This is a genomic window from Vibrio sp. E150_011, assembly GCF_053544015.1.
The window spans coordinates 1-57,671 of record NZ_JBHFOL010000015.1 but is presented as its reverse complement, the minus strand read 5'-3'; the positions used below and the strand labels follow the sequence as shown (position 1 = coordinate 57,671).

General features: G+C 43.5%; 45 protein-coding genes and 7 tRNA genes (1 of these 52 running past the window's edge). 17 read left to right on the top strand and 35 right to left on the bottom strand.

The annotated features are described in order from the left end of the window. Window positions 1-820, bottom strand: partial view of a mechanosensitive ion channel family protein gene (locus ACE1OE_RS18965; protein WP_449211959.1) — the 5' portion only. 458 nt of this gene lie to the left of the window's left edge; only the first 820 of its 1,278 coding nucleotides appear in the window; it begins with the start codon at window positions 818-820; its stop codon lies beyond the left edge, outside the window. A gap of 240 nt (window positions 821-1,060) precedes the next feature. Between ACE1OE_RS18965 and pdxY the strand changes: the two genes are divergently transcribed. Continuing rightward, window positions 1,061-1,915: a pyridoxal kinase PdxY gene (gene pdxY, locus ACE1OE_RS18960; protein WP_449211958.1), complete on the top strand. Its 855-nt coding sequence runs from the start codon at window positions 1,061-1,063 to the stop codon at window positions 1,913-1,915. A gap of 179 nt (window positions 1,916-2,094) precedes the next feature. Here the strand turns inward: pdxY and ACE1OE_RS18955 are convergent, their stop codons facing one another. The 12 genes from ACE1OE_RS18955 to ftnA form a co-directional block, all read right to left on the bottom strand. Beyond that, the gene (locus tag ACE1OE_RS18955; RefSeq protein ID WP_449211957.1) at window positions 2,095-3,093 is read right to left on the bottom strand and encodes a hypothetical protein; all 999 of its coding nucleotides are present in this window, start codon (window positions 3,091-3,093) and stop codon (window positions 2,095-2,097) included. Then, entirely contained in the window at window positions 3,090-6,293 is a 3,204-nt protein-coding gene (locus ACE1OE_RS18950; RefSeq protein WP_449211956.1) for a type I restriction endonuclease subunit R, read from the bottom strand. Before ACE1OE_RS18950 ends, ACE1OE_RS18955 begins: the two co-directional genes overlap by 4 nt. After that, window positions 6,293-8,881, bottom strand: coding sequence for an AAA family ATPase (locus tag ACE1OE_RS18945; protein WP_449211955.1), 2,589 nt, complete (start codon window positions 8,879-8,881; stop codon window positions 6,293-6,295). Before ACE1OE_RS18945 ends, ACE1OE_RS18950 begins: the two co-directional genes overlap by 1 nt. 8 nt (window positions 8,882-8,889) lie before the next feature. Further along, entirely contained in the window at window positions 8,890-10,116 is a 1,227-nt protein-coding gene (locus tag ACE1OE_RS18940) for a restriction endonuclease subunit S (RefSeq protein ID WP_449211954.1), read from the bottom strand. After that, the gene (locus ACE1OE_RS18935) at window positions 10,116-11,753 is read right to left on the bottom strand and encodes a type I restriction-modification system subunit M (protein WP_449211953.1); all 1,638 of its coding nucleotides are present in this window, start codon (window positions 11,751-11,753) and stop codon (window positions 10,116-10,118) included. Before ACE1OE_RS18935 ends, ACE1OE_RS18940 begins: the two co-directional genes overlap by 1 nt. 89 nt (window positions 11,754-11,842) lie before the next feature. Further along, entirely contained in the window at window positions 11,843-13,417 is a 1,575-nt protein-coding gene (locus tag ACE1OE_RS18930) for a TnsD family Tn7-like transposition protein (protein WP_449211952.1), read from the bottom strand. A gap of 32 nt (window positions 13,418-13,449) precedes the next feature. After that, window positions 13,450-14,874 carry an ATP-binding protein gene (locus tag ACE1OE_RS18925; RefSeq protein ID WP_449211951.1) on the bottom strand — a complete coding sequence of 475 codons (1,425 nt, stop codon included), beginning with the start codon at window positions 14,872-14,874 and terminating at the stop codon, window positions 13,450-13,452. Further along, the gene (locus tag ACE1OE_RS18920; RefSeq protein WP_449211950.1) at window positions 14,871-17,003 is read right to left on the bottom strand and encodes a transposase; all 2,133 of its coding nucleotides are present in this window, start codon (window positions 17,001-17,003) and stop codon (window positions 14,871-14,873) included. The genes ACE1OE_RS18925 and ACE1OE_RS18920 overlap by 4 nt, the downstream gene beginning before the upstream one ends. Beyond that, window positions 16,990-17,646, bottom strand: coding sequence for a TnsA endonuclease N-terminal domain-containing protein (locus ACE1OE_RS18915; protein ID WP_449211949.1), 657 nt, complete (start codon window positions 17,644-17,646; stop codon window positions 16,990-16,992). The genes ACE1OE_RS18920 and ACE1OE_RS18915 overlap by 14 nt, the downstream gene beginning before the upstream one ends. A gap of 302 nt (window positions 17,647-17,948) precedes the next feature. Further along, on the bottom strand, window positions 17,949-19,151 hold the full coding sequence (locus tag ACE1OE_RS18910; protein ID WP_102470868.1) for a BaiN/RdsA family NAD(P)/FAD-dependent oxidoreductase: 1,203 nt from the start codon (window positions 19,149-19,151) through the stop codon (window positions 17,949-17,951). 223 nt (window positions 19,152-19,374) lie between these two features. Further along, a complete protein-coding gene (gene uspB / locus ACE1OE_RS18905; RefSeq protein ID WP_102470867.1) occupies window positions 19,375-19,698 on the bottom strand; it encodes a universal stress protein UspB in 324 nt (107 codons plus the stop codon). A gap of 72 nt (window positions 19,699-19,770) precedes the next feature. Further along, window positions 19,771-20,298, bottom strand: a complete 528-nt coding sequence (gene ftnA, locus ACE1OE_RS18900; RefSeq protein ID WP_102470866.1) for a non-heme ferritin — start codon at window positions 20,296-20,298, stop codon at window positions 19,771-19,773. Window positions 20,299-20,576: 278 nt separating this feature from the next. Between ftnA and ACE1OE_RS18895 the strand changes: the two genes are divergently transcribed. Then, a complete protein-coding gene (locus ACE1OE_RS18895; RefSeq protein WP_102470865.1) occupies window positions 20,577-21,002 on the top strand; it encodes a universal stress protein in 426 nt (141 codons plus the stop codon). A 107-nt stretch (window positions 21,003-21,109) separates the two neighbouring features. Next, window positions 21,110-21,991: a carboxylate/amino acid/amine transporter gene (locus ACE1OE_RS18890; protein WP_102470864.1), complete on the top strand. Its 882-nt coding sequence runs from the start codon at window positions 21,110-21,112 to the stop codon at window positions 21,989-21,991. A 26-nt stretch (window positions 21,992-22,017) separates the two neighbouring features. Here ACE1OE_RS18890 and ACE1OE_RS18885 read toward each other — a convergent pair whose 3' ends face one another. After that, entirely contained in the window at window positions 22,018-22,515 is a 498-nt protein-coding gene (locus tag ACE1OE_RS18885) for a hypothetical protein (protein WP_449211948.1), read from the bottom strand. Between the two features lie 158 nt (window positions 22,516-22,673). Then, window positions 22,674-23,453 carry a class I SAM-dependent methyltransferase gene (locus ACE1OE_RS18880; RefSeq protein ID WP_449211947.1) on the bottom strand — a complete coding sequence of 260 codons (780 nt, stop codon included), beginning with the start codon at window positions 23,451-23,453 and terminating at the stop codon, window positions 22,674-22,676. A gap of 157 nt (window positions 23,454-23,610) precedes the next feature. Between ACE1OE_RS18880 and asnC the strand changes: the two genes are divergently transcribed. Continuing rightward, on the top strand, window positions 23,611-24,072 hold the full coding sequence (gene asnC / locus ACE1OE_RS18875; RefSeq protein ID WP_102470861.1) for a transcriptional regulator AsnC: 462 nt from the start codon (window positions 23,611-23,613) through the stop codon (window positions 24,070-24,072). A gap of 132 nt (window positions 24,073-24,204) precedes the next feature. Here the strand turns inward: asnC and prlC are convergent, their stop codons facing one another. Then, window positions 24,205-26,247, bottom strand: a complete 2,043-nt coding sequence (gene prlC, locus ACE1OE_RS18870; protein ID WP_449211946.1) for an oligopeptidase A — start codon at window positions 26,245-26,247, stop codon at window positions 24,205-24,207. 237 nt (window positions 26,248-26,484) lie between these two features. Here prlC and ACE1OE_RS18865 point away from each other — a divergent pair, with 237 nt between their 5' ends. The 5 genes from ACE1OE_RS18865 (at window position 26,485) to ACE1OE_RS18845 (ending at window position 32,799) form a co-directional block, all read left to right on the top strand. Continuing rightward, a complete protein-coding gene (locus ACE1OE_RS18865) occupies window positions 26,485-27,324 on the top strand; it encodes a 23S rRNA (adenine(2030)-N(6))-methyltransferase RlmJ (RefSeq protein WP_449211945.1) in 840 nt (279 codons plus the stop codon). Between the two features lie 212 nt (window positions 27,325-27,536). Next, window positions 27,537-28,235: a glutathione S-transferase family protein gene (locus ACE1OE_RS18860; RefSeq protein WP_372060233.1), complete on the top strand. Its 699-nt coding sequence runs from the start codon at window positions 27,537-27,539 to the stop codon at window positions 28,233-28,235. Window positions 28,236-28,549: 314 nt separating this feature from the next. Then, window positions 28,550-29,905, top strand: coding sequence for a glutathione-disulfide reductase (gene gorA, locus ACE1OE_RS18855; protein ID WP_102470857.1), 1,356 nt, complete (start codon window positions 28,550-28,552; stop codon window positions 29,903-29,905). Window positions 29,906-30,152: 247 nt separating this feature from the next. Next, window positions 30,153-31,601 carry a chitinase gene (locus tag ACE1OE_RS18850; RefSeq protein ID WP_449211944.1) on the top strand — a complete coding sequence of 483 codons (1,449 nt, stop codon included), beginning with the start codon at window positions 30,153-30,155 and terminating at the stop codon, window positions 31,599-31,601. 184 nt (window positions 31,602-31,785) lie between these two features. Then, window positions 31,786-32,799, top strand: a complete 1,014-nt coding sequence (locus ACE1OE_RS18845; protein WP_449211943.1) for an acyltransferase — start codon at window positions 31,786-31,788, stop codon at window positions 32,797-32,799. A 30-nt stretch (window positions 32,800-32,829) separates the two neighbouring features. On the opposite strand, the gene ACE1OE_RS18840 is transcribed toward ACE1OE_RS18845, so the two are convergent. The 10 genes from ACE1OE_RS18840 to ACE1OE_RS18795 all read right to left on the bottom strand — a co-directional run bounded on the left by ACE1OE_RS18840 (window position 32,830) and on the right by ACE1OE_RS18795 (window position 43,956). Continuing rightward, a complete protein-coding gene (locus tag ACE1OE_RS18840) occupies window positions 32,830-33,783 on the bottom strand; it encodes an SPOR domain-containing protein (protein ID WP_449211942.1) in 954 nt (317 codons plus the stop codon). A gap of 124 nt (window positions 33,784-33,907) precedes the next feature. After that, window positions 33,908-34,852, bottom strand: a complete 945-nt coding sequence (locus ACE1OE_RS18835; RefSeq protein WP_102470853.1) for an ABC transporter permease — start codon at window positions 34,850-34,852, stop codon at window positions 33,908-33,910. Between the two features lie 2 nt (window positions 34,853-34,854). After that, complete coding sequence (locus tag ACE1OE_RS18830; protein ID WP_102470852.1) at window positions 34,855-35,832, bottom strand: ABC transporter permease; 978 nt, start codon at window positions 35,830-35,832, stop codon at window positions 34,855-34,857. A gap of 148 nt (window positions 35,833-35,980) precedes the next feature. Beyond that, a complete protein-coding gene (locus ACE1OE_RS18825) occupies window positions 35,981-37,534 on the bottom strand; it encodes an ABC transporter substrate-binding protein (protein WP_102470851.1) in 1,554 nt (517 codons plus the stop codon). Window positions 37,535-37,624: 90 nt separating this feature from the next. Then, complete coding sequence (locus ACE1OE_RS18820) at window positions 37,625-39,343, bottom strand: dipeptide ABC transporter ATP-binding protein (RefSeq protein WP_449211941.1); 1,719 nt, start codon at window positions 39,341-39,343, stop codon at window positions 37,625-37,627. Window positions 39,344-39,973: 630 nt separating this feature from the next. Next, window positions 39,974-40,531 carry a hypothetical protein gene (locus ACE1OE_RS18815; protein ID WP_449211940.1) on the bottom strand — a complete coding sequence of 186 codons (558 nt, stop codon included), beginning with the start codon at window positions 40,529-40,531 and terminating at the stop codon, window positions 39,974-39,976. 53 nt (window positions 40,532-40,584) lie between these two features. Then, window positions 40,585-41,610 (bottom strand): hypothetical protein, encoded by a 1,026-nt coding sequence (locus tag ACE1OE_RS18810; RefSeq protein WP_449211939.1) that lies wholly within the window; start codon window positions 41,608-41,610, stop codon window positions 40,585-40,587. Between the two features lie 150 nt (window positions 41,611-41,760). Beyond that, entirely contained in the window at window positions 41,761-42,153 is a 393-nt protein-coding gene (locus ACE1OE_RS18805; RefSeq protein WP_449211938.1) for a hypothetical protein, read from the bottom strand. An 88-nt stretch (window positions 42,154-42,241) separates the two neighbouring features. Then, on the bottom strand, window positions 42,242-43,081 hold the full coding sequence (locus ACE1OE_RS18800; protein ID WP_449211937.1) for a LysR family transcriptional regulator: 840 nt from the start codon (window positions 43,079-43,081) through the stop codon (window positions 42,242-42,244). Beyond that, the gene (locus ACE1OE_RS18795) at window positions 43,078-43,956 is read right to left on the bottom strand and encodes a LysR family transcriptional regulator (protein WP_449211936.1); all 879 of its coding nucleotides are present in this window, start codon (window positions 43,954-43,956) and stop codon (window positions 43,078-43,080) included. The genes ACE1OE_RS18800 and ACE1OE_RS18795 overlap by 4 nt, the downstream gene beginning before the upstream one ends. 159 nt (window positions 43,957-44,115) lie before the next feature. Between ACE1OE_RS18795 and ACE1OE_RS18790 the strand changes: the two genes are divergently transcribed. Next, entirely contained in the window at window positions 44,116-44,967 is an 852-nt protein-coding gene (locus ACE1OE_RS18790; RefSeq protein WP_449211935.1) for a LysR family transcriptional regulator, read from the top strand. A gap of 123 nt (window positions 44,968-45,090) precedes the next feature. Beyond that, a complete protein-coding gene (locus ACE1OE_RS18785; RefSeq protein WP_449211934.1) occupies window positions 45,091-45,681 on the top strand; it encodes a porin family protein in 591 nt (196 codons plus the stop codon). A 259-nt stretch (window positions 45,682-45,940) separates the two neighbouring features. Here ACE1OE_RS18785 and ACE1OE_RS18780 read toward each other — a convergent pair. From ACE1OE_RS18780 to ACE1OE_RS18760, 5 genes are all read right to left on the bottom strand, one after another. Further along, window positions 45,941-46,017 (bottom strand) — tRNA-Pro (locus ACE1OE_RS18780). 52 nt (window positions 46,018-46,069) lie between these two features. Further along, window positions 46,070-46,145 (bottom strand) — tRNA-His (locus tag ACE1OE_RS18775). Between the two features lie 44 nt (window positions 46,146-46,189). After that, a tRNA-Pro gene (locus ACE1OE_RS18770) sits at window positions 46,190-46,266 on the bottom strand. A gap of 68 nt (window positions 46,267-46,334) precedes the next feature. Beyond that, window positions 46,335-46,410 (bottom strand) — tRNA-His (locus tag ACE1OE_RS18765). 32 nt (window positions 46,411-46,442) lie between these two features. Beyond that, window positions 46,443-46,519: transfer RNA gene (locus ACE1OE_RS18760), tRNA-Arg, on the bottom strand. 301 nt (window positions 46,520-46,820) lie between these two features. On the opposite strand from ACE1OE_RS18760, the gene ACE1OE_RS18755 reads away from it, so the two are divergent. After that, window positions 46,821-47,234, top strand: a complete 414-nt coding sequence (locus ACE1OE_RS18755) for a c-type cytochrome (RefSeq protein WP_372060237.1) — start codon at window positions 46,821-46,823, stop codon at window positions 47,232-47,234. A gap of 75 nt (window positions 47,235-47,309) precedes the next feature. Here the strand turns inward: ACE1OE_RS18755 and rep are convergent, their stop codons facing one another. Further along, window positions 47,310-49,328, bottom strand: a complete 2,019-nt coding sequence (gene rep, locus ACE1OE_RS18750) for a DNA helicase Rep (protein ID WP_102470848.1) — start codon at window positions 49,326-49,328, stop codon at window positions 47,310-47,312. A gap of 177 nt (window positions 49,329-49,505) precedes the next feature. Here rep and ACE1OE_RS18745 point away from each other — a divergent pair, with 177 nt between their 5' ends. The 4 genes from ACE1OE_RS18745 (at window position 49,506) to ubiK (ending at window position 54,719) form a co-directional block, all read left to right on the top strand. Next, on the top strand, window positions 49,506-50,087 hold the full coding sequence (locus ACE1OE_RS18745; RefSeq protein WP_449211933.1) for a TetR/AcrR family transcriptional regulator: 582 nt from the start codon (window positions 49,506-49,508) through the stop codon (window positions 50,085-50,087). 18 nt (window positions 50,088-50,105) lie between these two features. Continuing rightward, window positions 50,106-51,212, top strand: a complete 1,107-nt coding sequence (locus tag ACE1OE_RS18740) for an efflux RND transporter periplasmic adaptor subunit (protein WP_102470846.1) — start codon at window positions 50,106-50,108, stop codon at window positions 51,210-51,212. 11 nt (window positions 51,213-51,223) lie between these two features. Beyond that, the gene (locus tag ACE1OE_RS18735) at window positions 51,224-54,346 is read left to right on the top strand and encodes a multidrug efflux RND transporter permease subunit (RefSeq protein WP_102470845.1); all 3,123 of its coding nucleotides are present in this window, start codon (window positions 51,224-51,226) and stop codon (window positions 54,344-54,346) included. A gap of 121 nt (window positions 54,347-54,467) precedes the next feature. Further along, window positions 54,468-54,719, top strand: coding sequence for a ubiquinone biosynthesis accessory factor UbiK (ubiK, locus tag ACE1OE_RS18730; RefSeq protein ID WP_102470844.1), 252 nt, complete (start codon window positions 54,468-54,470; stop codon window positions 54,717-54,719). A 60-nt stretch (window positions 54,720-54,779) separates the two neighbouring features. Here the strand turns inward: ubiK and ilvC are convergent, their stop codons facing one another. Next, window positions 54,780-56,264 (bottom strand): ketol-acid reductoisomerase, encoded by a 1,485-nt coding sequence (gene ilvC, locus ACE1OE_RS18725; protein WP_372060239.1) that lies wholly within the window; start codon window positions 56,262-56,264, stop codon window positions 54,780-54,782. A gap of 145 nt (window positions 56,265-56,409) precedes the next feature. On the opposite strand from ilvC, the gene ilvY reads away from it, so the two are divergent. Further along, a complete protein-coding gene (gene ilvY, locus ACE1OE_RS18720) occupies window positions 56,410-57,318 on the top strand; it encodes an HTH-type transcriptional activator IlvY (protein WP_102470934.1) in 909 nt (302 codons plus the stop codon). A gap of 72 nt (window positions 57,319-57,390) precedes the next feature. On the opposite strand, the gene ACE1OE_RS18715 is transcribed toward ilvY, so the two are convergent. After that, window positions 57,391-57,467 (bottom strand) — tRNA-Trp (locus tag ACE1OE_RS18715). A gap of 89 nt (window positions 57,468-57,556) precedes the next feature. Then, window positions 57,557-57,633 (bottom strand) — tRNA-Asp (locus ACE1OE_RS18710). Window positions 57,634-57,671 lie beyond the last annotated feature (38 nt).

The following is a 57,671-nucleotide window of genomic DNA, read 5'->3' as shown; positions in this document are numbered from 1 at the left end:
CGGAACGGGTAATACGCCGCCCGCCCGACTCCGACATTCCTTGCCAATTGATGAACGCATTTTGAACCAGCGCGTAAGCAGGCAACATACTGACGGTGTTGTCGAAATTCCGCACTTTGATCGTCGTCAGTGAGATTTCTTCAACGGTACCATTTGCGCCAAATGAATCCATCTGGATCCAATCATTAAGGCTTACCATCCGGTTTGCAGACAGTTGGATACCCGCCACAAATCCCAAAATAGTATCTTTGAATACCAACATCACAAAACCAGTCGCGACACCAAGTCCGGAAAACAATAGAACGGGCGCTTCGTTCGCAAGAACGGAAATAGAAACAATTAGGCCAATGAAAAACGTAAACAGCTTTATGAGTTGAACAAAACTTTTGACGGGCATTCGACGCGCGATGCCATTTTGAGTCGCTAGGTCGTTAAGAGCATCAAGGAATGAGAAAATCATCCAAATAATAAGCACAAGGATGGTAATGGCTAGAAATCGGTCAACAATAGCCGTCAATACTTCAAAATGACCAATCGCGATAGGGACAAACAGATTCAAGACGAGCACTGGCGTGAGTAATGATATTTTTCCCAGGACATCATTTTTATAAAGGCTGGTTGCAAATGGTTTGTTCACTCTCTCAAGCACGTTATTACACAATCGAATAATCAAGTGATGCACGAATACATAACTAAGCACAGCCACAACAATACTGATCGCAACAAGTATCACTGTTGTGGACACACCATAAACATCGTTATCTGGCAGAACACCGCTCAGCTTATTGACAACAAAATCACGAAAAGGGTGTCCTAACAAATAATCATCCTCAACGGGTGGGCAAACTTTAACAAGATGAATGACTTAATCTAAGTCGCTATGAGTGAACGTTATACCTAATAAGACTAGACGAACTTGCCTCAATACGCTGTTGTTGTTCCAATATTTTCTCAATCAGAAGGTTCATAGCCGTAATATTCGTAAGGTAAAAGCTTGTTTGAATGCGATTTCAGACCCATATTAGAGAGATAACCTATAATTCGACGATCAGGAGTCACAATGAAGGGCGTTATTTCTATTCAATCTCATGTTGTATATGGTCATGCTGGAAATAGCTCAGCCGTTTTTCCATTACAGCGTATGGGTTTTGAGGTCTGGCCTATTCATACTGTCCAATTCTCTAACCATACACAGTATCAACAAGGTTGGACTGGACAAGCCTTTTCCGCTGAAGACATCTCAGCACTGATGAACGGTATTGATAATATTGGGCAGCTGGTAAATTGCGAGGCTGTTTTATCGGGTTATCAAGGAAGCTCAGAACAGTGCCTTGCGGTGATAGAAGCGGTCAACAAAGTCAAAGCGCAAAACCCAAACGCATTGTATATCTGCGACCCTGTGATGGGTTCTCCTGAAAAGGGATGCATTGTACCTGCAGGGACAACCGAGCACCTCGTTAAGCGTGTGATGCCAATGGCTGATGTCATTGTGCCGAACCAATTTGAACTAAGCCAGTTTACCAACATGGAAATTAACAGCCTCGATGATGCAGCAAGCGCTTGTCGCCAGGCATTGACACTCGGACCTAAGATGGTACTAGTGAAACACTTACACAGTGTGTCTAATGAGCAATTCACTATGATGCTCGCAACAGAGCAAGATTGTTTCATCGCTCAGCGTCCTCACCTTGATTTTGACAAACAACCGGTCGGTGTTGGCGATCTTATTTCCGCATTGTTTACTGGTGGTTTATTAAAAGGTTGGACCCCAGAACAAGCATTTGAACATGCGAACAATGCCAGTTATGCCGTGTTGAAAGAAACACAAAAACGCACTGAATGGGAGCTGCAAACGATAGCAGCACAGCAAGAGTTAGTCTCGCCGGAAGAGTGCTTTCCAATACAGAAGATTTAATGAGAACGCAGAAATAAACTGCTGTGACTGAGCAGTTTATTTCTTGTATGACTTTTACTTATTATTCCTAAACACTTATGTGCGGACCCAATAAAGCTTGCCCGTAACAGAATTTTCGGACAATAAAGTTTGCCCGTAAGAGCGTTAACAAAGTTTCCATAATAGCCTCTAAAGATGATTCACAAGCAATACCTATGCATGTGTATTTCGTGCTTTAAAAAAAAATCACATGGATTAGTGTGTACCATAAAATCATGTGCTTCTAGTCTTACCTTAATTATAGGTTTTACTGGACAAAAGTCCGCTACACTCCATCTGGTACATTTTGAACAGTTATGATTCTTACTTTTAATTAGTGTCTCTTTCAAAGAACATGCCTGACTCAAGCCAAACCAATAATCTTTATATTCTGCTCGACTAAAAAATTCTACAAACTGCTTAGGAAGCTCTCTACCATAGTTGGTAAAATCACTATGTAGCTGTCTATCAGAAATAGGTTTCCTTCGCCCATCCGCATAATAATAATCTTTGAAACTTCGACCGAGGTAATCATCGTCCCTCCACATTGATGCCCATCGATAAAAGTCATCAAGTAAACAAGGCATTATATGAACCTTAGTTTCATCTTCATTGTTTGTTCTTGTTGGCAGTTGTTTATATTCATCTGTATCACACTCTGGAATAGCTTCTCCAACCAAAGCCCTACTCAAAATATTGACCGCTTTTTTATGACTAAAAGCCTTTAACTGTATGAGTGTTTTTTGATGCCGATTACACCACGACTCAAAAAGCCATTCAGACTTTAAATACCCATAACCTTGACTTCCTATTGATTCTACGATGCAAGAGCGACAAAACCGTATTGGAATGGATCCTTTCCCTGAAGTCGATATCAAAGAGTTATCAAAAAAGCAATTAACAGAGTCTAAGTAATCAAAAGGGTTGTCATACAAACCAGCCCTTTTTCTAGCTAACCCTGAGCGCCTTAAAAAAGCTAATAACTCTACGTCATTAAGTTTTTCTCTTTGTACATTACAGTCTTTAGTAAATGAGGGAAATGCGTGCATATAACCATTCACACCAATAACAGAAGAAAAATCCATCATTCCAGAAACTAGGAGGTTGCGGAAAACCCAACTGTGAGCTGATTCATCCTCTGTATACTTGAGTTCAATCATGCTAACTGATAAACACTCTGTCCTTGCCCTGGGTACTTCTCATAGACATGCATGTACACTTCAGAACAAGTCTTTGGCCATAGATCATCATCGTATGACTCCGGTAGCCGGTCTAAAACGTCTTCGATATAGCTACGAACGCGAGCCTTGGTTCTCTGCTTTTTACGCCAGTCGATAACTAGTAACTCTTTCATGTTATCAACCAGCTCCTTCGCTATTCGCTTAACTTCATTTCGCTCTTTTTCATTGAGCGGTAATTCCTGAGTCATTAAATCAAAGACGGCTAACTCTTCCTCACTAAGTCCTTCTCTAACGGTTCTTTTTTCTTCATGATCAAGGTCATGTAAGAACCCTGAAAGCTGCTGGAAGAACTCCTCGGCGGTATAAGCACCAAGATTATAGTCATCAATAAGCTCTTGGAACTTTTGTTGTAGATCTTGCCTCGATTTATTTTTCAGCATCATTGGTTGTAGCTTCCGCTCAATGATATTTCTTAAGCGTTCAGCATCCGACTTTTGAGGCTTTTTAATTTTCGTGACCATTTCAGCGAGCGCGTCAAAATCGATACCCGCAATATTGATTGGTTCAGGAAGGTTACTCTTTATCTGAATGGTCGTAATGGACTCATCAAGCAACTCATTAACTTGATGACGCACCACATCTAGCACGTCCTCATCATCAATGGATACACCTGATTTCTGACGCATCTGAGCATAGATCACATTGATAGCAATACGATGAGGTACAAATTCATTTGCGTCATCATCTGGAAGGACAGCTTTAAATATTCGATTAACTTGGCGAACGAAAGCGGTGAACTCATCTTTGAGGTCTGGGGCAAGTAGCACTTCACTCGCATCATCAAGCATTTGTAATTTTGTAAAACCTTCTGCTGGGGCAGATATGACCGCATCGATATCAATATCTTGTTTTGATAGAAAGACCTTTAATTCATCAATCGCAGTAGCTAATGCAGCAACAAGCTCTCGCTTATCTCTAGCAGGGCTATCAATTCCATAACCAGCACCGGGCTCACCTACTTGCCCCCCACCATACAGACCAAGAGCAACCTGTAGTGCACTGAAAATATTAATATAATCGACAACCTGACCCGCACTCTTACCTGGAAATACTCGGTTTGCACGAGCAATCGTCTGCATCAAGGTATGGTTCTTAAGTGGCTTGTCTAAATAGAGGGTAGAAACTGATGGTGCATCAAAGCCCGTAAGCCACATAGCACAAACGAAAACGATACGAAGGTTGTCATCTGGGTCTTTGAATTTTTCATCAATATCCTCTTTGACCATACGCTCTCTGTGTGTCTTATAATCGAGACCTTTTTTAGCTAAACGTTCTTCATCATTTTGCTCACCAGACACCACTACAGCCATGTCTGTTGATTCCATATGTTCAATTTGAAACTCTAGCTTTGCTAACCGGCTACCTTTAGCAAACTTGGCCTGAGACCTCAGGCTTTTCAGCTTCACTTGCCACGCATCTGAAACCTTGTCGTACATTTTAATTGCTGTAGCTTTATCAATAGAGACAACCATTGCTTTACCCAACAGACCGCCTTTAAAGGGAGCTCGATTGATGTAGTGATCTACTAAATCTTTAGCTATTGTTTCCAAACGGTCATCACGTGTAATAATGTGATACGACTTACTGAACTCTCGCTCTAGCTTTTCTTCTTGTTCATCAGTCAAATCTGATTGTTCAATAATATCTGCAATTTCATCACCAACGTCATCACGGGATAAATTGACTTCTGGAACTCTGTTTTCGTAATACAGTGGCAATGTCGCACCATCATCAACCGCATCCGCAAAGTTATAGATACTGATGTAGTCACCAAATATTTCTTGGGTTTTTCCGCTCTCTTTATTCCCTTCTTCAGATACCTGTTCAGATAATAAAGGCGTACCTGTAAAGGCCATATAAGAAGCATTTGGCATGGAACTACGCATGTTCATCGCTAAAGAGTCATATTGGCTTCTGTGGGCTTCATCGGTGATTACAATGATGTCATCACGTTCAGATAAAAGAGGATAATTACCCTTTTCGTCCCCTTTGAATTTTTGAATCAATGTGAAAACGAAGCGGTGGTCTTCTGCAAGAAGTGTTTTTAGTTCAGCGCCAGATTCAGCTTGGCAATTCTCGGTTAATGCGCCAGAAGAGTGGAAAGTTTTATATATTTGGTCGTCTAAATCTGTACGGTCAGTGATAAGTACAAACGTCCAGTTTCCAGTGTATTTTCGGAATGCTTTTTTACAGAAGAAAACCATTGAGAAGCTTTTACCGCTACCTTGTGTATGCCAAAAAACACCCAACTGACCTGAACGCTCTTTTACATTAGTAAGCCCTTCTAAGGCTTGGTTTACTCCAAGATACTGATGGTATTTAGCAACAATTTTTAACGTCTGCTTTTTCTTCACAAACAATATGTAGTTTTCAATAATATCCAAGAAGCGGGTGCGATCACATACACCTCTGATAACGACTTCAAGGCTTACGCGGCGAGGTTCTTTTTCACTCTTAACTTTCTTCCATTCTGCAAAGTGTTCCCACTGGCTAGAGATAGAACCCACTCGCGACTGAATACCATTAGATAGCACGATGATTTGATTATAGTGAAATAGCTGAGGAATGGTGTTCCGATAATCTTTTAGATTGTCTTTGTACGCATTAAAGAGGTTCTTATGGCTAGTCTTAAGCTCAATAAACAACAAAGGTAAGCCGTTTACAAAGCCTAATAAGTCTGGGCGTCGAGTTTCAATCTCTCCAGAAATAGACATCTGACTGCAAAGCAAAAAGTCATTTTCATCCGCAGTTTCCCAGTCGATATAACTAACCACATAATCTTCTTCATCATCAGAGGTAGCGGTATAGGTATAGCCATCTTTCAATAACAGGTATATCGCTTCATTTGCAGCTATATCACTCATAGATGAACGGTCACGACACATCTCATCAATTGCTTCTTGCAATACTAGAGGTGAGATACCTTTGTTTAACTTCAGTAAAGCCTCTCGAAGACGGTTAGTTAGTACAACATCGTTACGGGTTTCACGTCCAAATGCGAGATCACCTTCAGCATCCTTACCAAAAGTCTCATCCCAACAAGTTTCCGTATACCAATCAAGGCTATCGAATAGCGCAATAGCCGGTTGTTCAACTAGACCATCTTCCGTATATGTCATTATCTTCTCTTATTCAAATCAGTCACTAAGCCGATAATTAAGTCCAAATCAGCTTTAATTTCGGCTATGTTTCTGGGCCGCTGCTGTAACCCTGTCGCCGTGTCATGCCCCTGGAAAAATGTACTGCAATTCGACATTCCTAGATTAATAGCATCGTAATCAGCTTGGGTAATGTCTTCTACAATTTTTTTGATGCGTTGCGTTTGGATCGAGCGTCCAAACCTGGTTACAACATTATTGAATAACTTCTCTTCAACTAACCTTTCCCAAGCTTCACGAAGAAAATTATAAAAATCATAACAATGTTTTGAGTATTCAAGCTCAGTTCCCGTTCGGTCTACTTTTTCTAATTCTTGATATGCTGAATTTAGTTGCCCAATTCTTGCTTTTATCGGTAAGGCATCCCAAGGAGGAGTACGATCAACAAGACCGGTATGCTTACGGCTACGGTCTAAACGAATCTGCGTAGCAGATGCACCATTTACTTTCTCTACACACTCTAGTAGATACTTGTAAAAAGCAATGTCATGCGTAAATACAACAACTTGCCTTTCAAGTGACTCTTCTACAAGACGTTTACCGATGTCTTCACGCCATCGATGGTCAAGTGAGTTAACAGGGTCATCAAAAACAACAGCGGAACTTCTACCATCTGAAATGATTTCCGCCATGAAACAAGCAATCGCTATACACCGTTGCTCACCTTCACTAGCAATTTCGGCAACGACACTCTTACTGCCATCAGTAATTTCTAATTTTGAAAGTTGCTGACTAGCAGAGCCTCTTGTTTTTACTTCTACATTGAACCTATCAAACCCGAACTTATTCAATTCTTCGCCAAAGCACTTCACTAATGGTTCAATTATCGTCGATTTGCTCAGCTCATTAGAAAGAAGCGTTACTTGTCTAGTTGTAGTAACGTCCTCAATCGAATTCAGCTTATTTTCAAAAACATACCGAGATATGTTTTTGATGATGCTATCCTTATTTTCTGCCACTAACTGCCGCGATTTTAGCTCTGCCAGAGCTTTTTCCTTTTCTGCAAGTAATGCGCTATGAGACTCATCATCATCTTTAGCTAACAACCTAATGTCTGCATTCAGCTCTTCTAATATTCCTTCACAATAAGTTATTGGCCGTTTGTCGATATCAGATAAACCTATTTTGGAATCTTGACTTAAAAACTCCGATTGACGCAACTTTAGCGACTCAACAAACGTAGCCACGTCAGCCTTAAATGAACTACCTTCCGGTGTAAGCTCATCAATAACGGCATCGTAATCACTAAAATCTATTACAAGTTCGTCAATTTTCTTAATGGCATCCTTGCTTTTTTTACTTGCAGTTTCTGCTTCTTGAACAGCTTGGTCAGCGACAAACTCCTTAAATGACGTCAATTTATCTGCGCTATCGCTACTGACAGGTTGTAAGCATAGCGGGCATTTATCTGACTCTGCTGGCGGAAAAGAAACATCACTCGTTTGAGATCTAATAAAGGATTCAGAAGCCTTCCATAGAGTTAACCACTTAGCGTCACCAATACCTTCAAATGGCAAACCTGATAGAACACGATCTCTGAGTTCTTTTGCAAGCCCTGCCTTTTCATCTGCATCGTGCTTAAGAGCCATTAACTCTGTATAGGCTTTCTTTGTTAAAGAATCATCTAACTCCCTAAGTTTGTTAGAAAAAGGCGTAATACGTGCAACCTTTGTGCTTAACCCTTTCTTTAGACTAGCGATAGATTGAGACTTGAGCTCAAAAATACTCTGCTGGAGTTGTTCTATTTGACAGATTTCATCACCACTTCCACAATGCTTTTCGACATCTTGCATCGATGAAAGATGGCTTAATCCGTTAACAAACTTCCCACTTAACGTCTCATCAGAAAACGTTGGAAGAGTTCGCATACCATTACCTGGCATCAGCTCTTCAGCGATTTGTCTTTTTACATAGTCCAGTGCAACTGCTAAGCACTCCAATACTTTCAGAGCGAATGGCTTGTAGCCCAGCGTTCCTTCCTTTTTACTCACATAGTGTGAGGCGGTATCTGTATCGAACACCCGGATGGACTTCAGCTTTTCATCAGCTTCAGCCTTTTTTGTCCAATCAACCGTTAAGGTATCACTGTCATCACAAACAGTTAATTTAGCGGAAGACGCTTCATCCGATTTATCAAATACATTACCAAGAATTGGGGCTACATCCCCCCTAGTTAAACAAGCGTGTTTTAAAATACGCGCGTAAGTTGATTTGCCCGTACCGTTATCGCCATAAACAATGTTTAAGCCGTTAGTATTTAAAGCTAGAGTTTGATTTGGTGCCAAAGAACCTACATTAACGACATCAGTAATCGAAGATAGCTTTACCTCAGACACCTCTGAAACTAATCCTGCTGCGGTAACAGGCGTTTCATAGAGCGCGAAAAGCTCATTTTTCGCAATAACGCCATATTCCATCTGTGCTATTGTCCAGATTAGGCGATGCTGTCGCTCTGTTAACTCTCCTTTGGTAAGCGCCAGCCTAACAGCGTGACGCCAAAAAACGGGCTTATCTTTCACCCATTCAACGAGCTTCTCTATCGGCAGCATAAGTATCCTTATAACTCAATTTGACCTGAGATTAGTTTGGGTAACAACATATCGCGTTGCTGTTTTAAGTTCCTATTTTTAAGACTCAGAACTCTTATTTGCTCGATAGCTGGAGTTACAACACTGTTAAAACTTTCAAGTACTTTCAAGTCTGGTACGCATACAGAAAACTCTTGCAAAACATCCCAGCTAGCTCTCGGCATTTTACTGCCTTGCGCTGTTTGCACCGCTTGAGCAACAAACTCATTAGAAAAAGTAACCATAGCGATTAACGAATGGTGTGTACGCTCCTTTGGAGAAAGAACGAAGGTGTCGGAAGAACAAAGGCCATCAACTTGGGCAACACCAACTTTATGAAAATTTGGTCTTATTTTACCAAACAATATATCACCACGACTGAAAGCCAGTTTATTACTACCAATTTCAGTTACTTGTTCCCAATCAGATAGCGCAATTGATTTTCTAGGAAAGTGCTCTAGCCCCATATAAGGTGTGTTTTTAGGCACAGTGCCTTTTTTTATAGTTTTCCTTTTAAACTCTACAAGCTCACCTAACGGTTTTACTTCCCACCCCTCAAGGATTTGACCTAGTGGTGAGTCAACGCACTTTGGGTTGCCGTCTGCATCAAGATTATCTTGGTGGCTTGGATAGCGGAAGTTAACAAACCATTCACGGTAAAGAGATTGCGCCATCTCTTCTAAAATAGCGATACGGCGATTGTTGTTTTCGATTAGGTTGTCGTAATTCAATAGCGTTGAAGATATCGTAGAAACAACTTCTCTGTCTTTAGGAACTTTAAATTTAAATGTTCTTAACTTATCGAGGCTTAAATTATCTTGGGTCGTCCCCTGAGAAATGCTTTGCATTTCAAGCTTTATGTAATCTATGTAGTACTTTACAAAATAGACATCTACTAGTTCTTCATTTGGTATAAAGCCAACAATACTATCGGGAAAGCAGGCATTAAATTTTAATACAGCTGTTTCAGCAATATTTGCGGCAATAGTAATGATTAGCGTTTCTTTATCCCACAATTTACTTTGAGCTAAGCCTTTATCATTATATGTTTGCTCAAAACTATTTAGGTATAAATTAGCAGCCCTAACATCACCAGTTTGTATAAATGGGTATTCACCGCCATATAACGACGAATCATTTCGGGGACGATGCTTAGATTTCCCCCTGCCCAAAAAACCTAATTCATCTAAATTAAATTCTGAAAACTCCCACCCCATTAGATTGACTCCAAAACTTGTGTTGTTTTGATAGCAATGTCTTTCTCTAATTCATGGGCCTCAGAATTTAAAACCTCCAACTCTTCCTGCAAAGCCTCTAACTTGGCAGCAAAGTCTTCATCATGTTCTTGCTCACCTTCTGCAACCCCTACATAACGCCCTGGGTTTAAGCTATAGCCTTGCTCAATAATTTCTGCTTTGCTTGCTACTTTGCAAAGCCCCGCAATATCTTGGTAGCTCAGTTCACCCGTTTCACTTTTGAAAAATGCTTCAAGTGCATAACTGCCATCATTATCTGCATCGGGGTGTGTTTCTAGATAGGTATTATCCACCGTTTGACCACGGTATAAACGCACAATATTGGCGATAAAGTTTAACTGCTCGCTGGTGTAATCACGCACGGCACGTGTTACTTGGCGGAAGATATGACGTGCATCGATAAACAGCACTTTGTTTTTGTTGTGCGCTGGTTTGTTTTTGTCTAAAAACCACAAGGCACAAGGAAGCGTCACGGTATAAAAGAAATTACTCGATACCGCTACCATCACATCTACACCATCATCTTCAATGAGTTTTTGACGTATTTCTAGTTCAGATCTACGAGCATCACTCGCAGAATTCGCCATCACAAATCCTGCACGTCCCGTTTCATTTAGAGCCGTATAGAACATCTGAATCCAAAGGTAGTTGCCGTTATCGTTGCGTGGCATACCAAATGGAAAACGCTTTTTGTCGTCTTCTAATCTATCTTTTTGAATTTCATTAACGTTAAACGGAGGGTTAGCCATTACATAGTCAAATTGACCATGTTGCTTGCCATCAACAACTTCACCTTCCGCTAATTCAAATGGGTTTTCGTAATAAGAGTTACCTTCTCGAACATCACCTTGTAAACCGTGAACCGCCAAGTTCATTTTCGACAGTCGAACCGTATCACCAGTTTTCTCTTGGCCAAAAATGGATAACTGATCAGAAGCATTTTTATTGTGACTAGAGACAAAGTCAGCCGAACTGACAAACATACCGCCACTACCACAAGCAGGGTCAAACACTTTGCCATGGTATGGTTCAATAATCTCTGTGATTAGACGAACCAATGCTGAAGGTGTGAAGAACTCGCCTCCGCCTTGACCTTCTGTTTTAGCAAATTCGTTGAGGAAGTATTCATATATGCGGCCAAAGACATCTGAACCCATACTGAAGTCGATTGAGGAGAAGTTTTTCAGCAGTCCTTTTAGAATATCGTTATCAAAGCGAGTGTATGTTTTCGGTAAGGCATCTTTAATTGCCTCGTTTTCCGCTTCAAGAGCCTTCATCGCATTATTGACATTAACGCCAATATTAGAACCTTCAGGTAATGCTAAAAGATTTGAATACAACGCATCATCAGGTACATACATTGCACCTTCAGCTTGTATCTTCGATTTAATATCGCTACTACCACGACGGCGAGAGCTGCCTTTGCTTTCAATATTTGCTTTAGCCTGAGTAAAGCGAAATTCCGCGTATCTCAAAAAAATCAGACCTAGAATTGGGCGGGAGTACTCTTGGGCTGTTAAGCCTGTGTTTGCTCGCAAGCTATCGGCGGCACTCCAAAGCTGTTTTTCTAATTGCTCAATCTTCTTAAAATCTGACATTTACGCATACTCAATATGAAATTAACTGAGTGGTATTCTATCAAACTTAATAGTGTAGGAAGCATAGCTTTATCAATAAATACGACATGTCATGAATTTGAGGGAAGCAAGCCTTTCGACCTAAGGAGATCTCTTGTTTTGGGGAGTTTTGCTATTTTGGAGGTAAGCCAGCCGTGTCCACCAAATGATCTATCTAATTCGGTTCGGGAGAGATTAACTTGGGAAGATAGCAACTGCTTGCGAACTGCTTCAACTAACTCATTATCTCGCTGACACCAATCAACTCTATCTACATGCTGTGTTGGGGTGGCTTCTGGAAGAACGCTTTCAAGCCATTCATGCTCATGAATATACAACCAATAAAATGCAGCTTCATGAGTGGTCTTAACTTGTTGGCGGTAAGCACACGGGTTTGCAGCAACAAACCGCATTATTTGACAACGATATCTACGCCGCAGCGACTCTGCCTTGCATCGTTTTCTCCATTCAACCAACCCTGTAGTCGTAGAGATAATTAGTTCTACACTACCCGTTGAAACACCATGAAGCTTAGCTAAAACATCTCTATGAAAGCCTTTTTTGGCTAACTTCACTACCGAATCTTTTAAAGCTTTGGTGATTGTCTTGGGTTTCAAATTGACAGGGATATTATTTTTCAAAGCAACACTTTTCACATAACAGCGACTTTTATCAATTTCTCGGCTAACTGCTGCCATTGATAATCCAGACCTCAATAAATCACAGCACAGCGCTTCTTTATTTATAGGTGTTTGCTGATCATTCAATGTACTAGCTTCAAGTTCACCTATAGGCTGGCAGCGAGATAAATAGAACTCCAAAAATAAGTGTTTAAATGGGTGCTGAGAATACTGGCCTGAAAGCAGGGATGAAACAAAACGATAGTCTTCTGATGACTTGATGGAGAAATCGGAATAAGCGGGGAATAGCTGTTCTGATAATTCAAATAATTCCTTTGCTATCTTTTTCCTTTTTACCCAACCACTTTGTGTAAGGTCACCAACGATACTGAGCTTTCTAAGATAAGTATCAGACAAAGGCTCACTGCTTTGTTTCTTAAGTTGAACACTTTTCACTTTATGGAATACAAATTGTGAGAACTCTCTTGCTAACTCATTACAATTAATAGGCTGTATTCGGGCATCAGGAAGTAAGTGGCCATTAGCGTGGTTACGATCTGAGAGTTCATTATGAACTAACCAAGTACCATGTTCTGAGCACGCTTCAACACCAGGAACCTGATGAATAAGGTGCCAATAGGCAACACCAAAATTGTATACATCTTCTTTAGCACATAAAGGGCAGTTCTTTACAGACAAACGTTCTTTATCACGAAATGTAGAGAGTTGGCTCGCTCTTATTATGTCATTTGAACCAGCAGTGACGTCCTCAATAACAGTACAATATTGTGGTAAATAATAAGCAAATAGAGGGCGGAGAGTTTGACGTGATAAAAGCACTTCTGGTGATTCTTCAGTGAACTGAGCAGTGGTTAGAATGTTTGATGTTAAGTAAGGATGAATGGAAGCTCTCCCATTACATACAAGTTGTTGCAGAGCTTGTTCAAGGGTACATTCACAAATAGCCAAATAACGGCATATACGGCTAAAGAGAGACTCATCAGGTAGTGCTTTAGGCAGTTGCATGATGAACCTCCTGTTTAGATAAGACCTATTAATTAACTATAGGCGAGTTCTGAGAGTGGATCGTCAAGAACGATTTCTCGGGATCTTAGGTAACGCATAGGGTCCTCTAACCCAGCTGCTTGCTGGAACAGGTCAGGGTCATCAATTCGAGCATTTAAATCAACAGCTTCAACTAATTCAATAAGCTTAGAAGCAAACTCTGGATGCTGTGGTTTGGTGATATCACCTGTTTTATCGACAGTTTTTACCACTGGGTTTTCTATACTCCGAGTACTACGTTTCCTACCCTTGGGGAGCGAAATAGCCACTTTGAGATCATTCACTTCTTCAGTTTGTCTTGAAAGCCCGCATGCAACAGCATTACCTGATTCTAACGTTGCAGGCGTAATACGCTCATCATCACCGCCAATAACTAACCTTTGTGCTTCTCGGTAAGTGCGGCTCGCCATATCAATATTACCAACCGAAAGTGCATGAAGTGCATCATTAAGCTCTTCCGTAAGCTCCGTATAAACATTTGTCCATTGGTATTGCCATAACTGATCTATAAACGCGTTCCATGAAACACTGTCCCGACCTAATACAGACATAGTGTGGTGATAGCCACTTTCAGCACGACGGGCTGCCTTAAGTTCTTTTATTAAGGATTGATCGAACGGAGGATTTGCTACGAAGAAAAGTGGAACACCCAATTTATTCATCAATCGGTGTAAAAATCTTAATAAGTTATTTTCTCCACCTGTTCGCTTGAACTTTAGGTTCTGCATTTCATCAATAACGAGCATGCCAATAAAACTTGATTTCATGCACTGCTCTAACTGCCGAACCAAAGCACCTATCGTTCCTGCTGGCGTTGTTTTTTCCCTATCAAGAGTTAGATCTAATGTCGATAATATCTCTTCACACAAGTCCCTAACGCTTGAATTACTCGGACAATCCACTTTAATCCACACAACTTGCTTCCTAAGCTCTAATGGTTGCCCTTGATATAACTCATGCTCAATAACATTCGGGAAGTAGCTTAATACTTGCTCCACCATTGAAGTTTTACCAACACCACTTTCACCAATAAGAGTCAGTCCATCTCCTTTGGGTTGAAAATACCCTGTTCTCGGTTCAATATCTGGTCTCTCATCAACCAAATAATGCAAATATTGAGCAGTTGTAGGACTCAATGGGTTTTTGGCCGAATAACCCTTTTTTATGGCTCTTTCAACAGCGCGGAAACATGCTTCATAGTCAGCCAGTGGCTGCCTAATCTCTTCAATACGATTTAGGTACTCATCACGAACTAATGGATCAGGATGATCAGCGATTTCTTCCGACAAATCTGGGTAATTACTAAAATCTTCCATAACAGTTACCCAAGCTTTTTTAGCTGGGAGGGCCTCTATTATCGGATTACCCCGATGCTCAGGAAGAATTGCATCTTGGTACACTGCAGGCTCAGTTCTCATGACTTACCTCGACTCGTTCTTCTTTTAGGGCCTTTGGGTAATGGAACTACTTTGTTACCGGTAGGTAAGGGAGCAGACTCTTTGTTAATGGTTGAAGGTTCAGAAGTTGATGCAATCATATTGGTGGTGGCTTCTAGCTCTTCTTTTCGACGTTGACGAGTATTAGCAGTTTTATCCCTAAAAGAGACCTTCTCTGCATCTTTGCTTCTTTTCTTTGCTTGTCGGGTTACTTCCTGGCGATGTTTATGGTCGTCAATTGAGGTCGTTGATATTGGTGTTAACTCTTTCTTAGTATCAAGCCAATCCTGTATAAAGTCAGATTCATACATAGACTTATCACCCAACATTCGACTTCTAGGCAACAAGTTACACCTAATGAACTCCTTGTTTTTATCTAAGCGAACATAGATGTAATTCGTTGTATTTTCATCAATACGCGCCTCTAGTCTCCAGCGCCCAGATGACCTAGCGACCGATGCCAAATTAAGTTCTTCAACTTCTGAACATGTATAATACATACCATTAAAATATATTCCGCTTCGAGTCATGCTGACTTCGGCTGACGGCAACAATCTCGCTATAACTTCATCACTATTAGCTGACTTAAGCTCATGCCTATGCTTTGCGAGGTGTATTTTCCAGTAGTTAAGAGGGGTCGGAGATAGGTCATTCTCAATGAGTAAAGGGCTAGAAAAGGCTAAACCATCAAGAATTGAACGGTTATGCTCCAGTACCGCTTTTATTATTTCAGCCGTAACTTCCTTAAGTGTATAGATCGCATCTTTTCTAGGATCTCGACTACCTCGTACAACCTGCCCACCTCTCGTTGTACCAAGTAACTCATGAAGTACTTCTTTATTGATAATATCAAATCGTTTCTCTACTACCCCTTTACAATCAGGCCTATATGGGGGAGTAAATGATAATTGCGTCATTGGAGTCAACGCTTTCTTTGGTTGGACTCCAATCATTTCGCCATTATCACAGACCAACTCTTTAGGAATATGAGCACAAGGCCACTCTGAATCCTCTATATCTACGCCAAAGCTTTGGCAGTATGTAGATTTGGGTAAAAAACTATTAGCTAATGCCTGCCGTGCTGCACGCCAAGAAGCATGATAGAGCGATACATGCATACCAACTATCATTCGACTCGCTCTGTCAGCTACGATATATATCGTCGGTCGCCCTAAAACATACTGAGATCCAAGTTCAGATACGATATGCACATCAGCAACGGTTGCATCAATTTCAAAGTGAACACCAGGCAGATAGCTTCGATCTGTAATGCTACCCAAAGCCCCTCTTTTATTTCTGAGGAAGTCGTTCTCTGACGTTCGTTGCTTGATTATTTCTTCTTTACTAAATAGTTTTGTTCGCCAGTAACTAAACTGCTTTGGGGTTGGGACTAAAGGCGGCCTACCGCAGGCCTCAGCCAAATTTATCTCATTTGAATAGCTATCTTTGAGCAAGTTGCCATAGGTTTTTGCTAGTGTCAGACCTGACTCTTTAAGGTAGTATTTTTTTAACGCTCTTTTGAATTTATTTTTGTCATCATCACTCACAATATACTTAGCAGCTCTATCAACAGCTATAGTTCTTGGTTGTTTCGGTGCACCTAGTGGTGTCGTTGTTGGAGTCCGCTCTCGCCCAGAAGCCCCGCTTTTCGAAAATGCGGGTAACAGGCCCATTTTGTCCTGCCCATTTCGCCAAAATTGAGAAAGTAGTCGAGCTAAAGTCTTGCGGTCAACATTAATTTTTTTTGAATATTCAGCAAGTTGAGGTGAGCGCTTCTTCGTCGCATAATCAAAAAGAAAAGTACTATCTGATATAACACCTTTAATTAAATTATAATTTTTATCTCGGCGCTCAATATGTTCAACCGGAACATTCTCTTCATCAACTAAAAGGTAAGCTGGCAATTCATAGCGGTCTTTTTTAGCTTTACGGCTAGAAACGAGCTCAATGAAACCTTCTAGTGAAACAGCTATAGGTCTTACCGTTGCAACTTCTAACGAGAATAAAATGACGGACTCAATATCCTGCATGATTTCCAACAAACGATAGAGCCCATCTTCAAGCAGATCCGAATCATTCACATTCCAAACGCTATTTCTAGGAAGCTCCATATAAAATACCTCCTGGTTGTTCAGCTACATACTTCACATTAATAAGCCCAGATTCAGAGATGTTAGTTGATAGGTCAACATCAATAAGTTTATCGGCTATGAGGAAGCGAATTAACAATAAAGCATCATCATTAGATGTTATGTTCATTGAGATTAGCTGATTACATAGATCTTCAATAAAGTACTGCCCTGTCGCCAAAACAGAGAGAGCGCAATCAACCTGATCACAGGAAAAGACCTTCGGGTTCTCGCGAAAAGGGGATGTAGCCCAGTGAAGATTACCGCTTTGAACTCTCGTTAGTTCATTTCCCGTAAAATAACTAAACTTAACACCAAGCAATTCCCAACAAACTCGCTCAATATCTATTTTTTCAAGGACGCGTAGATCACCCGAGTCATCTTCAGGTTTTACAGAAACTGCATGATATGTAGTGCCTTGAGGAGAGTCTATCGTGAGCAACTGATCCGTTGTCATGATAATCGGCTCTTTCGTATCAGGGTGGGTAGGGTGTTTAACCCCAAGGGTTTTAGCAACTTTCTGCGTAAAATTTAGAGGGAAGAGAGGAAATTGCTCTCTGATATCAACTACACGGCTCGAAAACTCAGCAAGATAAAAGTGCTCACTTTCTATTGAGGACATCATATGATGGTCTCTTTGAGATTTCCTACCATAAATCAGTGAGCGTTTACCTTTAGATTTTACATCCTGAATCCTAAGCCAAGGCTTGTAGTTGACGCCTTGGCCTATACCGTATTTGTTCTTTAAGTGCCGTTGATAATCATCCAACGACTCGATTTTTCGGCTACGCCCCATACTAAATCCAACAAAGTTTGCCTACTCTAATCATAGTAACAGGAGTCACTACGGGCAAACTTTATTGTCTCAAAATGCTCTTACGGGCAAACTTTATTGCTTACGGGCGAACTTTATTGTTTCTACACAACTTAAACGTGTTGGCCCGCCACAAATCCAGATGACCAGCACCATTGGAAGTTATACCCACCTAGCCAGCCGGTAACATCCATGACCTCGCCGATAAAGTACAACCCAGGAACCGATTTGCATGCCATGGTTTTAGACGATAGATGATCGGTATTCACCCCCCCTAATGTGACCTCAGCAGTACGGTACCCCTCCGTGCCATTGGGGGCTATTTTCCATTGTTCTAGCTGACGTGTAATAGCCGTCATATCTTTAGGGTTCAGCTGTTTTAATGGCTTATCCACCAACACTTTTCTTTCAATCAACACCTCTACTAATCGCTTGGGTAGCACTCGAGCTAGGGTGTTCTTTAGGCTTTGGTTGGGATGACTTTCACGTGTCGATGTCAGTAAGTCGTTAACATCAGCATCAGGAACAAGGTTGACAGTAAGCGGTTGACCCGGCTTCCAAAATGAAGATATTTGTAATACTGATGGTCCTGATAGACCGCGATGCGTAAACAACAAGGCCTCTTTAAAAACGGTGCCATCGAGGGCTGTAATTTCAGCAGGAATGGCAATACCAGACAGCTCTGCGAAATCTTCTTTGTCTTCTTTGTGTAGCGTAAATGGCACCAAACCGGCAGTGGTTGCGATCACCTCTAAACCAAACTGCTCCGCCACTTTGTAACCAAACGGGCTTGCTCCAAGTTTAGGCATCGACAAACCACCGGTTGCAATCACCAACGAGTCACACTCAATCACTTTATTTCCTGCATTCGCACTATCCGCATGCAAGGAAAAGCCATCCTCAGTTTGAGCTATCGAATGAATCTCTGTTTGATACTGAAAATCGATGGTCGGCTGATCACATTCGCTGAGTAGCATTTTTACAATGTCTTTGGCTGAATCTAGGCAAAACAATTGGCCGTGATCGCGCTCTTCAAATTCGATACCGTACTTACTCACCAACGAGATAAAATCCCAATGGGTATATTGCGATAAAGCCGACTTAACGAAGTGTTCGTTTTGACATAGGAAATTACTCGGTGTCACATCGTAGTTGGTAAAATTGCATTTACCACCACCAGAGATGAGAATTTTCCGACCTGGCTTTTTAGCATGATCCAGCACAAGTACACGACGACCACGCTTTCCTGCTTCCGCTGCGCACATCAAACCAGCAGCGCCAGCGCCAATCACAACCACATCAAATTTATTGCTCATATCTACACTCTACCGACACACAAAAAATAGAATCAACAAAAAAGGATGTGCCAAAGCACATCCTTATCTCTTATTGCTCGCCATTGTAGCGAGTCTTTCTGGTATTGCAATCTTTCACGATTCCCCGGCCCAAACAGACCTCGGTGCAAAAAGCCATTGCACAAAATATGATTCCGCTTAGTTCACGTCTTGGCTCGCTTTAAAGCCTACCATGACGTGTTCACTACAATAAAATTGCTGCGAACAATGACACGCCAACCAACGCACACGACAGGACAAATAGCTCTCGCACGCGATTGCATTTAGAAATAAATATTTCGTCATGATGATGGTAGTATTCCTTAGTTTTGAGATAGGAATACAAGCGGACCTGCTTGGTCATGTTGCCATGTGTTGTGAAAAAACCACGTCCATCTACTTGCTGGTAAAGTAATGGGTGTGCCTCTCGCATAACAAATATGAGTGAGCGTAGTGCACTCAAATACCTCGCCATGTTAACCGAAGTAATGAGCATTAATGCTAATAGAATAGTGTCGCCACTGATCATCTTTCCCTCCCTACATCTTCCAAGAATGCCTAAGAGAAAAAGACGACCAATCGACTTTATATCCCGCTGAGGTTACTCAGCTGAGGCACCCATAATGGAAGAAGAACCTTCTTTTGCTAACGTTGCTAAATCTTTGTCGATGAAGAACAAAGCTTGCCCATTCTCACCAACCAGTTCTAGCTTATCTAAAATCCCTTTAAACAGTTTCTCTTCTTCGTGTTGCTCAGCAACATACCACTGAAGAAAATTAAACGTTGAGTAATCTTGGGCTGTGAAAGCAACATGAGCGAGCTTGTTGATTTGCTCTGTAATCATTTGCTCATGTTCATACGTCTCACGGAAGACATCACCTAAACTGGTAAAGGTATGTTTAGGGGCAGCAATAGAACCTAAAATTGGTAGCGCTCCAGTTTCACTTACGTAAGTAAAAAGACGCTGCATATGCTCCATCTCTTCTACAGCATGCTTACGCAAAAATTCCGCTGCTCCGTCAAATCCCTTGTCTTCACACCAAGCACTCATTTGTAAGTATAGGTTGGATGAGAAAAATTCGAGGTTTATTTGCTCATTTAGATGTTCAACCATTGCTTCTGACAGCATGCTCTACTCCTAGTTTGGTAGCTTCAATTAACGCCACTATAACATAACATTTCTTGGAGTATTGCTTCATCCATCGACTCTTACTACTGAGTGATACTCTGTGTTCTTATTTTTATTTTAGAAAACTTGAGCGATTTTGCTCACATTTTCTTGTCTTGATGTTGAGAAAATACTCGGGAGTTCATTACGTCACGACAATGAATTGGGATCATTCCTACACATTTTTAATCGATAAAATGCTATGTTTTTATTAGAACTTACGTCAGGAGGAGTACGTGATGAGTTATAAACATATCTTGGTCGCATTGGATCTCTCAGAAGAAAGCAAGTTGCTCATAGATAAAGCCGTATCCCTAGCCAAGCCACTCGATGCTCAGGTATCTTTTATTCATATTGATGTGAATTACGCTGAACTATATACGGGTTTGATTGATCTCAATATGGCTGAAACTCAGCATCAAGCCATGGAAGCGTCCATGAGCCAGTTAAAAGCGTTTGCCGATTACGCTAACTACCCAATCAAACATTCATTAGTTGGTAGTGGTGATCTCAGCAATGAACTGAGAGACACCATCGGGGAGTTCAGCGTCGACCTAGTCGTCTGTGGGCATCATCAGGATTTTTGGAGCAAGATTTTGTCGTCAACACGACAGTTAATCAACACCACACCAGTCGACCTACTCGTCGTTCCCATAAAAGATTAAGTCCACCACCGAAGGCTTCCGATAGGAGGCCTTTCTTATCCGCCCACTTACGTTGTTTTATGGTGATATAATCATCATCCCATTCAAACCATCCCTTATTTATTGCTATGAGTTACCTTTATTCCGTTACCCTTCTTTGGGCATTTTCATTTAGTTTGATCGGCGTCTATCTCGCCGGTCAGGTTGATTCTTGGTTTTCTGTACTGATGCGTGTTGTACTGGCCGCCGTTGTCTTTTTACCGTTCACTAAGTTTAAACAAGTTCCAAAGCGACTCATGGTGAAGCTCATGGCGATCGGGGGAATTCAACTGGGGTTAATGTACTGCTTTTATTATCAGTCATTTTTACTGCTCTCCGTCCCAGAGGTCTTATTATTTACGGTGTTTACTCCTATCTACGTCACCCTATTTTATGACCTCCTCAAAGGCCGTTTTTCACCGTGGTTCCTAGTGACAGCGGTTATTGCCGTTTGTGGTGCGGCGTTTATCAAGTTTGCCGGCGTGAACGAAAACTTTTTGTTTGGTTTTTTGGTCGTACAGGGCGCGAACCTTTGCTTTGCTATCGGGCAGGTGAGCTACAAATATGTCATGGAGCATGAGCCAACGGAACTGCCGCAGCATTCCGTTTTTGGGTATTTTTATCTTGGTGCCACCGTGGTGGCAGGCATTGCTTTTATGCTCTTTGGTAGCCTTGATAAGCTGCCAACAACGGCGACGCAATGGGGTATTTTGATTTACTTAGGCACGATTGCCTCGGGACTTGGTTACTTTATCTGGAATAAGGGGGCATGCTCTGTAAATGCTGGCGCATTAGCGGTGATGAACAACTTATTGGTACCCGCTGGGTTGATTGTCAACATTGTGATTTGGAATCGCGATGTCGATATTCCAAAATTACTCATTGGTGGTGGGATTATTTTATTGTCATTGGTCGTGAATGAACTGTGGGTCAAACCTCGAGCCGAAGCTCAATACCGTAATCAATCTTAGGCGATGGATTACGGCTTAATGTGCCATTAGTGCAGCTGTTCTGGCTGCACTTTTTCTAACTGCTTATCTGCCACGACTTCAGCAAGATGGTATTTTTGCTCAAGCTTACTTTGTTTACGTGCCAACTTTTGGCTTTTACGTATAATTTTCTGCAGCTTTTTCTGCATTTTGGTTTGTTTCTTCAGGGCCTTACTTGCTCGCTTCAGCGCCTTCTTATTGAGTGATTCGGGCTCATGGAACATCACAACTTGTGCTTCTGGCTGCTTCTCCACGACGGTTTGTTTAGGGATAATTCCCTCTGGTTTAATGCTCTCGAGCAATAGCCCACATTTAATTTTTTCTTCGACGGGTTTTTCTTGGCAACTCACCGGTGGAATAGCAGCAGGCTTACAAAGTGTTGAACGGTCAGAAGAAGAGCGAGAGCATGAACGACACAGAAATTTGGGTTCGGCGACAAGGCGATGGATATCACCTAGGTTCGCACTGATCTCATGACGATTAAATTTACACAGGCGCTTGGCCATACAACCCTCCAACTAACAGTTACGCTCAATTACTTTACGTTTTCATCAAAACGAATAGTAATGATTCTTAGTTAGATATACATCCAATTAGCACTCGTTACAAGTAACTTACGTACGTTACATGGAGAATTTGAGTAACAAAATAAGGGCGACTTGGCTTAACTCATTGATGCATTAACATAAACATCAAAACGATTTTTTTTCGTCTCAATAGCCATTGTCGGTTTTTTCTCATCGAGCCAATTGGCATAGTCCGGACGCTTAACCACAACACGCTTTTTAGCCAAGCATAATGCCGGAGCTAATAAACCATCGGCGTCCATATCTGCGCCGACTAAAGATTGAAAAACACGCATCTCTTTTTTTACTAGCGCGCTTTTTTTCTTACTCTCTGGATGAGGATACATCGGGTCTAAATACACGACGTCTGGCTGCTCAAAATCGGCGTCATCCGCCAACTGTTGTAGCGCATCTAAGCTAGAAGCGTGAATCAGAGTCATACGCTCTGACACCCAAGCACCGATCTCTGGGTCTTGCTTTGCTCTGGCAAGACCATCATCTAATAAGGCGGCCACAACAGGGTGTCTTTCAACCATTTGAACCTTGCAACCTAATGACGCCAGAACGAACGCGTCGCGGCCCAACCCTGCTGTACCATCAAGAACAACGGGCGTTGCCCCTTTGTTGAGACCCGCAGCTTTCGCTATGGCTTGCCCTTTCCCACCGCCAAACTTACGACGATGCGCCACTGCACCACTCGCCAAATCAACGAAAATGGCACCAAGCTTTGGTTCATCCAATTTACGTAATTCGAGTCGATCCTCCGTCAGCACTAAGGCAAACTCACTGCCGTCAGAGGCGTCTAATCCCCAGCGTTGTGCCAGCTGGTTCAGTTCGCTTTGACGAGGGGTATGTTCACAGATAAGTTGGATGTGCAAGGTCAGCTCCGAAAGGTCTTAGATAACGAGGCAAGTGTACATGAAGTCGATCGCTCTACCAATAAGCGTGATCCACTCGCAGACGACTCCAACATTTTAGTGCTAAGCTCTACAGCCTATTTTGCTCTCGATGACCGACAACGATTAAGGACTCAATATGCACAGCGTCAATGGGTTAGATGACCTCGATAAGGCAATTCTGAAAACACTGATGGAAGACGCTCGCCGCCCATATGCGGAAATGGCTAAGAATTTTGACGTAAGTCCCGCGACTATCCACGTTCGTATTGAGAAAATGAAAGCCGCTGGCATTATTGAAGGCACCGAGGTTGTCGTCAATACTAAGAAGTTAGGGTATGACGTGTGCTGTTTTATCGGTATAAATCTGTACGCGGCTCGTGATTACCACTCAGCTTTGGAAAAGCTCGACGCTCTCGATGAGGTCGTTGAGGCCTATTACACCACTGGGGCGTACAACATTTTCGTCAAGCTAATGTGTCGTTCCATTGAAGAACTACAACACGTACTGATCAATAAACTACAAGCAATCAATGAAGTGCAATCGACGGAAACCCTGATCTCTTTGCAAAATCCGATTAGCCGAAATGTTGATCCTTAAGCGCTAACGTATGTTTAGTTGTGGTTGGCTTGATCTCTAAAAAGCCACAATACAGACAGACAATGGGTTCAATACCTTGCTCGCATAAAAAAGCCTCTCATTTGAGAGGCTTCATGTTTTTAGCGAACCGGTTTAAGCACTGATACCGGAGTGGCGTAATAGCGCATCGATTTGTGGCTCACGACCACGGAAGCGTTTAAACAGCTCCATCGGCTCTTCACTGCCGCCCATCTCAAGAATATTGTTCAAGAAGCTTTGGCCCGTTTCTTTGTTAAAAATACCTTCTTCTTCGAATCGAGAATAAGCATCGGATGACAGGACTTCAGCCCATAAGTAACTGTAGTAACCCGCGCTATAGCCACCAGCAAAGATATGGCTAAAGCTATGAGAGAAACGATTCCACTCTAAGCTTGGCAATACGCCCACTTTTGATTTCACGTTTGCTAAGGTTTCTAGAACACGTGCACCAATTTCTGGGTCATATTCTGTGTGCAGAGTGAAATCAAATAGGCCAAACTCAAGCTGACGAAGGATAAACATGGCTGACTGGAAGTTCTTAGCCGCCAGCATCTTATCAAGCATCTCTTTAGGCAGTGGTTCGCCTGTTTCAAAATGACCGGAAATAAATGCCAACGCTTCCTCTTCCCAACACCAGTTCTCTAGGAATTGGCTTGGTAGTTCTACCGCGTCCCAAGGCACACCATTGATACCAGACACCGCACCGGTTTCAATTTTCGTCAGCATATGATGGATACCGTGACCGGTTTCGTGGAATAACGTCACGACTTCATCATGGGTAAACAGAGCCGGTTTATCACCAACAGGCTTATTAAAGTTACATGTTAGATAGGCAACGGGGGTCTGCAACTCACCCGATAAATCGGTGCGGCGCACTCGACACTCGTCCATCCAAGCACCACCACGCTTATGCTCACGCGCATAAAGATCAAGATAAAAACTACCACGTAATGTATTTGATGCATCGAAGATGTCAAAGAAACGCACAGAATCATGCCAGGTATCCACCCCTTCTCGTTCGGTAATGCACATACCAAAGACACGGTTTAGGACTTCAAACAAACCACTGACCACTTTCGCTTCAGGGAAGTAAGGGCGCAATTCTTCATCGGAGAACTTGAACAAGTTTTGTTTTTGCTTCTCGCTGTAGTAAGCGATATCCCATAAGTTCAACTGAGTCACGCCGCATTCTTTCTCAGCAAACAGACGCAACTCTTCAACTTCGCGCTCACCTTGCGGCTTCGCTTTAATCGCTAGATCATTGAGGAAACCCAATACTTGCCCTGGGTTTTCCGCCATTTTTGTCGATAGGGATTTTTCGCTGAATGAGTTAAAGCCAAGCAAACGAGCAATCTCATGGCGCAGCTTTAACTGCTCAGAAATAATCTCTGTATTATCCCACTGGCCCGCGGTTGGACCGCGATCTGACGCTCGCGTTACATAGGCTTCATACAACTCTTTACGCAGCGCTTCGTTATCACAGTAAGTCATCACTGGCAGATAAGAAGGTATATCAAGCGTCAATAGATAACCATCCAGCTCTTTAGCTTCCGCGGAGGCTTGTGCCGCTGCCAACGCTGACTCCGGCATACCCGCCAGCTCAGTCACATCGGTCACATGTTTGTTCCATCCCATGGTGGCATCGAGCACGTTGTTTGAGAACTGAGAGCCCAGCTCAGACATGCGCTTGCTGATTTCACCATAGCGATGCTGTTCGTCGGCAGGCAGACCGATACCCGACAATTCAAAATCACGTAATGAATCTTGGATTGTTTTCTTTTGTGCCTGAGTCAGTGTTTGATACTCATCACTGGCTTTAATGGTTTTGTACGCGTCGTACAGCCCTTTGTGCTGGCCAACCCAGGTGCCATATTCGGACAAAATCGGCAGGCAGCTTTCATAGGCATCACGTAACTCATCGCTGTTCATCACTGAGTTCATATGACTCACCGGAGACCAAATGCGGCTCAAACGATCGTCAATTTCATCAATCGGTGCAATGATCGTATCCCACGTTGGCGAGTCGTTTTCAGTCAGCACTTGATCGATCTTTTGACGGCATGCCTCGATAGCTTGCTCAACCGCCGGTTTAACGTGTTCTGGCTTAATTTGTGAAAAAGGAGGTAAGTCAGTAAAGCTGATTAACGGATTAGACATGCAGCATCCCTTTTGAATAGATTGGGTTCCTTCACCTTGTCTCGTCCCTTAACGAGCGAGATAAGTGAGCGTAATTAATAGATAAATGTAGGCAATGATCGAAAAATTCAATGGCTGCTGGCGATTCGCATACCATAGTGTGATTTTAATGATGTACAGTTTTCTCGCCCTTATCTGGGTATCATCGGCAGATAGGGTTATAATCCGTCCATTCGACCATTTAAGTGAGTCTTCATTTTGCTGAGCTATCGACACAGTTTTCACGCGGGTAACCATGCCGACGTCGTCAAACACATAGTACAAAGTCTTATCCTTAATTCTCTAAAAAACAAGGAAAAGCCGTTCGTTTATCACGATACCCATTCTGGCGTAGGTCGCTACGATCTCACCCATGAATGGTCGGAAAAGACTGGGGAATACAAACAAGGTATTGCGCGCATTTGGGGCAATAGCGATATCCCTGAAGACATGGCGTCTTACATTAAGTCTATTACTGAACTCAATAACGACGACACACTACGCTATTACCCAGGCTCACCAAGAGTGGCTCGTGCACACCTTCGTCCACAAGATAGAATGCTACTTACTGAGCTTCATCCTAGCGACTTCCCATTGCTTGAGCAGGAGTTTCACCGAGACCGTCAGGTAAAAATCTTCAAAGAAGATGGCTTTCAGCGCCTTAAAGGTAGCCTTCCCCCTGTTGAGCGACGCGGTTTAGTCTTAATCGACCCACCGTATGAGCTAGCCAAGGAATACCGCGATGTAGTGACCGCCATTGCCCAAAGTCATAAGCGCTGGGCGACAGGCACGTATGCCATTTGGTACCCGGTGGTTAATCGCTTGGATATTGAAGATATGATCGACGGTCTTGAAGGCCTTGGCATTCGTAAAATACTACAGATTGAATTAGGTGTGTCCCCTGATACCAATGAGCGTGGCATGACAGCGTCGGGAATGATCGTTGTGAACCCACCCTGGACACTCGAGCAACAGATGAAAACCATCTTGCCGTACTTGAAAGAAAAAATTGCTCCTGCCACTGGCCATTTCAAGGTGGAATGGATCGTACCAGAGTAATAGTTCAATCGTTCTATCACGAATATATCGGAAACCGTGCTGTGACCTCGTGTCGGCACGGTTTTTCTTTTTCATGATCTTTTTTTCATTATTTTCCCAATAAGCGTCGTCTTTTTTCTGGCCCCTTCGTCTTATAGGTGTAAGTCGCTCAATGAGCTTCAATCACTAACCTTGCTTGATTTGATAAGCACTCGACGAAAGAGATAACCACTATGATTAAAGTGATCAGTTTTAAAATTTGCCCATTTGTTCAACGCGTCACAGCCGCACTAGCAACAAAAAACATTCCCTACGAGATTGAATATATTGACTTAAAAAACAAGCCCGAGTGGTTTCTTGATATCTCACCAAACGGTCAGGTACCGGTATTAGTAACGGAATCGGGTACGGCGTTGTTTGAATCTGATGCCATCATTGAATACATCGAAGACGAATTTGGCCCAATAGAGCAAAACGTCTCCAATGAACAGCGCGCTTTAGATCGTGCTTGGAGTTACCTAGGGTCTAAAAACTACCTCCCACAATGTGGCACCATGGGCAGTAAAGACAAAACCACGTTTGAAACACGCACAGAAAAGTTGCTGGCGGCATTCAAAAAAGCTGAAAAACAGCTTTCTGGGGACACAACATTCTTTAAGTCTGACGCACTCAGTAACGTTGATATTGCTTGGTTACCACTGCTGCATCGTGCTGCCATTGTAAAAGCCCATTCAGGGTATGATTTTTTCTGTGGCTTGCCAAAAATGCAGACATGGCAACAAAACATGCTGGCAACGGGGCTAGTTGAAAAAACGGTTGCCGATGACTTTGTTTCGCTATTCAGCGATTTTTATCTGACCAATACCTATCTCGCCGATGGTAAAGATGTACAAGCTCAAAGTGGTTGTGGAACAACGAGCTGTTGTGGTTGATTTGACCCTGTTACGTAAGCCCAAATCTGCTCGAAGGTTTCTAGGCAAACTCTAGAACGTTTGCTTTGCACTTGATGCCCCTAACCAGGGGCTTCAAGTGCAAAAGATAAACCTCGCGAGCCACATCTAGGGATTAATCGTTATTACTCATAAGCAAAGCCACTTTTTCCCATTGGCTAAAGTTGTTAGACTCGATTTATGATAGGGATAGCGATTCTTTAACAAAACATTGCCATAACATTGAGTTCAACTATGCTCACCCCAATGTATTTGTTATCAATAATCATAAAATTAATCAGCTCTCGGAGAACGTAATGGCGACTCATTTTGACTATATCTGTATTGGCGGTGGTAGCGGCGGTATTGCATCGGCAAACCGTGCATCAATGTACGGTGCTAAAGTTGCGCTAATTGAAGCACAAGACCTTGGTGGCACCTGTGTCAACGTCGGTTGTGTGCCGAAGAAAGTCATGTGGCATGGCGCCCAAGTCGCAGAAGCGATGAACCTGTATGCGGAAGACTATGGGTTTGATGTTGAAGTCAAAGGCTTCGACTGGAGCAAGTTGGTTGAAAATCGTCAAGCCTATATCGGTCGTATTCATCAATCTTACGACCGCGTATTAGGTAACAACAAAGTCAATGTCATTAAAGGCTTTGCCAAGTTCGTTGATGCAAAAACGGTTGAAGTGAACGGCGAACACTATACAGCCGATCACATTCTTATTGCCGTTGGTGGCCGCCCAAGTATCCCAAACATTCCAGGAGCAGAACACGGCATAGATTCAAATGGTTTCTTTGAACTTAATGAACAGCCAAAACGTGTCGCGGTGATTGGCGCGGGTTACATTGCGGTTGAAATCGCTGGCGTACTGCATGCCCTCGGCACAGAAACCCACCTATTTTGCCGTAAAGAGTCACCACTTCGTAGCTTTGATCCAATGATCATCGAGACCCTAGTTGAGGTGATGAATACCGAAGGCCCAACACTTCACACTCATTCGGTTCCAAAAGAAGTGGTGAAAGAAGCGGATGGCAGCCTAACTCTGCATCTAGAAAATGGTAACACGCAAAACGTTGATCAACTTATTTGGGCTATCGGTCGTCACCCAGCAACCGATGCTATTAACCTAAGTGCTACCGGTGTTGAGACCAACGATCGCGGCTACATCAAGGTCGACGAATACCAAACCACTAACATTGAAGGCATTCATTGTGTCGGCGATATCATGGAAGGCGGTATCGAGCTCACTCCTGTGGCTGTAAAAGCCGGTCGTCAGTTGTCTGAGCGTTTGTTCAACAATAAGCCTGACGCAAAAATGGACTACGATTTAGTGGCAACGGTTGTATTTAGTCACCCACCAATCGGTACGATTGGCCTAACGACTCAAGAAGCCGAAGAGAAGTACGGCAAAGACAACGTTAAGGTCTACACATCTGGCTTCACGGCAATGTACACCGCCGTCACTAAGCACCGTCAACCATGTAAGATGAAGCTGGTTTGCGCTGGTCCAGAAGAGACGGTTGTTGGCCTTCATGGTATCGGTTTTACCGTAGATGAAATGATCCAAGGCTTCGCAGTTGCAATGAAGATGGGCGCAACCAAGGCTGATTTCGATGCCGTTGTAGCGATTCACCCTACCGGATCTGAAGAATTTGTTACCATGAGATAACGCTTCTCTTCACGAACAAAACCGAAAGCTCGACATTATTGTCGGGCTTTTTTTCATCTCAACCGACGTTTCTACGCCATACTTTTCTATTGTCTCTGAGAATTCTTCGAAGCGCCTCGCATCTAAGTTAATACCGACAAGCCTCTTTCAGTCCTTTTCCTATAGTTTTTTCGCTATCAAACAAAATGAATGCCTATTTAGCATCCGCTAAAGGGTGGCGATCTAATCACTAATAAGGAACGTTACGATGAAATCAATTCTTTGGCTTAGCTTACTCAGCTCAGTCAGCACTTCGGCTTTCGCGCTCAACCCCATACCAGACCCAAAAAATCCAACAGGATACGTCCTATTACGCTCGGAAATACAAACAAGTGAACGACAAAAGACCGCTAATCCAATGTATGCGGTCTGGGCGAAAGCACTCATCACCCGCCATAATACGGTCGTCGACACCATCGAACCTAACCTTACAACTAATCCTGAGAACGTGAGGCGAGCGGAACGAGTATTCTCTCGTAGTGAGTGGGATTTTCTTACCCAAATGGCCGCCCCTGAATACACCTATACACGTCTATTGAGAGCCATCGGTAAGTTTCCCACTTTTTGTGGTGATTACACTGATGGACGTGATGCCGACGCCATTTGTAAGCGCTCGATCGTGACTGTTTTTGCGCACTTCTCACAAGAAACGGGGGGGCATATTGCCATTGATAATACTTGGGATAATCCTCTGGCATTGGAAGAATGGCAGCAAGCATTGGTCCATGTGCGTGAAATGGGTTGGTCGGAAGGACAACCCGGCTACACCACGGGGTGTGGACAAAATGATTGGCAAAATAAACGCTGGCCATGTTCACCAAACCAAGGTTATTTCGGGCGAGGCGCTAAACAACTCTCGTATCATTTCAATTACGGCGCTTTTTCTGAAGTTATGTTTGACGGTGACGCCACGGTGTTGCTCAATAACCCCGCTCTCGTGGCCGATTCTTGGCTTAATCTTGCCTCTGCCCTTTGGTTTTTCTTAACGCCTCAAGCACCAAAACCGGCAATGCTGCATGTGATTGATCGTACATGGACACCCTCACAACGCGAAGCGGATGCAGGCATTGGTTATGGGTTTGGGACTACTATTAACATCATTAATGGCGGTATCGAGTGTGGCGAACAAAACAAAGATAAAGGACAACCCGTCAATCGTATTCGCTATTGGGAGGGGTTATCGGCTCACTACCAAATCCCAATTGAAGCCGATGAATCCAATACGTGCTGGCAGCAAACCCCTTACGGTAGTCTCAACCTTAATGGTGCAATCGATGTGCTTTACACTAACTGGGAAGCCAGTTGGAAGTACCATGCAGATCGTCCTGGAGGGGTCTCTTTTGAATGCAATCTCGCCGGCTATCAAACGGCTTATTCCGCATTAGTTCCCGGCGACTATGAAAAATGTGTCACCAATGTCTTTGGGTCGCATGCCAACTGGCCTGAAGTAAGAATTGTGGACACTTTACCAGGTTCAGGAGAAAATAATAACACGCCTCCCCCGTCGGTCGTAGTTTGGGGAAGTGGTATTACCCAAATAGAAAACGGCGATATGACCTCCCACCTTAATAAGTGCTTTATTGCCAAGAACAACCCTGGTATTTGGCAAGCACCCACACAATCTAATTGGTTTTGGGATGAGGTTAGCTGCCCTTAAATTAATGGCGAAGTAATGCGTGTTTTGTCGAATTCAAGAAATGATCTATCACTCATACCCCGTTCATTATTTCGGGGCAATTTGATTGTTATCTATTTATTTAACAACATATTTTCATTCCACTGCACTGATTAACTATAATCCAAGTTACAATCCTTCTTCCTTATCTTGTAGTGAGCTCGGAATGAAAAAACACGTATTCTTCTTTGATGTAATGCGATGTGTTGCCGCACTTGCGGTCATCATTATCCATGCACTGGGTCCTTATCGTCATGAATTAGGGCAAATCCCAATGGGAGATTGGATGACCGCCATTACGTTTAATGGCTTTAGTCGTTGGGCTGTACCGGTGTTCATTTTGATTACAGGTGCATTAATGCTCAGTGATCAACGTCCGTTTAACTTGAAGTATTATCTTTCTCGCAGGCTCGGCAAGGTACTCATTCCCTTCCTTGCTTGGTCGTTATTTTATGCGTATTTATCTGGCTGGACGATCACTGGATTTGACGCCGGTATGGTGAAAGACGTGTTAGCGGAGAGTTATCATCATTCAACGTACTATCACCTTGGCTTTTTCTATTACTTTATCCCTTTATATGCCGCAATTCCTTTTCTGCAAATCTTAGTTCGTCGTTATGACGATACGGCCTTGTATGCACTCACTGGGGTGTGGTTGCTCACTACTTTGTTATTCTTAATGCGGATTGATGGACCTTGGAGCGAACAGTTTTGGCTTTATATGGGACTGTTACCGTTAGGCTACATCTTATTCCAGAAGCTACCTATTAATAACACCACGGTGATGATAGCGCTGATTCTTGGATTAGGGGGGATGGCGTTAGGGACATACATGGTGATAGAGAACAGCATTGCGGCTGATCGTTACTCGGTTGGACGCTGGTTTTCCTACAAAACCACCAATACCATTTTTGCTGCTAGCATGGTTTTTGTGTTGGCAAAAGCCTATGCTGACCGTATCACAGGGACATTCAAAACGGTTGTGAGCTTTATTAGTCAACACAGCCTAGGGATTTACATTCTTCATCCACTCTTTTTGTGGCCAATGAATGAGCTAGCACTGCATCAAGGCCACCCCATCATAATGATTCCATTATGGGTTGCAATCAGTGGCAGCTGTGCCTTATTCACCAGTTGGTTGCTCTCTCGCAGCACGAAAACACGTTGGCTACTGCCATAAGGCTTGATGGGCTTTCTGCTGAAGGAAGCCCTACTTGCCACCTACGCACACCACATTGAGCAGAGTATTACTTTTTAATGGTGATATTTTGCCGTTAGTAAACAAACCTTTTTGACCATCTCCCCAATACGGCATTTGCATAGGCCATTGTTTATTGTGCATCACTTTGGAGCCGAGTAAATGCTGCCATTCATCGTCCGTCACTAAATGCATATTAAGATCACCACACATCTTGATGGCGGTATGGTAATTGACCCGATTCCATGGCTTATCATGTTCCATATAGAATTGCTGCTGATTGCCTGTTAGGTACGGCACCGCATAGCGTTTTCCTTCAACCTTAGCCTCAAGACGAACCGTTAAAGACGGTGATACTGATGTAGCAAGAGGTTGAATCGATTTCGCTTTGCTGACCGGCTTTTTCTCTTTAACTACAGGTGCAGCAGCTTGCGCGATAGTGTTTGTTTTTTGCTTGGGCTTCGCGCTAGATTTAGGGTATTTTTTTGGTTCGCTCTCTAACGCTCCACCTTTAGAAGCGCCACGCTCAACCTGACGTATAAACGCGTCTTTGTAACCCTTCAAGGCTTTAATCTTCACCAATTCTTTTTGCACGAGTGCCGCATCATGATAGGGACCAATCAGGCATCGCTGACTTTGTCCTTCAGGCTTCATCCAAACATGCGTCGAAATAGCGCCGTACAATACTTTAGCGCTATTCAATGACATCGGTTCATCAAGGATGCCACATTGTATCCAATACAGCGATGTGGACGTTTGCGGTACCGTGCTGCTCCATACCCCTTTCCCGATCGGGCAGCTTTGACCCAAAATAGGAAGCTGTGACATAGAAGGCTGAGACGCATCACAGAGGAACTCTGCGGCAACAACTGGGGTAGAGATGACACTGCACCCTAACAACAAGGCTCCCATGATTGCGCTTATCGGCAGGCAATGTGATCCCTTAACACCATTTAAAGAGCTCATATACATCCTCGAACACTCTAGATAAGACAGGCTAGTTTCCATAAGCGGCACAAATAAAAAGAGCCGCACTTATGTGCGACTCTTAGTGTAGTGAGGATTGGGATTAAAAATCAATCTCTCTGGATCACCCTTTGTAGATTTTCGGGTTAAATACGTCTCTTAACCAGTCGCCTAATAGGTTTACTACTAGAACTAACGTAATCAACACGATGCCAGGGAAGACAGTAATCCACCATGAACCAGAGAAGATGTAGTTAAAGCCAATACTAATCAACGACCCCAATGAAGGTTGGTCAACAGGTAGGCCCAGTCCTAAGAATGATAACGCTGCTTCCGACATAATGGCGTTAGCAATTTGTACTGTCGAAATAACCAAAATTGGCGATAAGCAGTTTGGTAGGATATGGCGGAACATGATTTTTGGTGCTTTGAAGCCCATCACTCGTGCCGCTTCTACGTACTCTTTCTTTTTCTCTGCCAATACAGAGGCACGAATCGTACGAGCATATTGAGGCCATTCCGCCACCCCAATAATAACCACCAGCATCGTCACTGCGTACTGGCTATAAAATTCAGTACCAAAGCTGGCCTTGAATATCGCCGATACAATGATCGCGACCATCATGGTAGAGAATGACAGCTGCACATCGGCAAAACGCATCAAGAAGCTATCGATACGGCCACCAAAGTAACCCGCAGACAAACCAATGATAATGCCTAAGAACAGTTGTAGGCCGACCGCCAGAAAACCAATCGTCAATGAAAGACGTGAACCATAGAGGATCGTTGATAAAATATCACGACCTTGGTCATCGGTCCCCAGTACAAAGTTCGAATCCCCCTCTTCCATCCAAGAAGGAGGAAGCTCTGAGTCCATAATATCAATCGAGCTCAGATCATAGGGATCAGCAGGAGCGATGAGTGGTGCAGATAACGCCAGCACCAAGAAAACCATAAAAATAGTAAAACTCGTCATCGCGACTTTATCGCGCTTAAAGTAGTACAAGAAATCTGATTGCTTAAAACGTTCCCAAGCTGAAGGAACTGTTGCTACATTTGTTTGGCTCATGCTTACGCTCCTTTTCCTGTTAGGTTCACGGTTGGGTTAATCAATCCGTACATCAAATCAACGATGGTGTTTGTCACGACAAAGATCAGGCCAACAAAGATAACGTAAGCCGTGATCAGTGGTGTATCTACACGGTTGATCGCCTCAAGAAAAAGAAAGCCAGTTCCTGGCCATTGGAAAACAGTCTCCGTCAAAATGGTGTAGGCCACCATCGTACCAATCTGAACACCACCCACCGTTAATACAGGGAGCATCGTGTTCTTAAGGGCATGTTGATAATAGATTTTACGAAGAGGTAGCCCTTTTGCTTTAGCAAACTTGATGTATTCAGAGCTCAGTACTTCCAGCATTTCAGAACGAACTAAACGAATAAACAACGGCAACATAATCGAAGCTAATGCAACACATGGCAGCACCAAGTGCTTAATGCCATCAATCGTAAAGAAACCTGACTGCCAGCCCAGTACATTCGCGGTTTCGCCTCGACCAAACGACGGTAACCAACCAAGTTCAATAGAAAAAACGTACATCAACATAATGGCCGTTAAGAAAACCGGAATCGAGATGCCGATACTACTGCCGGCCATGATGAGCTTGGTAAAGAAGCTTTTCGGGTGAATGGCTGAATAGACACCGAGCGGTATCGATAAACAAATTATAATTAACGTCGCGCCGAACACCAACTCGAGGGTTGCTACCAACTTATCGAGAATGACATCCACAGCAGGACGTTTGAAAAAGTATGATGTGCCGAGATCACCTTGCAGTGCCGCACCAATAAAACGAGTGTACTTTGTAGCGAAAGGATCGTTGAGGCCTAACTCATCACGCAGTGCTTGACGCTCTGCTTCCGAAACCGACTGACCTACAAGCTCACGCAGCGGGTCACCCAGATTATCCTGAATGGCAAATGCCACCAAACTGATCACAAACATCACTATCAGTGCCTGAAACAGGCGCTTGACCAGAAACGAAAACATCCCTTGCCCCTTAACTATCCATATGTCTCTGTAACGAGAACTTATTCAGTCTTAATAACCACTTAGTCCGACTGAAATAAAACTAAGTAGTATAAAGCGAACAAAGAGGGGAAGACTTTCCCCTCTTATTAACGTGTACTAAACGTGATTACTCAACCACTAGGTCGCCAAAGTAAGGCATAACCATTGGGTTAACGATGTCTGCCGCTTTCACGTTAGACTTCGCGCCCCACGCTTCACTTTGCCAGTGAAGAGGAACAAATGCGGCATCGTTGTACAACGTTGCTTCAACGCCTTTCAGCATTTCAGCGCGTTTCGCAGGATCCGTTTCTACGTTCGCTGCTTCTACGATTGCATCCATCTCTGGGTTTGAGTAGTGACCACAGTTGTATTGACCACGACCTGTTTCTTCGTTACGAGTCATCGTTAGGAATTCGTTGAAGTTCGCTGAATCTTCTGTATCCGAGTGCCAACCGATCATCATCATGTCTGCAGAACAAAGGTCAAACTCAGGCCAGTACTGTGCTTTTGGTAGCGTTTTAAGATCCACTTTAATGCCAATCTTAGACAGCATTGCCGCCGCCGCTTGCGCTACTTTTGCATCGTTCACGTAACGGTTGTTTGGCGCCATCATAGAAAGCGTAAAGCCGTCTTCGTAGCCCGCTTCTTTCATTAGCTCTTTCGCTTTCTTCACGTCATAACGTGGAACCAGCGCATCATCGTGACCGACATAACCAGCTGGGCTTTGTTGACCTGCGGCTGTTGCAAAGCCTTTCATGATTTTCTTAACGATGCCTTCGTTGTTAATTGCGTGAACAATCGCCTGACGAACGCGCACATCTTTCAGTGCTTCGTTGCTGTTTTGGTTCATTTGGAACGTAATGATACGAGTACCAGGCAGCGTCACAAGATCGATGCCATCAGCCGATGCCACACGTTTGTGGTCATTTGGCGCAACCGGGTGAATCATATCCACACCGCCAGAAAGAAGCGCTGCAACACGTGTTGCATCTTCTTTAATTGGCACGAGCGTTAGTTTATCTACGTTGCCTTTTGACTCGGTATCCCAGTAATCAGCAAAACGTTCAAAATCAACTTTTACGCCTTGCTCACGAGCCGTAACGATAAATGGACCTGTACCAGATACGTGCGTAGAAGCAAATGAGTTACCGTGCTTCACTAGCTCAGACTTGTCTTTACCATCTTCTGTTTTACCTGAATAGAACTTGCTATCCATTGGGAAAATGTACGTTGCCGTTTGCAGCACAAGTGGGTAAGGACCTTTTGTTACTAGGTCAAATGTGTAGTCGTCAACCTTAACAATTTTTTCGTATGGGTCGAAGATAGCTTTGAAGTCTGGAGAGTTTTGTAGGCGGTCGAACGTCCAAACGACATCGTCAGCCGTCAACGCATTACCTGAGTGGAACTTAACACCTTTACGAAGATTGAATCGAACCGTCGTATCGTTAACACGCTCCCAGCTTTCTGCTAGGCGAGGTTCAAAATCCATGTCTTGGGTAAAACGAACTAGTGGGTCAAACACCATGTGTGACATTTGCAGTGTACCACCAGATAATTGCTCATGCGGGTCTAGTGATACTGGGTCAGCAGCGTAACCAACCTTGATGTCTGCTGCTAATGTATTAAAGCTCAGGCCTGCGGCCATTAGCGCCACTGCTAATTTGCTTTTCATGGTTCTCATATTTGCATAACTCCTTCATGCGGGGATCCGGATCCCGTAATTGTTGTGTTTGCTTCTGTTATCAAGTCCCGTAAGGGATTTCTTATTGGCTTACGCCGTTTTTGCTGTGTCTTCTCTTAAGCCCTTAAACTCAGGCATTAAGGAAATCAAATGCTGGCTGTATTCATGCTGTGGGTCGGAAAACAACTGCTCGGTCGGCGCGACCTCAAGTAGCGTACCCATTTGCATCACACCTACCCTGTCGCACATCTGGCGAATAACCGGTAAGTCATGACTGATAAACAGCATGGTCAGATTAAGCTCTTGTTGTAAGTCTTTTAATAGATTCAAGATTTGTGCCTGAACGGATACGTCTAACGCCGAAGTCGGCTCATCACAAATCAAAAGTCTTGGGCGAGTGGCTAATGCACGAGCAATGGAGATACGCTGACGCTGTCCACCAGAGAATTCATGCGGGTATTTCACGCCAGCCATTTTTCCCAGTCCCACATGCTGCAGCAGGTCATCCACAACCTGTTTCGTTTCATTCTCATTCGCGGTGAGCTTATGAAAACGAATCGGTTCAGCAACAATATCGTAGACTTTCATACGAGGGTTCATCGATGTGTACGGGTTTTGGAATACCATTTGCATCTGACGACGCATAGGGCGACGTTCTTTCTCAGATTTTAAACCAGTAAGATCAATGCCTTCGAAGCTAACTTTGCCCGCATCCGGTGCATAAAGCCCCGCAATGATGCGTGCGATGGTCGATTTACCTGAGCCCGACTCACCAACCAAGCCAAACGTTTCACCCTCGTGAACCTCAAAGCTGACATTATTCGAGGCTTGAACATACTCACGACGGCTCTCAAACAAAGAATCTTTGGTAATAAAACGTAGGTTCACGTTCTCGACATTAAGCAATGGACCAGTATATTCACGCTGATCCTGGCTTTGTCCTAACCAGTGATTCTTAATATCAAGTGGTTCCATCTCTTTTGCATCTTCGATGTAACTCACCAATGGGAAACGCCCCAGCTTAACATCAGAACGAGGTACCGCTGATATAAGGCTACGAGTGTAGGAATGATCTGGGTCACCCAACACTTTAGCGGTCGGACCAAATTCGACTAGGTCACCACGGTACATAACCGCAACACGGTCGGTGACGTTAGATACCACACCCATATCATGCGTAACCAGCATACAACCTACGTTGTTTTTGATGCATAACTCACGAATCAAACCCAATATTTGGTCTTGAATCGACACATCTAACGCCGTCGTTGGCTCATCGGCAATAATAAGGTCAGGTTCGCCTGCTAAGGCAATCGCGATAACCACGCGCTGTCTCATACCACCAGAAAACTGATGTGGATACTGTTTAAGACGGTTTTCTGGTTGTGGGATACCCACTTGATTCATGAGGTTGAGTGAGCGTTCATAGGCTTCATCATCCGAGACATCCATATTGGCATGGATCGTTTCTTTTAACTGCTGCTCAACCGTAAAAAGCGGGTTTAGAGAGGTCATCGGGTCTTGAAAGATAAATCCTATCTTAGAACCACGAACTTTACGCATGGCTTCCGGTGAAAGCCCTGATATTTTTTCACCATCCAAGAACACGTCACCAGCGGCAACAACACCTGGAGGAGAAAGCAAATCGATGACAGCGTTACCCACTGTTGATTTGCCCGCACCCGATTCCCCAACCACACCAACTATTTCACCGCGCTCAACATTGAACGACAAAGATTTAACCGCGGCATGTACCCCATGGCGGGATGGGTATTCGATACGAAGATTTTTTACTTCTAATAATGACATTACCAGACCTCTACTGCTTTGGCAGTTTTCTGCCCCTGTCTGCAAAACTGAATCCATTCGTAGACAGCATTTTCTGCTGACTATTTATAAGGGCATCAATTTGGCAAACATTTCACAGAAAAGCAACAAAAATAGGATAAAAATTCGAGATCAAGCAAATACAAAGCAGTATGAGTACATATATATGCAGTTTTATTACATATAGTAGTGCTTCAAACCAGTTAAAAAGTTGATACTAGCTCCGAAAAATGTGCAGCAAAACGAAAATAAAACGCCATACTTCACGTTATTAACAATATTTATGACCATTAAGTATCGCATAGTTATTCCACCACACATTTAACACAATAAAAACATAAACATAAAATCACTCCGTAATTCAGTACTAAAACCTAGATTAATACAACGGTATTACATGTTACCGCTCATATAGTCTAATAAATTAGCATTTTACTCCGTGTTTATTTGCAACATGTCACTTCACAAGTTTTTAAATAAAAATCTGCATTTTGTGTAAAAAACAGCGTTAACGCCTATTTCTCATCAAAAGAGAATCGTGTAAATGTTATTCACTTGATTAAAGTTCACACAAATAACTTATTATTTTCGCGAGTAAATTACTCTATACCACTAGCATCGGTTACTATCACCACTGTCATCTTTCAATAAGCCTCTGACATCCGACGATACATCAAAGGAAAAAATAGACTCTACTTTCCCCCAAAGCTGCTCTCCCGCAATAAATAAAGCCACGATGAAAGTCACATCGCAAATAACGCCGATTACCAGCTTAGATTCAACCCAGTCTGACGATAAAACTGGCAGATAAAACAGCACAATATTCATGAGTGGCCCAACAAAAATCATTATTGCTAGTCCCGTGTAATAACCCAATTTGGTCGATTTGCGCTGCGGTTTAAGCTTTAATATTTTTTCTACGACCCAGTTTTTAATAGCAAGCAATCGCCCTTTACCAAGTAACATCACGGCAGCAAGCGTTGCCAGTTCTGGCACCCCAAAGATCATCGCCCCGCTAAGTAACGCTTTTGAGCCGCTACCAATTTTTAAGATAGAAATCACCGGAATCAATAAGGGGCTAGCACAGGCAATAACCAACATCAACACGCCTAAAAATAGCCGCATGTTATCGACAAGCCGACCTCGATACATCGTTATTTTTTTGTTCATTGTCACCACCAAAACAGCCCCGGCTATACAGCCAGAGCATCAGGAAAGGTTAGCTAAGAAAGTTCTCGGCGAGTAACCGATATTTTACAGCGGATACCACCACACAACTTCGCATGATATTTGAAGGGGACAGTCACCGGTGTAATACCTTTTTTTGCTAGTTGCTGACAAAGTTGCGTCGCTTCCTCTGGAACTAAAATATGCTTTTTATCAAGCATCACAGCACAGGGGCCAGTAGCGAGCGCTTCTGCTCTGTTGACCCAAATCACATCAAAGTCACGCATAAATTCAGGTAGCCCATTTGGGAACGACGCTTCATATGCAATGACCAATTTAGGCCCAGCAACACACATCACGGCGAATAGATGATGAATGCCCACGTCAGGAAGGTTGATAATACCAACCTGATAGCCATCATGCTCAAGCATACGTTTGACCCATTCAGCTCCACGCTGATTGGTGGAGGAAGGACCTGTAGATACTAAGACTCGTCCGTCACCCAAGTTAAGCACATCCCCACCTTCATAGACATAATCCCGCGACATCGTCGGTCTCGGCGCGGTGTAGTGTAAGATATTGTTGTCGTTGTCGATAAATGGTTGATGCAGCTCTCTGACTGGCGCTATGCTTGCCCAAGCGATGTCGCTTGCCCATACATTCTCTAGCACATTCCGCCCCACGACCCACAGCGGCTCCGCAGCGAATATTTGAGTAAACACAGTAGAATTTTGGCAAAATTGTATTTCACTTTCGGATGCACCTCGAGCATGAAGTACGTTCACATCAAAGCGCTGTAGTGCTTTTGCCAAGGCTTGCGTTTCACTCTTTAAGCCTGCGAGATAGTTTGGGTAAGCATCCGATAATAGCTGCCCGCCCGCTTTATCACACATTTCAAATAACTCAGGTTGCATGATACTTTGGTACGTGGCCTTAATATCGTCGGTTAATTTAGGCAAGCGCATATTGTCACTATGACCCACAATGACCTCTCGCAGTTTCCCATAGAGGTTAAATTCGCCATAGCTGTCCTGAGTTTCAGCTGGTACATGTATTTTTTGACTTACGCTTAATTTGGACATGCTATCTCTCCGATCAAGGTGATTTAAAGATAGAGAGTCCCTTCTCCAATGAACGAGTTAAGCGTATCGAATCAAAGACGGCTTCAAAAATCAGTGTCTGAAACAAAACAGAACCAAGGTGCCGAGAGTACTGCCTTCCACAGGAAAAGATTAAGAAGAGGGAGCGGTTTTCTTACGCACCACCACTTGATAATGAATGCTGCTTCCATGTTCATCACCGATTTCAACGCCGGCTTCACTATTCACTTCAGTGATCATCGTAGGTAAAACGAGCTGGTTGTGGTCTTGTGGGTAGCTTAGTGACTGCTCGACCACGACAAAGTGTAATGTGGCTATATCGTCACTCACACTCGATTGGCTATACAATATGACTTCTGTTATCTCATTTAGCTTAATGACTTGTCTATCTTGCAGCCCTATCTCAACCTTGCCTTGATAGACACCACGGATCATCAAATTCAATTCCGCGATATATTGAGCATTGACACGAGGGGAGGTAATAATCATCACCATTACCGCTAAGCGCATGACTACTCTGAGCATATTTACACTCCTTTTTCATTATGTGCTAAGTGAGACTAAAGGGTTCTCAATGAAAGTAAATATAGAGTCTGTCAGCGTTTTATGATTCTTAAAACGACGTGTCAACCGCAAAGGACTGACTTACTTGGTGTATTTTTCCCACCAGCTTCAACTCATTATTAGCGTCACTTTGCCATATCAGGTGATAGCCTATTTTCGCCGACTCTCGCTTGGTAAGTACTAACTCGTGCCCCGAAAGCGACGCCTCAACATCCCCTTTTGGCAACCAACCAACACCATAAAACTCGCGCATAGCAGTTAACATATCTTGAGGTTTATTGAAGGACATTGCGTTTAACGAGCTAATGGTCTCCGGGAGCCATAACGGCTGCCCCTGACTTCCGTGAACAAACATCTGTCGATGTGATCGCCCTGACTGATCTGGCGCTTTTACTTCAACGAATTCACGCAAACCAACAGATTTATATTTAAGGTGAGTAGGTAAGTGCTTAAATGGGAGAGTGATCGCCATGTCGACGTCTTGTTGTATCAATAATTTCTGTGTTGTGTATGTATCGACTCGAAATAAGTCCAAACTACGCAATGGATTTTCTCGTAGCAGTAGCAGCGAAACCTCTACCACCTCATAAAAAGACAGACCGTAGTCAAAACACACTCTCAATTTTTTGACACTACTTCGGCTAGAAAACACATCCGTTAGCTCCAAGATATTCACTAATTCTGTCGCCCGCTTTAAAAAACGCTCCCCAAAGCTACTCAACTTTACCGGTCGACTTCCCGGAGCAAACAATTCACCGTCAAGACTAAGCTCTAAGCGCCTAATACTCGCGGTGATAGCAGGCTGAGATTTCCCTAAAGCACGAGCGGCACTTCTCATGCTGCCATGATGTGCAACAGCAACAAATGTTCGGATCTGATCAATCGTCATGCCAGTCCCCCTTGTTGTTGGGATTTTTGCATGGCCCAGCCATTAAGCTTTTCTAGCAATTCACTTGTCGCGAGGTGATCACTCCAGAACACTAAGACTCCCCATGCAGCCTTTAAATGAGGCTCATCCTTAACACTCATTGTCTCTGTTAAATCTATATTGCCGTGAACAGAGGATAAATGGCTCGGTACGTTAGCCAAAATAGCCGAAGCCAGATGGTGATCGCTGACTCGAATTTGCCATGGGCAGGGATAATCAAAGCGCTTATAAATGGGTACATCGACTCGATTTGGATGTGAAAGAGACACCTGTGGCAAGCTTAACAACTGACCACTATCCAAACGAAGTGGACCATCAAAAGAGTCAAGCTGTAGGCTACTCGTCACTAAATAGCTTTCTATATGACCCATTGAAAGAAAGTTACTCGCCTCTGGCCAAGGCAAATCTGCTAACGTCACAATCCAGTCTAAACGCTGCTGATTAAACGCGGTTATGAGCTCGTCACTTGGCAACGAATAAAACTGGCAGCGAACATCAAGCTCCAGCACTCTCGATAGCAGCTCTTTCATCCAATGCCTTGGCAAATGGCTATCGATACCGATGGATACTTGACTCGGTGATACTTGGGCTGCTGAGTTCTTTAACTCATAGTAACTCGCCACTACCGCCTCAGCCCAAGGCAGTAATGCTTGCCCCTTCTCTGACAACTGGCGCTTTGCCGTATTCTCAACAAATAACCGCCCCCAATGGGCTTCAAGACTTTGAATTGCCAACGTAACCGGACCATGGGTTTTGCCCAACTTTTCTGCCGCAGCAACCACAGAGCCTACCTGAGCAACGGCGACGAAACTTTCTAGCTGTTCGATAGATGCCAAGTGATAACTCTTTTAAACCATACGTCGTGAATATTAGTTTATCAAAGATAATTAACATACACACAGCTTTCAAGGAGTGGGCTTATTTTTGCTGAGATATCAGGTACGGAGCGCTTTGATCATTTAGCACTGTAGTAAACGAATTGAATAAGGGTCACCATGAACATCAATGCAATCAGAGCTTTTGTCATTACCACCGAACTTGGGTCTATCTCGGCTGCAGCTAAAGCCATGAACAAAGGTCGCGTCCAAGTCAGTCAATGGATAGCAAATCTTGAACTCGACTGGGGAATTGAACTGTTTGACCGTGCGGGTCATAAACCGGTACTCACAGAGCAAGGGCAAGCACTTCTAGATAAAGCATCATCCATCCTAAGACTGTCTGAAAAGTTAGAATCGCAAGTCGAGAAAATTAACGGTTCCGGCACGGATCGAATTCGGCTGGGGATCACAACTTTTATCGATCCAAAGATAGTTTCTCTTCTCATTCAAGAATTGCACGAAATAGAACCCGGCATAGGGATTCAAATTGATTTTGCCACCTGTGATGATCTAATGGCTTCTGACCAGTACGACTTCATTATCAGCCACTACCCCTATAGTGGCATTGGACAATGGGAGTTTATGAGTGTTACCCAACGTCAATTTGTTTCTGTCTGCGCGCCAGGGCATCCCATAGCTCAACTCGATGAAGTATCAACAGAGCAGCTTAGTCACCACCTCTCGATTGCGATTACCCAACAACAAAATGAATCAGTGTGGGGTAACTATAAGTTTGAGCTCTTATCCGTCAATAACCTCGCCACTGCCAAGCAGCTAGTCAAAGATGGTATTGGTTGGACTAGCATTGACCAAGATTCAATTAAAAATGAGCTCAATCACAATCAACTGGTCATCATCAATCATCGCGAGGCCATTCAGCGCAGCAAGTTTGGTCTGGGATATCGTGACTCTGAGCACGCACTCGGTATCCGAGAAATCATCTACAACGTGCTCTGCCAGCATGTTTAGTGCGAGCCCCGTCTCTGTATCAAACCTGAACAGTGTCTGATTTTTGAATGGCAGCACGTTTAAATATGATACGCACCGACATACACCACAAGGTCAAAAGACCAAACTTTAAACGAGGAAAGTATGAAAAAAGTAATGTTAAAAACCGCCACAGCTCTAGCCTTAGCAACCGCTATCTCTGCACCAGCTTTAGCATCCGGTGATTCTGGCTTCTATGTGGGTACATATTTGGGTGCAATGTCAGCCTCAAACACAGATACATCCCCCATTGATCAACCTATCCACCCAGGCACAAGCACAAGCACTGATTATAAAGTTAAAGGCAATTTTCGCTCACTAGGCCTTAAGGCAGGTTATGACTTTAACTCAATGTTTGGAGCCGAACTTCGCCATAGTCGTGACAGTGGGAAGGTAGAGAAAAATGGACAAGGTTTAGCTGTCGACCATCAAACGGGGATTTACGGAAAAATGAAGTTTAATATCTCTGACAGCATTGAGCTTTATAGTCTAGCTGGTGTTAATAACATTCGATTAAAGCACGCAGGCTTTGCTGAAAACAGCAATAAAAAAACCATTAACTCATTCTCGTACGGTATAGGTGCTCAGTACAACTTCACCAACTCTCTCGGTGCGAACGTTGAAGTGATGAAGCTATCCAGCCACAAGCACTTTGACGCCCAGTCCATTAACCTAGGCCTTAACTACAAATTCTAACTCCCGACCTAGCCAAGTTTGCAAGGATGCAACTTGTGTCGTTAGGTATCACTCTTCTAGCTCTCATCCTTATCCCACTGTCATCCATACCTTTTTACTATTCCACACTAACACCTCAATCGATGGCCACAACCAAGCGGCTAGCCTCTAAGACTACTTAAAGCGATGTGACGGGGCTTAGCGTATCGTTTCTTTCCCCCGCTTCCTCATTAAGTTACAGACGAAAAAAAGCCTCGTCTTTCGACGAGGCTTTTAAAGGTGGTCGGTGAAGAGGGATTCGAACCCCCGACCCTCTGGTCCCAAACCAGATGCGCTACCAAGCTGCGCTATTCACCGACAAAGTTTTCTACGATATGATCGTAAGAGGAAGCGAATGCTACCTAATTAATGGGGTGGCTAACGAGATTCGAACTCGCGACCACCGGAATCACAATCCAGGGCTCTACCAACTGAGCTATAGCCACCACTAATTTTGCTTTGCTAAAGCACTAAGCTTTAACTGAAATAGTGGTCGGTGAAGAGGGATTCGAACCCCCGACCCTCTGGTCCCAAACCAGATGCGCTACCAAGCTGCGCTATTCACCGACAATGTTCTTTCGAACGTTTCGTCCCGACTGTAACAATCGAAACTGGAAACCGAGGTTACCAAATAATGGGGTGGCTAACGAGATTCGAACTCGCGACCACCGGAATCACAATCCAGGGCTCTACCAACTGAGCTATAGCCACCATTATATCTTTCGCCAATTTGTTATTCCGGATGGCGCGCCTGAAAGGATTCGAACCTTCGACCTTTGGCTCCGGAGGCCAACGCTCTATCCAGCTGAGCTACAGGCGCATGCCCTATCGGCGGAGAGGAATAATACGGATATCACACTATGGCGTAAAGCACTTTTTCACTTTTTTTTATTGATTGCCGCCTTTTTCAGCAGTTATTGCCCAGAAAGAACAACTATGCGATGTGATTCACCCCGTGAAGCTGAAAACTTGTTGTTTATTGCAACAAGTTAACAGGATATAATCACCCAATATTTACATTGATTTAACAGCCGTTAAGTCTCAATGCAGAATAACAACGTAAAATCATAAGAACCCAAGCAAGCAACGACTTGCCACCTTTGGATAGTAAAGTGAGTTTAATGGATATGTCTCGTCAAATCTTAACGGTGTTGTGCGCCGCTCTAACTTTTTCTACCGCCAGTTTTGCGGCGGATGTCAATCAAGCTGAATACGATGCTATTGCAGAGCGTATTAAACCTGTAGGTAATGTTTACCTAGCAGGCAGTGAGCCAGTGGCGGCAGAGCCTACTGGCCCTCGTGACGGCGCTGCGGTTTATGGCATGTTTTGTACGGCCTGTCACTCTACAGGTATCAGTGACGCGCCTAAGACAGGGGATGCGGGCGATTGGGGTCCACGTATTGCACAGGGTAAAGATGTCTTACTCGACCACGCCATCAAAGGCTTTAATGCGATGCCTGCTAAAGGAACGTGTATGGACTGCTCTGATGATGAAATATCAGATGCAATCGAGCATATGATCGCCGGTTTATAATCCAAGTATTATAAAAAGGGCACCCAACAGGGTGCCCTTTATCGTCACTTGCCTAGATGACAGTCAGAACTGTCATCATTTTTTATTGAACATTGCTCGAATGTTCGCAATATGTGTTTGCCCTTTCTCCATTCGCTCTTCTTGAGAGACCGGCTTCTTAGTTTGCTCCCAATCAATATCATCAAACGGCAGTTCATCTAAAAATCGACTATGTTCTGGCTTAATTAACTCACCATATTGCCTTCTTTCTTTGCACAATGAGAACGTGAGCTCTTTCTGGGCTCGAGTGATTCCTACGTACATCAAACGTCGCTCTTCTTCGACGTTCTCCTCATCAATACTGGTTTGATGAGGGAGAATACCCTCCTCAGCACCAAGCAGGTACACATAAGGAAACTCGAGGCCTTTTGAAGAATGCAATGTCATTAGTTGAACTGCATCACTGTCATCATCGTCCTCACCGCGCTCCATCATATCTCGCAACGTTAAACGCTGAACGACTTCCTTCAGTGATTTTTCTTCTTTGTCATAATTGTCCCCCTCTAGATCGGCAACAATCCACGAATAAAGGTCGGAAACATTCTTCATTCGCATCTCGGCGGCTTTCGCGCTAGAAGACGTTTCATACAGCCAATCTTCATACTTAATATCACGCACGAGTGATCGCACAGCCTCCACGGTGTTACCACGTTCAGAGTTATCGGCAATCGCCACAATCCATTGCGTAAATCGTCGAAGATTTTCCAACCCTCGACCTGATAAGTGCTGCTCTAGACCCAACTCAAAACTGGCCTCGAATAAGCTTTTACCGCGCATGTTGGCATAACTACCCAATTTCTGTAATGTCACCGGGCCAATCTCACGACGTGGCGTATTAACGATACGTAAAAATGCGTTGTCATCAGCAGGGTTCACCAACACCCGCAAGTACGCCATGATGTCTTTTATCTCCGCGCGTGCAAAAAACGATGTCCCACCAGAGATCTTGTAAGGCACTCGGTTTTGCATCAAGACTTTCTCAATGAGTCTAGACTGATGATTGCCACGATATAGAATGGCGTAATCTCTGTAGTTCGTTCGATTCACAAAACGATGACCAATCAATTCACCAGTAATACGTTCTGCTTCATGGTCTTCATTTTTTGCCTTCAGTACTTTTAACTTTTCACCGTCCGGTATTTCTGAAAACAGTGATTTTTCAATAATATGCGGATTGTTCGCAATTAATATATTGGCTGCACGAAGGATCCGACTGGTCGAGCGATAGTTCTGCTCTAGCTTGACGACCTTTAAGCTTGGGTAATCTTTGCTTAATAAAATAAGGTTTTGAGGTTTCGCTCCGCGCCAAGAATAAATTGATTGATCATCATCGCCTACGACCGTGAATCGTGAACGTTCACCTACTAGCAATTTGACCAATTCATATTGGCTTGTATTAGTGTCTTGGTATTCATCAACCAACAAATATTGAATTTTCTTTTGCCAACGCTGGCGAACTTCTTCATTGTTTTTCAATAACACAACGGGCATGGCGATCAGGTCGTCAAAATCAAGGGCGTTGTACGCTTTCATCTGCTCCAAGTACATGTCATAGCAAAATGCGAACAGTTGTTCCTGCTCTGAACGGGCGATGCCTTTAACATGTTCGGCGGACAACATGTCATTTTTCCAATTCGATATACAGCTCATCAATGACCGTAGTAAGTCTTTATCTCCCTCTAATTGATCCTCAGTTAACTCCTTAAGCAGGGCCAACTGATCTTGGTCGTCAAATAGTGAAAAGCCAGCCTTAAGACCAAGCGCCTTATACTCTCGGCGAATGATATTCAGGCCCATGGTATGGAATGTAGAAACCAACAATCCCTTAGACTCGTGCTTGCCTAACGTTTGGCCGACACGCTCTTTCATTTCTCGCGCGGCTTTATTTGTAAACGTCACGGCAGCGATATTTCGAGCCTTGTATCCACAGTTTTGTACTAAATGCGCTATCTTATTAGTAATAACACGTGTTTTCCCCGACCCTGCGCCGGCAAGAACAAGACAAGGTCCAGAGACATATTTTACAGCCATATCTTGCTGTGGATTCAGCTTCATTGATGTACTCACTACTACGGATTTGTAACGGGCACATAATAGCCCCCTAATAGATAAGATGCCACGCCATGGCTGACTTTCTTTATTTCTATAGGAAATACTTTAAAAATAAGTTGCATAAATATAGGGTAATTGCTTTATAATGAATGAACGTTCATTCACTAATGCGGATGATTGATGAATACATTGAATCAAAATGATAAACGCCTACAAATACTCGAAGCCGCTCAAAAAATGGTGGCGGAAGTGGGTATCCAAGGTATATCTATGAAAAAACTAGCCGATGAAGCAGGCGTCGCAGCGGGCACTATTTATCGATATTTTGATGATAAAGACCACTTACTTGAAGAACTTCGACTATATGTTGTCTCATGTATGGCCAAAGCGGTTCAGCTAGGTGTTGATGCTGATAAACCACTCAAGGTTCAATATCGTACCATGTGGTTGAATATTTGGCGGCTTGCTGCATCGAATTTTAACTCGATGCAGACGCGCGCTCAGTATGATTCCATTCCGTCGAAGAATAGTGCGGAGACTCGGGAACAAGAACGTAAATTGTTTTCCCAAGTAGACAATCTATTCAGCGAAGGAAAGAAACAAGGGGTTTTCAAAGACCTCGACAATGAAATCCTTTCGGGTTTGAGCTTAGAGGCTAGCGTATCGCTAGCGAGGAAGCACGCTCTCGGACTATATCAACTGGATGAGAATGCGCTGGAATCAGCGATTGAAGCCAGTTGGGATGCAATAATTAAACACTAATTTGGAGTTTTCAACAGAATGAAAAAGTGGACATTTTTCATGCTTCTTATCGCCGTGCTACTTTTCGGTAGCGTGATAGGATTTAACATGTTTAAACAGCAAAAAATTGCTGAATACCTTGCCAATCGACCAGAACCGGAGTTTCCGGTCACGGCAACTACAGTGAAATCTGTTGATTGGGTACCAGTCATCGAGGTCATTGGTTTTGTTGAACCTAACCAAGGGGTAACTCTAACAACAGAAACTAGCGGTGTTATCGATAGCATTTCATTTACTTCAGGGTCGCAAGTTGAGGTAGGTCAAGAATTGGTCAAGCTAGATTCTGACGTTGAAAAGGCCAACCTGAAAAGCGCTGAAGCTCGTTTACCAGCAGCACAAGCTAAATATAAACGCTATCAAGGACTGTATAAGAAAGGCTCGATCTCTCGAGAGTCATACGATGAGGCTGAAGCTAACTTTTTCTCTTTGTCTGCTGATATTGAAAGCCTAAAAGCCTCGATTGATCGCCGTGAAATCAAAGCACCATTTTCTGGTGTCGTTGGTATTCGTAATGTATTTCTAGGTCAATATCTTCAGCCAAGCGATAAGATCGTCCGTTTGGAAGATATCAGTGTCATGAAGCTTCGTTTTACTGTTCCACAGACAGATTTCTCTAGAATCTCGATTGGGCAGGATGTTGATATATTCGTTGACGCTTACCCTGACCAGCCATTCAAGGGAGCAATCAGCGCGATTGAACCCGCCGTCAGTATTCAAAGTGGTTTGATTCAGGTACAAGCTGATATTCCAAACAACGATGGACGCTTGCGTAGTGGCATGTTTGCACGAGCAAATATCATTTTGCCGAAGCTTGAAAATCAGGTCACGCTACCACAAACAGCAATAACATTTACTCTCTACGGTGACAATGTCTACATTGTTGAAGATGTTGATGGTGAAAAACGCGTTAAGCAACAAGTCATCAAAGTAGGTGAACGTACCGGCGATATTGCTCACATCCTCGAAGGGGTAAAAGCCGACGATATCGTGGTGACATCTGGTCAAGTCCGCTTGAACAATGACGCAAAAGTGCGTGTTGTTGAAAGTGACGCGACTGTACCACCTGCTAAAACACCGATGCTGTAATTGGAGGCGAAATGCGTTTTACTGATATTTTCATAAAACGTCCTGTTCTTGCGGTATCAATCAGCTTTTTGATTGCCTTGCTTGGTCTACAAGCGGTTTTCAAAATGCAGGTTCGTGAATACCCAGAAATGACGAATACAGTCGTAACCGTTACGACCAGCTATTACGGAGCGAGTGCCGATTTGATTCAGGGGTTTATTACCCAGCCCTTGGAACAAGCCGTCGCGCAAGCCGATAATATTGATTACATGACATCGCAGTCTGTATTAGGACAATCGACGATCACCGTCACGATGAAGCTTAATACCGACCCCAATGCAGCTTTGTCTGACATTCTGGCGAAAACCAACTCCGTGCGTTCTCAGCTTCCTAAAGAAGCAGAAGATCCAACGGTAACGATGTCTACGGGTTCAACGACGGCGGTACTCTACATTGGTTTCACCAGTGACGAGCTAGCATCTAGTCAAATCACCGACTACCTAGAGCGCGTGATTAACCCTCAGCTCTTTACGGTAAACGGCGTATCAAAAGTAGACATGTATGGTGGTATGAAATACGCACTTCGTGTCTGGCTCGACCCATTAAAAATGGCGGCCTTGAAGCTAACGGCAACGGATATTATGAGTGTCCTCAATGCCAATAACTACCAATCAGCCGCGGGTCAAGCGACCGGTGAATTTGTACTTTACAACGGCAGCGCTGACACACAAGTGTCCAATACTGAAGAGTTAAGTAACCTAGTCGTAATGGCGGATGATGGCGAAGTCACTCGTCTTGGTGACATTGCTAAAGTCACACTAGAAAAAAGTCATGATGTCTATCGAGCAAGTGCAAATGGTCAAGAGGCAGTCGTTACCGCGATCAATGCAGCCCCAAGCGCAAACCCGATTAACATAGCGGCAGATGTTCTAGAGCTTCTTCCTCAACTAGAGAAGAACTTGCCAAGTAACATCAAAATGAACGTCATGTATGACTCCACAGTGGCGATTAATGAATCTATTCAGGAAGTAATCAAGACCATTTTAGAAGCGGCACTCATCGTTCTTGTGGTAATTACGTTATTCTTGGGATCATTCCGTGCTGTATTAATTCCGATCGTAACGATTCCACTATCATTGATTGGCGTTGCCATGGTGATGCAAGCTATTGGGTTCTCTTGGAACTTAATGACTTTGCTCGCAATGGTGCTAGCAATCGGTCTTGTTGTTGATGATGCGATTGTCGTACTGGAGAACGTTGACCGTCACATAAAATTGGGCGAGTCACCATTCCGAGCTGCGATCATCGGTACACGTGAAATTGCGGTTCCGGTCATTGCTATGACATTAACGCTGGGTGCAGTTTATGCGCCGATCGCATTAATGGGCGGCATAACAGGTTCTTTGTTTAAAGAGTTTGCATTAACACTTGCTGGGGCGGTATTTATTTCCGGTATCATCGCGTTGACACTGTCTCCGATGATGTGTTCTAAGCTACTCAAAGCCAATGAAACGCCAAGCAAATTCGAAGTAAAGGTTCATCAAATCTTAGATAAGATGACCGCTCGCTACGAGAAGATGCTATCTGCGGTTATGTTGCATCGCCCTGTGATCATCGCATTTGCTGTGATTGTATTCGCAAGCTTACCTTTGTTGTTCAAATTCATCCCAAGTGAACTTGCGCCATCAGAGGATAAAGGGGTAGTAATGTTGATGGGTACAGGTCCATCTAACGCTAACCTCGACTACTTGCAAAACACAATGAACGATGTAAATGCGATTTTAACCGAGCAACCTGAAGTTCAATTTGCTCAAGTGTTTACTGGTGTGCCTAACTCAAACCAAGCGTTCGGTATCGCTTCTATGGTTCCTTGGAGCCAACGTGAAGCAAGCCAAGCTGAAGTGGCCAACCGTGTCGGTCAACTCGTCAGCAACGTCCCTGGTATGGCAGTAACAGCGTTCCAGATGCCTGAGCTTCCAGGAGCGGGCTCTGGTCTACCAATTCAGTTTGTTATTACTACGCCAAACAGCTTTGAAAGCTTATTTACTATTGCTTCTGATGTCTGGACTGATGTACAACAAAATGCGCAATTCGTTTATTCAACACTCGATTTGAATTACGATTCTGCCACGATGAAGATCAATATCGACAAAGACATGGCGGGTGCTTACGGCGTTACCATGCAGGACATAGGTATTACGTTAAGTACTATGATGGCGGACGGTTATGTTAACCGTATCGACTTAAACGGTCGTTCTTATGAGGTTATCCCTCAAGTAGAGCGTAAGTATCGTTTAAACCCTGAGTCGATGAATACTTACTTTGTTCGCTCAGCCAACAATCAAGCGATTCCTCTAGGCAGTTTAATCTCTATCGATGTTGTGGCAGAGCCTCGCTCATTGCCTCACTTTAACCAACTAAACTCTGCAACGGTTGGCGCGGTTCCTGCGCCTGGCGTTGCAATGGGTGATGCCATTACTTGGTTTGAGTCTGTAGCAGAGAACAAACTACCAAACGGTTATAGTCATGATTACATGGGTGAAGCAAGACAATACGTAACAGAAGGAAGCGCGCTATATGCTACCTTTGGTCTTGCACTTGCTATCATCTTCTTGGTTCTCGCGATTCAGTTTGAATCCATCAGAGATCCACTTGTTATCATGGTTTCCGTACCGTTGGCGATCTGTGGGGCCTTGATTGCGCTAGCATGGGGTGCCGCGACGATGAACATATACTCTCAAGTCGGCCTCATCACGCTTGTTGGTCTAATCACCAAGCACGGTATCTTGATCTGTGAAGTAGCAAAAGAAGAGCAACTTCTTAATAAGCTAAGCCGAATGGATGCAGTGAAAGAGGCGGCTAAGGTTCGTTTACGTCCAATACTGATGACAACCGCAGCCATGATCGCAGGTCTAGTTCCATTAATGTACGCCACTGGTGCTGGTGCTGCTCAACGCTTCAGTATCGGTATTGTTATCGTTTCTGGTTTGGCGATCGGTACACTGTTTACCTTGTTTGTTCTTCCGGTTATTTATTCATACCTGGCAGAAAAACATAAGCCATTGCCAACATTTGTTGAAGATAAAGATTTAGAGAAACTAGCACGAATAGATGAGGCCAAAGCGGCTCACAGAGAGCTAGCGGATAATAAATAATTACTTTATTACCAATGATTAAACTCTAAAGGCCACATTGTGGCCTTTTTTATTATGCAAATTAGGGACAATCTCGAGTGAATTACATAAAATAGAAGTAATTGCACAGGAGCTAATTGAAATGTTTGATCCAAAGAAACTAGAACAGATTGCCAGACAAATACACGACTCGATGCCACAGCCTGTCAAGGAACTCGGTACAGATGTTGATCAGAAGGTTCGCCAAGTCATCCAAGGCCAACTGAATAAACTTGATGTCGTTAGCCGTGAAGAATTTGATGTTCAAACTCAGGTTCTACTTCGCACGCGCCAGAAGCTAACAGAAATGGAACAAAAACTTTCTGAGCTAGAAGCAAAACTTTCTGAAAAATAAAGCGATAGCAACAAAAAAGGCTTACCTTCTGGTAAGCCTTTTTTTCATCACACTGTGATATTAACCACCAACGGCAATGCGTTGCATGTCTGTCATATAACCACGAAGTTCTTCACCAATATATTCAACAGGGTGATTGCGAACCGTATCGTTAACTTCAATCAACTTACCGTTATCAACCTGATTAGAGGTTTCTGCTAAACCACGGCCGATGACGTCAGTCTCTACGCTTGGCATAAATTTCTCGCGAAGCAATGGTGTAGCAACGTTAGCAAATAGGTAGTTACCGTATTCAGCGGTATCGGAAATAACAACGTTCATTTCGTATAAACGTTTACGAGCAACCGTATTAGCGATAAGCGGTAACTCATGAAGTGACTCATAGTATGCAGACTCGTCAATAATACCTGATGCTGTCATTGCTTCGAACGCCAACTCAACGCCAGCACGAACCATAGCAACCATCAAAATACCGTTATCGAAGTATTCTTGCTCTGAGATTTCAACATCACTTGCTGGGTAGTTTTCAAATGCCGTTTGACCGGTCTCTTCACGCCAACCAAATAGATTCACATCATCGTTTGCCCAATCCGCCATCATCGTGCTTGAGAAGTGACCAGAGATAATGTCATCCATGTGTTTGTTATAAAGTGGACGCATAAGATCTTTTAGTTCTTCAGATAAATCAAACGCTTTAACTTTCGCAGGGTTTGAAAGACGATCCATCATGTGAGTGATGCCACCAAATTTCAGTGCTTCTGTAATCGTTTCCCAGCCAAACTGCAGTAATTTACCTGCATACCCTTCTTCGATACCGTCAGCGATCATTTTTTCATAACAAACAATCGAACCAGCTTGCAGCATGCCACACAAGATCGTTTGCTCACCCATTAGATCGGATTTTACTTCAGCTACAAACGAGGACTCAAGAACGCCAGCTCGGTGTCCGCCCGTTGCTGCAGCCCAAGCTTTAGCGATTTCTAGGCCATCACCTTGAGGGTCATTTTCTGGGTGAACAGCAATAAGAGTTGGAACACCAAATCCACGCTTATATTCTTCACGAACCTCTGTACCAGGACACTTAGGTGCAACCATCACTACCGTTAAGTCTTCGCGGATCTGCATACCTTCTTCAACGATGTTGAAGCCATGTGAATAACCAAGAGAAGCGCCTTGCTTCATAAGCGGCATAACCGTTTCAACAACATTAGAGTGCTGTTTGTCAGGAGTCAGATTGACCACAAGATCAGCTTGCGGAATTAAGTCTTCATAGCTACCAACGACGAAGCCATTGTCTTTCGCATTTTTAAATGACTGGCGCTGCTCATCGATTGCTGCTTGACGAAGTGCATAAGACACATCAAGACCAGAATCACGCATGTTTAGACCTTGGTTTAGGCCTTGCGCACCACAGCCAACAATAACTACTTTCTTTCCTTTCAAGTAATCAGCTTCAGAAGCAAATTCTGAACGGTCCATAAAGCGACAACGACCAAGTTGGTCCAATTGCTGACGTAGATTAAGCGTGTTGAAATAGTTAGCCATAGTGAAGCTCTCCTGTTGAATTCTATCCATAGTGCCGATGATTATCATCGAATGAGTTCATACTAAAGCAGAGTTAAGGTTGCTTAAAGTGAAATATTCACAATTTGTTATTGCAATTAATGCAACTACATTTACTCTAAGTGGTATGAATATAAAAAGTCTGCAAGCTTTTATCCATTTATGCGAGAGTAAAAGCTTTAATCGAACCGCCACTGCAATGCATATTAGTCCGTCAGCACTCAGTCGCCAGATCCAAAAACTAGAACAAGAGGCAGGGCAGAACTTACTTCTTAGAGATAATCGCTCGGTTGATTTGACTCCAGCGGGTCAACAACTACTCCCTGTTGCACTCAATATTATTAGTGAGTGGCAAAAATTTCAGTCGAGCAACGAACTAGGTGAGATGGAACTGAGAGGAAAATTGAGGTTATTTTGCTCCGTAACGGCGAGCTATAGCCACCTTCCAGAGTTACTCGCAGAGTTTCGAGTACTGTATCCATATATTGAGTTTGAGCTGTCGACAGGAGACCCAGCTCAAGCTATTGATAAAGTATTGAATGATGATACTGACATCGCTATTTCAGCCTTTCCAGAGCAGTTACCAGGACGCTTAGCCTTCGAAACTATCAGTGAAATCCCTCTGTCTATTATTGCCCCTCAAGGTATTAGTAATTTTGGGCAGGAATTAATGAGCGGGGCTCCCGATTGGAAAAAAATTCCATTTATTGTCCCTGAAGCTGGAACCGCTCGAGAAAGAGCTAACGCCTGGTTTAAAAAGATGCGCATTAAACCCAATATCTATGCTCAAGTATCTGGCCATGAGGCTATAGTTAGCATGGTTGCACTCGGGTGTGGTGTTGGTATTGCACCAGAAGTTGTGATTGTTAACAGTCCCGTCAGAGACAAAATTCAGCGATTAAAGCTGGAGTCAATTAAGCCATTCAAACTCGGAGTGTGTTGTAAAAAATCTAATCTTGATAATGCATTAATCACTGCATTTTGGAAGGTTGCACAGCAGATTTACATACAACCTAATTCTGGCTTTCGTTCTTAAGCCGAATAAGGTTTATTCTTTTAAAAAATCAACAAAAAAGGCTCTGACCAAAAAGTCAGAGCCTTTAGAAAATGGCAGGGGTGGAGAGATTCGAACTCCCAACACGCGGATTTGGAATCCGCTGCTCTGCCAATTGGAGCTACACCCCTAGTTTGAACCTTCAACATATTCTATTTAATTAAAAATCTCAATACGTTAGATTCAAAAAAACCTCGCAAAGCGAGGTTTCTTGAATAAATGGCGGAGTGGACGGGACTCGAACCCGCGACCCCCGGCGTGACAGGCCGGTATTCTAACCAACTGAACTACCACTCCGCAGTGGCTTACTCGCTATTGCAAGTGTCCATAAATTA

What these genes read in the sequence shown, in the direction of transcription:
- pdxY (WP_449211958.1), top strand. Translation starts at nt 1,061, where the DNA reads ATGAAGGGCGTTATTTCTATTCAATCTCATGTTGTATATGGTCATGCT.
- ACE1OE_RS18955 (WP_449211957.1), bottom strand. Translation starts at nt 3,093, where the DNA reads ATGATTGAACTCAAGTATACAGAGGATGAATCAGCTCACAGTTGGGTT.
- ACE1OE_RS18950 (WP_449211956.1), bottom strand. Translation starts at nt 6,293, where the DNA reads ATGACATATACGGAAGATGGTCTAGTTGAACAACCGGCTATTGCGCTA.
- ACE1OE_RS18945 (WP_449211955.1), bottom strand. Translation starts at nt 8,881, where the DNA reads ATGCTGCCGATAGAGAAGCTCGTTGAATGGGTGAAAGATAAGCCCGTT.
- ACE1OE_RS18940 (WP_449211954.1), bottom strand. Translation starts at nt 10,116, where the DNA reads ATGGGGTGGGAGTTTTCAGAATTTAATTTAGATGAATTAGGTTTTTTG.
- ACE1OE_RS18935 (WP_449211953.1), bottom strand. Translation starts at nt 11,753, where the DNA reads ATGTCAGATTTTAAGAAGATTGAGCAATTAGAAAAACAGCTTTGGAGT.
- ACE1OE_RS18930 (WP_449211952.1), bottom strand. Translation starts at nt 13,417, where the DNA reads ATGCAACTGCCTAAAGCACTACCTGATGAGTCTCTCTTTAGCCGTATA.
- ACE1OE_RS18925 (WP_449211951.1), bottom strand. Translation starts at nt 14,874, where the DNA reads ATGAGAACTGAGCCTGCAGTGTACCAAGATGCAATTCTTCCTGAGCAT.
- ACE1OE_RS18920 (WP_449211950.1), bottom strand. Translation starts at nt 17,003, where the DNA reads ATGGAGCTTCCTAGAAATAGCGTTTGGAATGTGAATGATTCGGATCTG.
- ACE1OE_RS18915 (WP_449211949.1), bottom strand. Translation starts at nt 17,646, where the DNA reads ATGATGTCCTCAATAGAAAGTGAGCACTTTTATCTTGCTGAGTTTTCG.
- ACE1OE_RS18910 (WP_102470868.1), bottom strand. Translation starts at nt 19,151, where the DNA reads ATGAGCAATAAATTTGATGTGGTTGTGATTGGCGCTGGCGCTGCTGGT.
- uspB (WP_102470867.1), bottom strand. Translation starts at nt 19,698, where the DNA reads ATGATCAGTGGCGACACTATTCTATTAGCATTAATGCTCATTACTTCG.
- ftnA (WP_102470866.1), bottom strand. Translation starts at nt 20,298, where the DNA reads ATGCTGTCAGAAGCAATGGTTGAACATCTAAATGAGCAAATAAACCTC.
- ACE1OE_RS18895 (WP_102470865.1), top strand. Translation starts at nt 20,577, where the DNA reads ATGAGTTATAAACATATCTTGGTCGCATTGGATCTCTCAGAAGAAAGC.
- ACE1OE_RS18890 (WP_102470864.1), top strand. Translation starts at nt 21,110, where the DNA reads ATGAGTTACCTTTATTCCGTTACCCTTCTTTGGGCATTTTCATTTAGT.
- ACE1OE_RS18885 (WP_449211948.1), bottom strand. Translation starts at nt 22,515, where the DNA reads ATGGCCAAGCGCCTGTGTAAATTTAATCGTCATGAGATCAGTGCGAAC.
- asnC (WP_102470861.1), top strand. Translation starts at nt 23,611, where the DNA reads ATGCACAGCGTCAATGGGTTAGATGACCTCGATAAGGCAATTCTGAAA.
- prlC (WP_449211946.1), bottom strand. Translation starts at nt 26,247, where the DNA reads ATGTCTAATCCGTTAATCAGCTTTACTGACTTACCTCCTTTTTCACAA.
- ACE1OE_RS18860 (WP_372060233.1), top strand. Translation starts at nt 27,537, where the DNA reads ATGATTAAAGTGATCAGTTTTAAAATTTGCCCATTTGTTCAACGCGTC.
- gorA (WP_102470857.1), top strand. Translation starts at nt 28,550, where the DNA reads ATGGCGACTCATTTTGACTATATCTGTATTGGCGGTGGTAGCGGCGGT.
- ACE1OE_RS18850 (WP_449211944.1), top strand. Translation starts at nt 30,153, where the DNA reads ATGAAATCAATTCTTTGGCTTAGCTTACTCAGCTCAGTCAGCACTTCG.
- ACE1OE_RS18845 (WP_449211943.1), top strand. Translation starts at nt 31,786, where the DNA reads ATGAAAAAACACGTATTCTTCTTTGATGTAATGCGATGTGTTGCCGCA.
- ACE1OE_RS18840 (WP_449211942.1), bottom strand. Translation starts at nt 33,783, where the DNA reads ATGAGCTCTTTAAATGGTGTTAAGGGATCACATTGCCTGCCGATAAGC.
- ACE1OE_RS18835 (WP_102470853.1), bottom strand. Translation starts at nt 34,852, where the DNA reads ATGAGCCAAACAAATGTAGCAACAGTTCCTTCAGCTTGGGAACGTTTT.
- ACE1OE_RS18830 (WP_102470852.1), bottom strand. Translation starts at nt 35,832, where the DNA reads ATGTTTTCGTTTCTGGTCAAGCGCCTGTTTCAGGCACTGATAGTGATG.
- ACE1OE_RS18825 (WP_102470851.1), bottom strand. Translation starts at nt 37,534, where the DNA reads ATGAGAACCATGAAAAGCAAATTAGCAGTGGCGCTAATGGCCGCAGGC.
- ACE1OE_RS18820 (WP_449211941.1), bottom strand. Translation starts at nt 39,343, where the DNA reads ATGTCATTATTAGAAGTAAAAAATCTTCGTATCGAATACCCATCCCGC.
- ACE1OE_RS18815 (WP_449211940.1), bottom strand. Translation starts at nt 40,531, where the DNA reads ATGAACAAAAAAATAACGATGTATCGAGGTCGGCTTGTCGATAACATG.
- ACE1OE_RS18810 (WP_449211939.1), bottom strand. Translation starts at nt 41,610, where the DNA reads ATGTCCAAATTAAGCGTAAGTCAAAAAATACATGTACCAGCTGAAACT.
- ACE1OE_RS18805 (WP_449211938.1), bottom strand. Translation starts at nt 42,153, where the DNA reads ATGCTCAGAGTAGTCATGCGCTTAGCGGTAATGGTGATGATTATTACC.
- ACE1OE_RS18800 (WP_449211937.1), bottom strand. Translation starts at nt 43,081, where the DNA reads ATGACGATTGATCAGATCCGAACATTTGTTGCTGTTGCACATCATGGC.
- ACE1OE_RS18790 (WP_449211935.1), top strand. Translation starts at nt 44,116, where the DNA reads ATGAACATCAATGCAATCAGAGCTTTTGTCATTACCACCGAACTTGGG.
- ACE1OE_RS18785 (WP_449211934.1), top strand. Translation starts at nt 45,091, where the DNA reads ATGAAAAAAGTAATGTTAAAAACCGCCACAGCTCTAGCCTTAGCAACC.
- ACE1OE_RS18755 (WP_372060237.1), top strand. Translation starts at nt 46,821, where the DNA reads ATGGATATGTCTCGTCAAATCTTAACGGTGTTGTGCGCCGCTCTAACT.
- rep (WP_102470848.1), bottom strand. Translation starts at nt 49,328, where the DNA reads ATGAAGCTGAATCCACAGCAAGATATGGCTGTAAAATATGTCTCTGGA.
- ACE1OE_RS18745 (WP_449211933.1), top strand. Translation starts at nt 49,506, where the DNA reads ATGAATACATTGAATCAAAATGATAAACGCCTACAAATACTCGAAGCC.
- ACE1OE_RS18740 (WP_102470846.1), top strand. Translation starts at nt 50,106, where the DNA reads ATGAAAAAGTGGACATTTTTCATGCTTCTTATCGCCGTGCTACTTTTC.
- ACE1OE_RS18735 (WP_102470845.1), top strand. Translation starts at nt 51,224, where the DNA reads ATGCGTTTTACTGATATTTTCATAAAACGTCCTGTTCTTGCGGTATCA.
- ubiK (WP_102470844.1), top strand. Translation starts at nt 54,468, where the DNA reads ATGTTTGATCCAAAGAAACTAGAACAGATTGCCAGACAAATACACGAC.
- ilvC (WP_372060239.1), bottom strand. Translation starts at nt 56,264, where the DNA reads ATGGCTAACTATTTCAACACGCTTAATCTACGTCAGCAATTGGACCAA.
- ilvY (WP_102470934.1), top strand. Translation starts at nt 56,410, where the DNA reads ATGAATATAAAAAGTCTGCAAGCTTTTATCCATTTATGCGAGAGTAAA.